The following is a 56,155-nucleotide window of genomic DNA, read 5'->3' as shown; positions in this document are numbered from 1 at the left end:
AAAGCAGATTGTTGTCGCCCATGCCATCCAGTATGCCTGCTGGCGCCAGCAGTGTCGATCAGGTCGCAGACACCTGTCGGAGGGATACGATCACGCCGGTCGTGGCGCGTCCCGACGAGCAGCACAAGCCGCTCAGCGACGGCCGTGCTCGAGCGCGAAGCGGCGCAGCAGACGGTGCGCCGGGGTGGTGTCGAGGCCCAGCGTCGCCTGCTCGATGGCTGCGATGTGGCCGGCCGGGTAGTAGCCGTGCCCGTCGTAGAGCGTCGCACGCCGAATGAACGCAGACCGGTCAAGCTCGGGATGGAACTGCGTCGCGTAGCCGCGCTCGCCGACGCGGATCATCTGCACCGGAGCAGTCGCCGAGGTCAGCAGCAGTTCGGCGCCCTTCGGCACCTCGAGCAACGACTCATGGTGCCCGACGAACGAAGAGATCTGCGCAGGCGCGTCATCCAGCAGACGATCGGATCGGCCGGCGGAGGTGACCTGCAGGGTGACGGCTCCGGCATCCTCGGCGAAGTCAGGACCCAACGGGGTCTCAAGCACCGTGGCGACCGCGCCCATTCCGTAACAGGCCCCGAAGAACGGAAAATCGGCATCGAGAATGCGGCGTACCAGGGCGAACACGTCGTGCTCGACCCGTCGCTGCAGCGGGTCTTTGCGCTCGGGCGGGGCCGACCAGTCATAGGGGCTGCCACCGAGCAGCACTCCGCTGAGCTCGGTGAGATCGATCTCGGGCAGCGGTGCACGGTCGAGTCGGTGGTGCACGAGGGCGTCTGACCCCAGCCCGGTGTGCTCCAGCATCGAGGCGCGCTCGGCCGCAGTGGCATCGTCACTCGTGCGCGCGCTCAGATACAGGAATGGCTTCATGCGTTCAGCCTATTTGCGCCGGAGTCCAGACGCCATATTGTGACGCTCTGCGACGAATGCCCGCAGAAGACCCTGAGCCGCAGGCAGATGGCAAGATGGACGGGTGAACTTCAGCTTCGACATCGACACCCGACTCGACGATCAGCCGAGAGGCGGGCGCACGGGGGTCATCCACACGCCGCACGGCGACATTCGCACCCCGGCGTTCATTCCGGTCGGCACCAAGGCGGCCGTCAAAGCGGTGCTGCCCGAGTCGATGAGCGACCTCGGGTCACAGGCGCTGCTCGCCAACGCCTACCATCTCTACCTGCAGCCGGGACCCGACGTGCTCGACGCCGCCGGCGGTCTCGGTCGCTTCATGAACTGGCCGGGGCCCACGTTCACCGACTCCGGAGGCTTCCAGGTGATGAGCCTGGGCGTGGGGTTCAAGAAGGTGCTCGCGATGGACACCAGCGGGCGGCAGTCCGACGACGTGATCGCGAAGGGCAAAGAGCGGCTCGCTCATGTCGACGACGACGGCGTCACGTTCAAGTCGCATCTGGACGGCACCATGCATCGGTTCACCCCGGAGGTCTCGATGCAGATTCAGCACCAGCTGGGTGCCGACATCATGTTCGCCTTCGACGAGCTCACCACGCTGATGAACACCCGCGGATACCAGGAGCGTTCGCTGGAGCGCACCCGTCTTTGGGCCGAGCGGTGCCTCGCCGAGCATCGGCGCCTCACCGACGAACGGGTCGGCAAGCCGTATCAGGCCCTCTTCGGTGTGCTGCAGGGCGCGAACTATGAGGATCTGCGCCGCAAGGCTGCTCGCGACCTCGGCAGCATGGAGATCGACGGGCAGCGCTTCGACGGGTTCGGCCTCGGTGGGGCGCTCGAGAAGCCGCGCATGGCCGAGATCATCGGGTGGATGGCCGAGGAGCTTCCCGAGGATCGGCCGCGTCACCTGCTCGGCATCAGCGAACCAGATGACATCTTCGCCGCGGTGGCAGCAGGGGCCGACACCTTCGACTGCGTCTCGCCGACGCGTGTGGCACGGTCGTCGGCCGTGTACTCGCGCCACGGGCGCTACAACCTGAAGCAGACGAGGTTCCGCATGGACTTCTCGCCGATCGACGAAGGCTGCGACTGCTACACCTGCACGCACTACACACGGGCGTATCTGCGGCACCTCTTCAAGGCGAAAGAGATGAATGCGGCGACTCTCTGCAGCATCCACAACGAGCGATTCATCGTGCGTCTTGTCGACGACATCCGCGTCGCGATGCAGGAGGGCACGTTCGACGAACTCCGCGAGGAGTTCTTGGGCCGCTACTACGGTGGTGGGGCGAAGTCAGGCGCTGCAGAGGTATGAGCAGATCAGAGCGACCGAAGGCCGAGGGCATGGGCGCAGCCGCTGCCGTGCTGATCGGCGTCGGTCTGCTGATGACTCTGGCCGGACTGATCTGTCTGCTGGTCTCGTATCCGAGCCTGCCCGAGGTCATTCCGACGCATTTCGGGATACACGGTGAGCCCGATGCGTGGGGCCCTCGTGGATCGCTCATCGGACTCGGTCTCGTCTGGCTGCTGCTGTCGGCGCTGGTGGCAGGGTTAGCGCGTTACCCGCATGTGGCGAACTACCCGGTCGAGGTGACTGGCCAGAACGCCGAGCGGCTCTACCGCATCGCTTCTCAGCTGCTGGGGACCACACTGCTCGGCGTCGGCGCTCTGATGTGGGGCATTCTTCGGCTGACCGTCACTGGCACGTCGCAGATGCCGCTGTTCGTCGTCGGCTTGGTGCTGCTCTTCGGCGGCATCATCGTCGGACTCGTGCGCATGGTGCGTGCGGGGTGACCGCCTGGTCGAACGCTGGGCTCCGCTGAGCCGCCCTCGTCGAGAGAAGGTTCAGTGTGCGGAAGTCAGTAGATGCGGTTGTGCACCCCTCGAGTGCGCAGAACTTGCTGAATGCCCTGTCGAGTACCGCCGTGCCCCTCGTCGAGTGTGCAGAACCCGCTGAATGTCTTGTCGAGTACCGCAGGACACCCCTCGAGTGCGCAGAACTTGCTGAATGCCCTGTCGAGTACCGCCGTGCCCCTCGTCGAGTGTGCAGAACCCGCTGAATGCCCCGCGAAAGTGCAGAACTTGCGGGTTTCAGACTCTGATGGTCGCACTTTCTGTGCTTTCGCGTGCGGTCGTGTTCGGGGGTGGGGCAAGCTCACGAGCGTTCTCACTGGGCCTCGGCACCTCGATCATGCAGGACCTGCTGAACGTCTTTCGCCTCGAGTGTGCAGAACCCGCTGAATGCGCTGTCGAGTACCGCCGGACGCCCCTCGAGTGTGCAGAACCCGCTGAGCGCCCCGCGAAAGTGCAGCACCCGCTGAAATCCCGCTCAGCTCGCGGCGGGCTCGCCGGCGCCCACCGGGCGGTAGTCGGGCTCGTGCCGCTTCACCCAGGCGATCACTCGGTAGGTGAACGGAAGCAGTGCGGCCTCGACCGCGGTCTTGTATACGAACCCGAGCGCCACGTAGATGGCGAAGTCGGCCGGCTCGGTGAACCCGAGCACCGGCGCTGCGATCAGACAGAAGATGAGGGTATCGGCGAACTCCCCGACGACGGTCGATCCGAGCAGTCTCGCCCAGAGCTGGCGTTCGTCGCGGCGGCGGCGCTTCATCCACGTCACGACCCACGCGTTGAGCGTCTGACCCACGAGAAAGCCCAGCACCGACCCGAGCAGAATCTGCGGCACGCTGAGACCGAGCAGTGCGTTGAACGACTCCGTGTCGGTGCCCTCCGACTTCGGCAGGGCGATCACGAACTGGAAGTACAGCATGGCCCCGATGGCGATGCAGAACGACACGATGGTCGCCGTACGGGTCCGCTTGAACCCGTAGACCTCGCTCAGCACATCGCCGAGCACGTAGGCCAGGGGGAACAGCAGGAACCCACCGTCAGTATTGATCGGGAATCCCCAAACCGGACCGAACACCACACCCTGTGTCGCTGCGATGTTCGAGACCAGCAGCAGCGAGGCGAAGATCGCGACGATCACCGCGTAGAAGCGGTAGCTGGGCCGCACCGATCCTCGGCCCTGCACGTCTGAACGCTGCGCTGTCCCACCGGCTTCGGACGAACGGGTCGAAGCGGTCTCTGGGGTGGCATTCGGGCGTGAAGCGGTCATGAGCACCGATTGTACCGAGTCGTCTGCGCCGCCCCGGGCAAATGCGCCATAATCAGACCATGAGCATCGTTGGCACGCCCGACCCGCAGGATCCAGACGATGACGTCATCGGCAGCAACGGTGGCGCCGACTCCGGCTGGCTGACCGACTCCGAGCTGGAAGAGGCCAGGCGGCACCTGCCCATGCTCTACGTCGAAGCACTCCCTGTGCGCCTGACCGGCAGTGGCAAAGTCGCGCAGATCGGCCTGCTCATGCGCGTCAGCGACACTGACTCGATCACCCGCACCATCGTCTCGGGCCGTGTGCGGTTCGGCGAGAGTCTGCGCGAAGCGCTGCTGCGCCATCTCGAGAACGACCTCGGCCCGATCGCCTTCCCACAGCTGCCGCTGTCGATGTCGCCGCAGACGGTGGGCGAGTACTTTCCAGTGCCCTCGACCACGAACGAGCTGTTCGACGGCCGCCAGCATGCCGTCTCGCTGGCCTACGTCGTGCCGGTCACCGGCACCTGCCAGCCACGCCAAGACGCCCTCGAGCTCGCCTGGCTCACTCCGCAGGAGGTCCGGGATCAGGGTGTGCTCTCCGACCTCGAAGGCAACCGCGGCGTGCTGGTCGAACGTCTGCTGGCCTCGGTCAGCTGCTGAGTGGGGCCGACGCCGACACCTTCCCGCCTGCGTCACGCAGAAGAGCAGTCAGTCGATCTCGACCCGCATGCCCTCCGCGAAGCGGTACGGCGCGGCAATGATCACCGGCCCCAACGCCCGCCGAATCCGACTGACCTCGGCACGCACGGTGACCGTGTGCGTGCGGTCGCCGAAGATCGCCTCTGAGAGATCCGCCGCGCTGACGCCGTCCTGGTGAGCATTGATCTGAGCGATGACATCGACTTGCCGAGGCGGAATCTCGACGCTCCAGTGCACGTCTCCGGCATCCATCGTCACGTGCGCACCGGTCGACGTGCGGGTGATCTGCAGCCGGTTCTCACCCGGCTCGGCTTCGACGACGGTCTGCCCCTGAATGAACCAGCCGCCAGGTAGTGAGGCCGCCTTCGCGCTGCCGAACTCGGGCAGCCAGAGCAGGTCGCGATCAGGATGCTCAGGCAGCGTGAACCGGCTGCCCGCTGAGGCGCTGTTGGTCGCGGCGACCCAGCCCAGACGGTCGGTCACTGCCCACGGTTCGTCACCCTGCGTGTGCTGCATCGGCCAGCTGATGGTGCGCAGTCGTTCGAGCTCGTGCTGGTGAGCCTCATGGAGCTCCATCTCGAGGGTGTGCGCGAGCAGTGAGGCCAGCGCGAGCATGGCCGGATGTGCCTCGGCGACAGTGCACGAGATGTTGACGATGCCCAGGCAGGCGCGCGAACGCGGATCGATGATCGGTGAGGCTGCGCAGCTCCACTGCTGGTGCGCGAGGCAGAAGTGCTCGGCACCATGCACCTGCACCGGGTGCCGAACGGCGAGCGCGGTGCCGATCGCGTTCGTGCCCACCGTGCTCTCGCGCCACAGGGCGCCTTTGACGAAGCCGATGCGGTCGGCGCGCTGCCGTGCCTCGGTCGACCCGTAGCGCCATACGATGCGCGCCTCGGCGTCGGTGAGTACGACGAGGTAGTTACCGTTCTCGAACATGCCGTTGTCGTGCTGCGGCAGCGTCTGCTTGAGCAGTGGGATCAGCTGGCGAGTGGTCGATGTTCGTGCTGGTGCGCGGCGTGCCCGCACGGGCGAGTGCATCGGGCACCGGCAGACATCGGGCTTGAGCCCGGCACGGCGGGAGCGCTTCCAAGATGCGCTGATCAGCGGGCGAGGTCGAGCCGGGGCCCGTTCTCCTCGTGAGGTCGCCCGAAAGACCTCCTGCAGCAGGTGGTCGTATTCGACGGGGTCTTCCCCCGTTGAGAACGACGATTCCAGCTCATTGGCCATCGCGTGTGCACCTCATTGTCTCTGGCCGTCGAACGGCGACCCGAAGCGGCCAGCCGTTGCGTCCGGTTGCATGAGGTATTTTCGCGCGAGTTCTCGCGGTTGGCAAGGTCTCCCTTATCTGACACGCTGACTCACAGCGCGCACCTGACTTACAGTGACTGCCAGATGCACCGCACACCAGAAGAAGGCGTGTGGAGGATGGCCTCGACGCGAGGTCATTTGCACGACATCGCGAAGAGGAAGGATCTCCCATGAGTGATCAGAAGGTTGCGCTCGTTACCGGCGCTGGGCAGGGAATCGGCCGCGGCATCGCACTGCAGCTGGCCAAGGACGGCTTCGACATCGCCGTCGCCGACCTGGATTTCCAGCAGGAGAAGGCAGAAGCCGTCGTCAAAGAGATTGAAGCGCTCGGCCGCAAGGCATTCTTCGTCGCCGCTGACGTGTCGAAGCGCGACCAGGTGTTCGCCGCCGTCGACGCAGCAGCTGAGAAGCTCGGCAGCTTCGACGTCATCGCCAACAACGCGGGCATCGCACAGATCAAGCCGCTGAGCGACGTGACCACCGAAGACCTCGAGAAGATCTTCAACATCAACGTCTTCAGCATCGTCTACGGCATCCAGGCTGCTGAGAAGAAGTTCGCCGAGCTGGGCAAGGAGAAGGGCAAGATCATCAACGCCTCTTCGATCGCCGGCATCAAGGGCTTCCCGATTCTGGGCGCCTACTCGGCGACCAAGTTCGCCGTGCGCGGCCTGACGCAGGTCGCCGCACAGGAGCTCGCTCCCCGAAACATCACCGTGAACGCCTGGGCTCCCGGCATCGTCGGCACGGGCATGTGGGATCTCATCGATGAAGAGCTGGGCAAGCTCAACGGCAAGGCCAAGGGTGAGAACCTGAAAGACAACGTCGAGTCGATCGCCCTCGGGCGCATCGAGACTGCCGAAGACGTCGCCGGTGTGGTGTCGTTCTTCGCGAGCGACAAGGCTGACTACGTCACTGGCCAGACCCTGCTGGTCGACGGTGGCATGCTCTACAACTAAGTCGAAAGCGACTCGGTCGAGGCCGTTGGCGGGGTCGGGCATCTGCGTGGGCTGAAGCTGCGCAGGCCCGACGCTGCCAGAGCCTCGTGCAGGCGGATGGCGTGGTGACGATATGTCGTGACCACGCCATCTCTGTGTCTGCGGCCAGACCGGGCGCTCTAGTGCCGTCGTCGAGTCGGGCTCAGGCCACCAGTGCCTTGGCACGGGTGATGGCCTCAGGCGTGGTCGCGAAGACCTCGCCGTCGGCCCACAGCGCGTCGAGCTCGTCGACGCTGCGCAGCACCTGCTCATGCTCGGGCCGCACAGCCGAGAGCAGCACGACGACGTCTCGATCGTGCAGCTGTCGCACAGCGGTGCCGATCGCCTGCGCGCCGGTGGCGTCGACCGTGCTCAGGTGCCCCATGCGCAGAATCACCACGCGCACCTCGCTCACCTCGGTCAGGTCGATCAGAAAGCGCTGAGCGACGCCGAAGAACAGCGCCCCTTCGAGCCGGTACGGCACGATGGCCTGCCTGAGCAGATCCCGTTCGGCCTCGCTGTGATCGGCGGGATCGAGCGGCTCCGGTTTCGCCTGCGTCGCGTCGCTCACCGCCTTCAGCGTGACGAGTGAGGCGAGCGCGAAGCCCACGATGACGGCCGTGATCACGTCGACGATCACCGTGGTCGCGAAAGTGGCGAAGAAGACGAGTGTGTCTCCGCGGGTGGCGCGCACGACGCTGCGGATGCTGCCCAGCGAGACCATGTTCACGCACGTCGCGAGCAGCACACCGGCCAGCACGGCCAGCGGGATCGCAGCGACGACGGTGCCGGCGACCAGAACGACCCCGAGCAGAATCAGCGAGTGCGTCACCGCCGAGGTGCGTGACCGTGCCCCGGAACGAACGTTGACCGCGGTGCGTGCGATGGCGGCCGTGGCGGGAACTCCGCCGAAGAACGGCACGACGATGTTGGCGAGGCCCTGACCGAAGAGCTCGCGATCCGGGTCGTGCTGTTCGCCGACCGTCATGCCGTCGGCCACACTTGCGCTGAGCAGACTCTCGAGTGCTCCCAGCGCCGCGACGGCCAGAGCGCTGGGGATCAGCCCGGCCACCGCATCCCACTGCAGAAAATCATGGTTCGGGGCGGGAAGCCCGGTCGGCAGCTCGCCGATGCGCGCCGTGGGCAGTCCCAGCCACCAGGCGAGAGCCGTCACCACCGCCACCAGCAGCAGCGGCCAGGGCAGCCCGGGACGCAGTCGGCCGGCGATCAGGATCACAGCCGCAGTGCCCAGCGCGACAAGCGGCTCGAGCCAGTGCGGTTCGGCGGCCCAGCGCATCAGCGCCTCTCCGGCGGCGGCCCAGACCTGCTCATGCTGTCCGGCCGGCACCCCCAGCGCAGTGGGCACCTGCTGCAGGGCGATGACCACCGCGATGCCCGCGGTGAAGCCCTCGAGCAGCGAGGCGGGCAGCATCTGCACGTAGCGTCCGACGCGGGCGAAGGCGACGACTGTGAGCATCACGCCGGCCATCAGCCCGACGGTCAGCACGCCGCCGACGCCGTGCTGGTGCACGATCGGCAGCAGCACCACGGTCATCGCTCCTGTGGGGCCGGTGACCTGCAGGTTGCTGCCGCCGAAGACCGCGGCGATGATGCCGGCGATGATGGCGGTCGTCATGCCCGCAGCGGCGCCGACGCCCGAGGCGACGCCGAAGGCGAGTGCGAGGGGCAGCGCGACGACGGCGACGGTGGCGCCCGCCAGCAGGTCGGTGCCCGGGCTGCGTCGTGCGTCGATGAGATCCTGCCGTTCGGGCAGCAGCGAGCGGATGCGATGGCCGAACCCGGCTTGAGCGATCATGACGTTCCCCCGTCTCGCAGGGCCGGCGCATCAGTGCCCGGCGCTCGCTGCAGAAATCGTACAACACGTACATGTTTATCTGCTGCGTCGTATACGTCGGTCAGCGAGAGCCGCGATGGGGCGTCGGGTGAGTGTGCAGACGGGGTTGTGTTGCAGGTCTGGACATCGCGTGCTATATGACGTATGCTGAATCTCTGCGCTCGACGGTGTCTTCTTCATGCCCGCATATGGCGGTGGGCAGGTGGTGTGTCATATTGCGGTCACATTGCACTCGATCCACGTCGGCTGCGGATACAGATTGTATCCCCGGTCGAGGTGTCGTATCGGTGTGGATGCTGGCGAGTCGCGGTCGAAGTCAATGAAACGACAAGCCCCACCAGGCTTTATTGGAGGAATCCCTTGGCTGCTGCGCGCAACGCATCCAACACCACCGTCAACTCTCAGGGCCGCAATTACAAGCGCCTCTCCTTCGCCAAAATCACCGAGCCGATCAACGTTCCCGATCTGCTCGCCCTGCAGACCGAGAGCTTTGACTGGCTGATCGGCAACGAGGGGTGGAAGAAGCGTCTGGCCGACGATCAGGCTGCGGGGCGTCACGACGTTCCGGTCAAGAGCGGCCTGGACGCGGTCTTCGAAGAGATCTCGCCCATCGAGGACAACCTCGAGAAGATGCACCTCAGCTTCGCCAACCCCACGCTCGAGCCGGTGCGCTACAGCATCGACGAGTGCAAGGAGCGCGGCAAGACCTACGAGGCTCCGCTCTACGTCGAGGCCGAGTTCATGAACTACGAGACCGGCGAGATCAAGACGCAGACGGTCTTCATGGGCAACTTCCCGATGATGACCCGCAAGGGCACCTTCATCGTCAACGGCTCGGAGCGCGTCGTCGTCTCGCAGCTGGTGCGTTCGCCCGGTGTGTACTTCGAGCGCCAGTTCGAGAAGAACTCAGACAAAGAGGTCTTCTCTGCTCGTGTGATTCCGAGCCGCGGTGCGTGGCTCGAGTTCGAGGTCGACAAGCGTGATCAGGTCGGCGTGCGCATCGACCGCAAGCGCAAGCAGTCGGTCACGGTGTTCCTCAAGGCTCTGGGGCTGACCGCCGAAGACATCCAGGCCGAGTTCGCCGGGTACGACTCGATTCTCTCGACACTTGAGAAAGACACCATCGCCACCAAAGACGAGGCTCTGCGCGACATCTACCGCAAGCTGCGTCCGGGCGAGCAGGTTGCCGCCGAGGCGGCCCGAGCCCTGCTCGACAACTTCTACTTCAACGACAAGCGCTACGACCTCGCCAAGGTCGGTCGCTACAAGATCGACCGCAAACTCGGCATCGATGCGCCGATCCAGCAGTCGGTGCTGACCGTCGAAGACATCGTCAAGACCATCAAGTACCTCGTCGCGCTGCACGCCGGCGAGGCGACGGTCGAGGGTGTGCGCGAGGGCAATGAGGTCGAGATTCCCGTCGACGTCGACGACATCGACCACTTCGGCAACCGTCGCATCCGCGCAGTCGGCGAGCTCATCCAGAACCAGGTGCGCACCGGCCTCAGCCGCATGGAGCGCGTCGTTCGCGAGCGCATGACCACGCAGGACGCCGAGGCGATCACGCCGCAGACTCTGATCAACGTGCGCCCCGTCGTCGCTGCGATCAAGGAGTTCTTCGGAACCAGCCAGCTGTCGCAGTTCATGGATCAGAACAACCCGCTGGCCGGCGTCACGCACAAGCGTCGTCTTTCGGCGCTGGGCCCCGGCGGTCTGTCACGTGAGCGCGCCGGCGTCGAGGTGCGAGACGTGCACCCCTCGCACTACGGCCGTATGTGCCCCATCGAGACTCCTGAAGGCCCGAACATCGGTCTGATCGGCTCGATGGCGACCTTCGCCCGCATTAACTCGTTCGGGTTCATCGAGACCCCGTACCGCAAGGTCGAGAACGGTCGCCTGACCGACCAGATCGACTACCTCACCGCATCCGACGAAGACGAGTTCGTGGTCGCGCAGGCCAACGCGAACGTCGACGAGCAGGGCAACTTCATCAGCGACCGCGTGCTGGTGCGCCTCAAGGGCGGCGACGTCGAGCTGGTGCCGGCCGATCAGGTCGACTACATCGACGTCTCGCCGCGTCAGATGGTGTCAGTCGGTACGTCACTGATTCCGTTCCTCGAGCACGACGACGCGCACCGCGCCCTCATGGGTGCGAACATGCAGCGTCAGGCGGTGCCGCTGCTGCGCAGCGACAGCCCGCTGGTCGGCACCGGCATGGAGGCCTACACTGCGGTCGACTCCGGTGACGTCATCACCGCCGCACAGGGCGGCGTGGTCACCGAGGTCTCGGCCGACCTCGTCGTCGTCGAGAACGACGAGGGCGGGATCGACAGCTACCCGACGCGCAAGTTCGATCGTGCCAACCAGGGCACCTGCTTCAACAACCGCGTGCTGGTTCGCGAAGGCGACCGCGTCGAGGCCGGTCAGGTCATCGCCGACGGCCCCGCCACGCAGGGCGGCGAGCTCGCACTCGGCAAGAACCTGCTGGTCGCGTTCATGCCGTGGGAGGGTCTGAACTACGAGGATGCGATCATCCTCAACCAGAACCTGGTCAAGAACGACACGCTGACCTCGATCCACATCGAGGAGTACGACGTCGACGCTCGTGACACCAAGCTGGGCAAAGAAGAGATCACTCGCGACCTGCCGAACGTCTCGCAGGACATGCTCGCCGATCTCGACGAGCGCGGCATCATCCGCATCGGCGCCGAGGTTCGCCCCGGTGACATCCTCGTCGGCAAGGTCACGCCGAAGGGCGAGACCGAGCTCAGCGCCGAAGAGCGTCTGCTGCGCGCCATCTTCAACGAGAAGAGCCGTGAGGTTCGCGACACCTCGCTGAAGGTGCCGCACGGCGAGCGTGGCACCGTCATCGGCGTTCGTCTGTTCGACGCCGAAGAGGGCGACGACGAGCTCGGCAACGGCGTGAACCAGCGCGTGGTCGTGTACATCGCCCAGAAGCGCAAGATCACCGAGGGTGACAAGCTCTCAGGCCGTCACGGCAACAAGGGCGTCATCTCGAAGATCGTGCCCGCCGAAGACATGCCCTTCCTGCCCGACGGCACGCCGGTCGACATCATCCTGAACCCGCTGGGCGTGCCCGGCCGAATGAACTTCGGCCAGGTGCTCGAGCTCCACCTCGGGTGGGCTGCCAAGCAGGGCTGGAAGGTCGACGACAACGCCGAGTGGGCCAAGGAACTCCCTGAGCGCGCCCGTCAGGCCGAGCCGAACACGAAGGTCGCCACGCCGGTCTTCGACGGTGCGTCCGAAGACGAGATCTCGGGCCTGCTCGACTCGACGCTGCCGAACCGCGACGGCGATCGTCTGATCGACCACAACGGCAAGGTTCAGCTGTTTGACGGTCGTTCCGGCGAGCCGTTCCCCGACCCGGTGTCGGTGGGCTACATGTACATCCTGAAGCTGCACCACCTGGTCGACGACAAGATCCACGCGCGTTCGACGGGCCCGTACTCGATGATCACGCAGCAGCCGCTCGGTGGTAAGGCGCAGTTCGGCGGTCAGCGATTCGGCGAGATGGAGGTCTGGGCGCTGTACGCCTACGGCGCTGCGCACGCGCTGCAGGAGATGCTCACGATCAAGTCCGACGATGTCACCGGCCGTGTGAAGGCGTACGAGGCCATCGTCAAGGGCGAGAACATCCAGGAGCCCGGTATTCCTGAGTCGTTCAAGGTGCTCATCAAAGAGATGCAGTCCCTGTGCCTGAACGTCGAGGTGCTGAACTCGGCCGGCCAGGCCGTCAGCCTGCGCGACAGCGAGGATGACGCCTACAACGCCGTCGAAGAGCTCGGCATCAACATCTCGAAGCAGTTCGAGAACGGTCCGATCGACGAGATCTGACCCGGCTGATCAACAGACACACAGAGACTTCCAGAAAGAGAGACAAAGTGCTCGAGACTACGACTTTCGATGAGCTGAAGATCGGCCTGGCCACCGCAGACGACATTCGTCACTGGTCGCACGGCGAGGTCAAGAAGCCCGAGACCATCAACTACCGCACGCTGAAGCCTGAGAAAGACGGCCTCTTCTGCGAGAAGATCTTCGGCCCGACCAAAGACTACGAATGCGCCTGCGGCAAGTACAAGCGCATCCGCTACAAGGGCGTCGTGTGCGAGCGATGCGGCGTCGAGGTCACGAAGAGCTCGGTGCGCCGTGAGCGCATGGGGCACATCGATCTGGCCGCCCCCGTCACGCACATCTGGTACTTCAAGGGCGTGCCCTCACGCCTCGGCTACCTGCTCGATATGGCGCCGAAAGACCTCGAGAAGGTCATCTACTTCGCCGCCTACATGATCATCTCGATCGACGAAGAGGGACGTCACGAAGACCAGGCCACTCTTGAGGCCGAGCTTCGACTCGAGGCTCAGGAGCTCGAACAGGCTCGTGAGTCCGAGATCGCCGAGCGCATGAAGCAGCTCGAGAACGACCTCGCCGCACAGGAGGAGTCGGGCGCGAAGGCCGACGCCAAGCGCCGTACGCGTGATGCCGGTGAGAAAGACATCGCCCGCATCCGCAAGTCGTTCGACGAGCAGATCGCTCGACTCGACCAGACTTGGGAAGTCTTCCGCAACCTCAAGGTCGGTCAGCTCCTTCCCGAAGACGCCGTGTACCACGAGCTCGAAGACCGCTTCGGCGAGTACTTCGAGGGGCACATGGGCGCCGAGGCGATCCAGCGTCGTCTGCAGGACTTCGACCTCGAGTCCGAGGCAGAGAGCCTGCGTCTGCAGATCGAAGAGGGCCGCGGTCAGAAGAAGATCCGCGCCATCAAGCGACTCAAGGTGGTCAGCTCGTTCCTGCACACCGGCACGTCGCCCGCATCGATGGTGCTCGACGTGGTCCCGGTGATCCCGCCGGAGCTGCGTCCGATGGTCCAGCTCGACGGCGGTCGCTTCGCGACGTCAGATCTCAACGACCTCTACCGTCGCGTGATCAACCGCAACAACCGTCTGCGTCGTCTGCTCGACCTCGGTGCTCCCGAGATCATCGTGAACAACGAGAAGCGCATGCTGCAGGAGGCCGTCGACGCACTGTTCGACAACGGCCGCCGTGGCCGCCCGGTCACCGGCACCGGCAACCGCGCCCTCAAGTCACTGAGCGACATGCTCAAGGGCAAGCAGGGTCGTTTCCGTCAGAACCTGCTGGGCAAGCGCGTCGACTACTCGGGCCGTTCGGTCATCGTGGTCGGCCCGCAGCTGAAGCTGCACCAGTGCGGTCTGCCGAAAGAGATGGCGCTCGAGCTGTTCAAGCCGTTCGTCATCAAGCGTCTGATCGAGCTGGGCTACGCGCAGAACATCAAGGCAGCCAAGCGTAAAGTCGAGCGTTCGAACCCCGACGTCTGGGATGTTCTCGAAGAGATCATCAAAGATCGGCCGGTGCTGCTGAACCGCGCACCTACGCTGCACCGTCTGGGCATCCAGGCGTTCGAGCCGCTGCTCGTCGAGGGCAAGGCCATCCAGCTGCACCCGCTCGTCTGCTCGGCCTTCAACGCCGACTTCGACGGTGACCAGATGGCCGTGCACCTGCCGCTGAGCGTCGAGGCGCAGGCTGAGGCCCGCATCCTGATGCTCTCGAGCAACAACATCCTCAAGCCGTCAGACGGCCGCCCGGTCACCCTGCCCTCACAGGACATGGTCATCGGTCTGTTCACGCTGACAGATCACATCGAGGGCGCTGCCGGCGAGGGACGTTACTACTCGTCGATCTCGGAGGCCATCCTGGCCCGCGACCTCGGCGACCTCGATCTGCACGCAAAGGTGCACATTCGCCTTGAGAACATCGCGTTCGAGCCGGGGAAGGAGCCGGAGGGCTTCGAGGCCGACAAGCCGTTCCTGCTCGAGACCACGCTGGGGCGCGCGATCTTCAACGAGCTGCTGCCCGACGACTACCCCTACTTCGAGGCACAGGCGGGCAAGGGCGAGCTGGCGCAGATCGTCACGAACCTCGCCGAGCGCTACCCGAAGGTGATCGTCGCCGAGACCCTCGACAAGATCAAGGACGCCGGCTTCCACTGGGCCGCTCGTTCGGGCGTCACCGTGGCGCTGAGCGACGTGGTGACTCCGGCCGAGAAGCCGAAGATCATCGCCGAGTACGAGAAGAAGGCGACAGAGGTTCAGGAACAGTTCGATCTGGGTCTGACGACCGAGATGGAGCGTCGCGCCGATCTGATCAAGGTGTGGACGGAGGCGACCGACAAGGTGGCCGACGCGATGAAGGCCTCGTTCCCGCGCGAGAACAACATCAACCGCATGGTCACCTCGGGTGCACGAGGCAACTGGCTGCAGATCCGTAACATCGCAGGCATCCGTGGTCTGGTGAACGACGCGAAGGGTGATATCTACCCCCGCCCGATTCTCTCGAGCTACCGAGAGGGTCTGTCGAACCTCGAGTACTTCATCGCCACGCACGGCGCTCGAAAGGGCCTCGCCGACACCGCTCTGCGAACGGCTGACTCGGGCTACCTGACGCGTCGTCTGGTCGACGTGGCACAGGATGTCATCATCCGCGAGGCCGACTGCGGCACGAAGAAGGGCATCGACGTCACCATTGCCAACGACGTCGACGGCACGCTGGTGCGTGACGAGAACGTCGAGAACTCGGTGTACTCGCGCACGCTGGCGACGGACGCCGTTGCGGCTGACGGAACGGTGGTCGCCAAGCGTGGCGCTGACGTCGGCGACGTGCTGATCGACGAGCTGATCCAGGCCGGCATCACGCAGGTCAAGGTTCGCTCAGTGCTGACCTGTGAGTCTGCGGTCGGTGTCTGCCAGGCCTGCTACGGTCGTTCGCTGGCCACCGGCAAGCTCGCCGACATCGGCGAGGCCGTGGGCATCATCGCAGCGCAGTCGATCGGTGAGCCCGGTACGCAGCTGACGATGCGCACCTTCCACACCGGCGGATCGGCTTCGGCTGACGACATCACCCAGGGTCTTCCTCGTGTGACCGAGCTCTTCGAGGCGCGTACCCCGAAGAACTCGTCGCCGATCTCCGAGGCCGACGGTCGTGTGCACATCGAAGACACCGAGAAGGGTCGTCGCGTCATCGTGACCCCCGACAACGGTGACGACGAGTTCGTGTACCCGGTGCTGAAGCGTGCCAACCTGCTGGTCGAAGAGGGGCAGCACGTCTCGCTCGGCGAACAGCTGCAGGCCGGCTCGCTCGATCCGAAAGAGGTCCTGCGCGTCAGCGGCATCCGTGCCGTCCAGCGTCTGCTGGTCGAAGGGGTGCAGGGCGTCTACCGGTCACAGGGTGTGCCGATTCACGACAAGCACATCGAGGTCATCGTGCGGCAGATGCTGCGCAAGGTCACTGTCGTCGAGCATGGAGCAACCAACTTCCTGCCCGGCGAGGTCGTCGACGTCGATGCCTACAACAAGGTCAACCGTCAGACGGTCGTCGAGAAGAAGCAGCCGGCAACCGGCCGTCGTGAGGTCATGGGCATCACGAAGGCTTCGCTGGCGACCGACTCGTGGCTGTCTGCGGCCTCTTTCCAGGAGACGACCCGCGTGCTCACGCAGGCCGCGCTCGATGGCAAGGCCGACCCGCTGGTGGGCCTGAAAGAGAACGTGATCATCGGCAAGCTGATCCCGGCCGGCACTGGCCTGAACGTCTACCGCGACGTCAAAGTCGAGCCGACCGAAGAGGCTCGTGCCGAGCGTTACCCGAACCGTCTGTTCAACGATTCGGTCGATTTCAGCCAGGGCGATCTGGGCTTCACCGATCTCGAAGACTTCGGGAACTTCGAGCCCGGAACGTACAACTAGGCGATACCGGCTCGATCGGTTGTCTCGTCGCTGCTGCCCACCCCGGGCGGTCGACTGAGACGGCTCGGTAATGCGCCGTGACGAAGAGGGCCGCATGCAGAAGAACTGCATGCGGCCCTCTTCGTCTTTCGGCCCGTCTCGATCTGTCCCGCAGCGCTGTTGGATCAAGTGCGGCATGGTGCCGCCACGATCGCGCACTGCTTGCCTGAACAGCGCTGTCGGTGTCGCAGCAGTGCCGTCGCTGCGGGAACGCCTGAGGCGAGGTGCGGGCGCAGACCGTGCAGCAAGGAGCGTGAAGAAGGATGCCAGGAGAGCATCCCGCGAGACAGAACGCCGACACCCGCCGCGCCAGCCGACGCCATGAGAACTCGGCACTACGCTGTAGATGATCATGACCAAGAGGGAACAGAGCACACCGGCAAAGACGCCCGACTCGGGATCGGCGAACACAGCTGACGTCCGGCGAAGCGGAACGCAGAGCTCCGCCGCACGAGCGACTGTGCATTCGGCATCGGCACCGCGGCGGCCGTCTGCTCCCTCGACCATTTCTGCTTCGTCCCAGACCTCGGCGAAACCGGTGAGAAAGCCCTCCTCTCGTCGCGTCCAACGGCCGACCGGTGCACCGGATGCGGCGCCGAAGTCTGCAGAGTCGAAATCATCCTCGACGAAGAGCCCAGCCCAGAAGACCGGGCCCGTAACCGCACCCGCACGCAGGCACGAAATCGAACCGCAGCATTGGCGTCCCGCTCCGGTGAAGAGCCGCGCCCCAGCCGCTCAGCGGCCTGCACCGGCCGTACCACGACCTTCAGCACCGGCCGAGCGGCAGGCGCAGACCGCACCGCACCGCACAGCATCCGCGCAGCCGCAGCCGCAGCCGCAGCCGCTGTCGGGCCCGGACCCACAGCCACAGCCGCCTGTTCCGCGGGCTCAGCCACCAGCTCCCCACACACCGTCGGCACCTCAGACGCCGATGCGCCCGACGCTGCCGGCAGCGCAAGCCGCTGCCCGAGCGCGGAAGACTCATGTCTCGCCGTCTCAAACGCCGACGCCGCAGAGCAGCCCCCGGCAGAGCAACCTTCAGCAGACCCAATCGCCAAAGGGCCAGAACCAGAAGACTCAGGGCCAGAAGACTCAGAACAAGAAGACTCAGAGTCAGAAGGCTCAGACACAGCGTCCAGAGGCAGATCAGCCGCAGCCCGCTCCCAGACGACGCCTCGGAGCCCTTGACGGACTTCGCGCGATCGCCGTGCTCGCGGTCATCGTCTATCACCTCGACACCTCGTGGCTGCCGGGCGGATATCTCGGCGTCGACGTGTTCTTCGTGCTCAGCGGCTTTCTCATCACCTCGGGTCTCGTTCGCGACCACGACGACCGAGACGGCATCAGCCTGGGCAGATTCTGGGTGCGGCGCCTTCGGCGGTTGATCCCCGCTCTCTGGGCGATGGTGCTCGTCTGTACGGCGGCGCTCGCTCTGTTTCCGCCCGACCTGCGCGCCGCGCTCGGCAGGCAGCTTCTCGGCGCGTTCACCTACACGTCGAACTGGCTGTCGATCGCCGCACACGACTCATACTTCGCCAAAGACACGCCGCTCGCCTTCGTTCACCTCTGGTCGCTCGCGATCGAAGAGCAGTTCTACCTGGTGTGGCCGCTGCTGCTCTTCGGCGTGCTTGCGCTGCGCCGCGCGGGCCGAGTGACCGTCGCCCTCGCACTGGCCATCGCATCAGGGGCGGGCATGGCGCTCATGTACGTTCCCGGCGCCGATCCGAGCCCCGTCTACTTCGGCACATTCACTCACCTCTTCGGGCTGATGCTCGGAGCCGCGTTCGCCTTCGCGCGACCCCTCTACAGCACCAGAGGGCTGGGCCAGCTCGGGGCGAGGCGTCCGCTGGCGGCGGGCGTCGTCAATGTCATCGCGCTCGTATCGCTCGCCGTGCTCGGCCTCGCCTTCGCACTGCTCGGCGACCAGCTCCCGTTCACCTATCAAGGTGGCATCTTCTTGGTCTCAGCGCTCGTCGTGGTCGTCATCGCCACGCTCGGCGACCAGCGATCGGTCGTCACCAAGGTGCTGCAGACGGCACCGTGCCGCCTGATCGGCCGGCTGTCGTATGGCATGTACCTGTGGCACTGGCCGGTCATCATCATGGTGCGTCATCTCGTCGGCGGCAGGGGAGAGCCGCTGCCAACCGCCCTGGTCGTCGTGATCAGCCTCGGTCTGACGACGCTCGCCAGCTGGCTCAGCTACCGCTTCGTCGAGCAGCCGATTCTGCGGCTCGGCTTTCGACAGTCCGTCAAAGCTGTGCACGCCCGCCTGGTCGAGACCGGGGGGATGCGTCGGCACGTCGTGCCGATCGGTGCGGCGGCGATCGTCAGCGTTCTCTGTGTCGTCTCTCTGATCAGCGCGCCTGACCGGTCGACGGCCCAGCAGTATGTGGACGGCGGGGCCGTATACGCCAACGCCGCTTCGGCGAAGGCGCCTGCGATCGATCCTCACGGTGCGCCGCCAGCCGAGCCGCTCTTCCCCTCGACACAGCCCATCGCGCAGATCCACGGCACCGACATGATCGCCGCCGGAGACTCAGTGATGCTCGCCAGCGCGCGTCAGATCACCGAGAGCTACCCAGGCATCCTCATCGACGCTCAGGTGGCCAGGCAGAGCGGAGACACCTTCCACGCCGCCCGTCAACTGCTCGCCGACAACCCAGATCGTCGCGTGCTCGTCGTGCATGCCGGTACCAACGGAGGCATCGATGCCGGCGCGCTCGAAGACCTCGTGACCTGGGCCGGGCCGAACCGGCGCATCGTGCTGGTCGACATCTTCGCGGCGCGCAGCTGGGAGCAGCCCGGCAACGCGACGCTGGAGTCGGTCGCGGCGCAGCATCCGCAGACGGTCGCCGTGGCCCACTGGCACGCGGCCGTCCAGGACCACGTCGACGAGCTGGCCGGTGATCAGATCCATCCCGGGGATGCCGCCGCCGGCAGGTACGTCGCATCGGTGACGGATGCGCTCGGCCGGCTGGGTGTGACCGTCGTCGGCTGATCGGGCGGGCGCGACACTGGGGCCGGCCCAACTGCTCGCCATGCGTCGAGTGCCGCAAGGTGGGATACTGAGCAGTGGCGCATTCTCAGTGCCGCACCAGAGTCACGAGCAAGGGGAAGAATGAGCAAGGGCAAACTGCCGAAGAAGGTCTATGAGTCAGAGCTGCGTCGTCTGCAGGCCGAGCTCGTGAACCTGCAGCAGTGGGTGAAGACGACCGGTGCGCGCGTGCTGATCATCTTCGAGGGGCGTGACGCCGCAGGCAAGGGGTCTGCGATCAAGCGCATCACCGAATACCTCAACCCGCGCTCGGCGCGCGTGGTGGCACTGCCGGCTCCGAGCGAGCGTGAGCAGACGCAGTGGTACTTTCAGCGCTACATCGAGCATCTGCCCGCCGCCGGTGAGATCGTGCTCTTCGACCGGTCGTGGTACAACCGTGCCGGCGTCGAACGCGTGATGGGCTTCTGCACTTCAGAGGAGTACCGTCGGTTCCTGCACCAGACGCCCATCTTCGAGCGACTGCTCGTCGAAGACGGCATTCTGCTCTTCAAATACTGGTTCTCGGTCAGCGACGTGGAGCAGGAGAAGCGGTTCCGCTCGAGGCTCAACGACCCGATGCGTCGCTGGAAGCTCTCTGACATGGACCTGCAGTCGATCACTCGGTGGGAGGACTACTCGCGTGCCAAAGACGAGATGTTCGTGCACACCGACATCCCCGAGGCACACTGGTACACGGTCGAGAGCGAGGACAAGAAGCGCTCAAGACTGAATGTGATCCACCACCTGCTCAGCTCGATTCCCTACACGGTGCAGGAGCCGAAGCAGATCGTGATTCCCGATCGGCCTGAGCGAGCCGGCTACGAGCGGCCTCCGCGCGAAGAGAACATCTATGTTCCGGACTTCGCCCAGACGCTCGTCGACCGGGCTGAGAACGAGTCATCGGGCAAGAAACACACCGGCAAAGACAAATGACCGACATTTGACGCGCCTAGGGTGTATTGACTAAGCTCAGTCGATGGCGCATTAGTGGTGTGCCAAGAGAGTTCAGATGTTCGCGCGGGTCAGCAGTGAATGCCGGACTCGCCGCATCGTGAAGATGTCGACTCGACAGAGTTTGCGCCGCAGTGCGCGTCAGACGTAGAGAGCAACGAATACAAGGAGAAGTTGTGCCAACAATTCAGCAGTTGGTTCGCAAGGGGCGCAAGCCGAAGGTGACCAAGACCAAGGCTCCGGCCCTGAAGTCGAACCCGCAGCAGCGCGGCGTGTGCACTCGTGTGTACACGACCACCCCGAAGAAGCCGAACTCGGCACTGCGTAAGGTCGCACGTGTCAAGCTCAGCAACGGCATCGAGGTCACCGCGTACATTCCGGGTGAAGGCCACAACCTCCAGGAGCACTCGATGGTGCTCGTCCGCGGCGGTCGTGTGAAAGACCTCCCCGGCGTCCGTTACAAGATCGTCCGCGGTGCGCTCGACACCCAGGCAGTCAAAGACCGTCAGCAGGCTCGCAGCCGCTACGGAGCGAAGAGAGAGAAGAAGTAATGCCACGTAAGGGTCCCGCTCCCAAACGTCCCGTCGTCGCCGATCCGGTCTACGGCGCTCCCGTCGTCACGCAGCTGGTCAACAAGATCCTGCTCGACGGCAAGAAGGGCCTCGCCGAGAACATCGTCTACGCCGCTCTCGAAGGCACGCGTGAGAAGAACGGCGAAGATCCGGTCGCCACGCTGAAGAAGGCGCTCGACAACGTGCGCCCCACGCTTGAGGTTCGTTCACGCCGCGTCGGCGGTTCGACCTACCAGGTGCCGGTCGAGGTCAAGCCTCACCGCGCCAACACGCTGGCTCTGCGCTGGCTCGTGACCTACGCTCGCCTCCGCCGCGAGAAGACCATCACCGAGCGCCTGACCAACGAGATCCTCGATGCGTCGAACGGTCTCGGTGCCGCGGTCAAGCGCCGTGAAGACACGCACAAGATGGCCGAGTCGAACAAGGCCTTCGCACACTACCGCTGGTGATCATGGCTGTCGGCGGCCGAGGCATGGAGTCTCGGCCGCCGACAGATCATTGCTCTCGACATCAAACACTCTTCACACACTCTCTCGGAAGGAACCATCGTGGCGCTCGAAGTGCTCACGGATCTCAAGAAGGTTCGCAACATCGGCATCATGGCTCACATCGATGCCGGTAAGACCACCACCACGGAACGCATCCTGTACTACACCGGTATCACCCACAAGATCGGTGAGACTCACGATGGCGCTTCTCAGATGGACTGGATGGATCAGGAGCAGGAGCGCGGCATCACCATCACGTCTGCCGCGACCACGTGCTTCTGGCACGACAACCAGATCAACATCATCGACACCCCCGGACACGTCGACTTCACCGTCGAGGTCGAGCGTTCGCTGCGCGTGCTCGACGGCGCCGTCGCCGTCTTCGACGGCAAGGAAGGCGTCGAGCCGCAGTCTGAGACCGTGTGGCGTCAGGCTGACAAGTACGACGTGCCGCGCATCTGCTTCGTCAACAAGATGGACAAGCTCGGCGCTGACTTCTACTACACCGTGCAGACCATCAAAGATCGTCTCGGTGCTCGTCCGCTCGTGATTCAGCTGCCGATCGGTGCCGAGAGCACCTTCGAGGGCGTCGTCGACCTGGTCGAGAACCGTGCTCTGACCTGGCGCGGCGATGTCGAGCTCGGCACACACTACGAGATCGAAGAGATCCCCGACGATCTCAAAGAGAAGGCCGCCAAATACCGCGAAGAGCTGGTCGAGGCCGTGGCCGAGACCGACGATGCGCTGCTCGAGAAGTTCCTCAGCGGCGAAGAGCTCACCATCTCCGAGATCAAGGCAGGCATTCGCAAGCTGACGATCTCGAGCCAGGCCTACCCCGTGCTCGCCGGCTCGGCGTTCAAGAACAAGGGCGTCCAGCCCATGCTCGACGCGGTGGTCGACTACCTGCCGTCGCCGCTCGATGTGCCCGACATGGTCGGCTATGTTCCCGGCCACGAAGACGAGCAGATCACTCGCAAGCCTGAGGCCTCCGAGCCGTTCGCGGCGCTGGCGTTCAAGGTCGTGGCGCACCCGTTCTACGGTCGTCTCACCTACATCCGCGTCTACTCGGGGCATGCCAAGTCGGGCGAGCAGGTGCTCAACTCGACCAAGGGGCGCAAAGAGCGCATTGGCAAGCTCTTCCAGATGCACGCCAACAAAGAGAACCCGGTCGAAGAGATCACTGCCGGACACATCTACGCGGCGATCGGTCTGAAAGACACCACCACCGGCGACACGCTGAGCGACATCCACAACCCGGTCGTGCTCGAGTCGATGACCTTCCCGGATCCGGTCATCTTCGTGGCCATCGAGCCCAAGACGAAGGCCGACCAGGAGAAGCTCGGCATCGCGATTCAGAAGCTCGCCGAAGAAGACCCGACGTTCAAGGTCAGCCTCAACCCCGAGACCGGTCAGACCGAGATCGGCGGCATGGGTGAGCTGCACCTCGACATTCTGGTCGACCGCATGAAGCGCGAGTTCAAAGTCGAGGCGAACGTGGGCAAGCCCCAGGTCGCCTACCGCGAGACGATTCGCAAGACCGTCGAGAAGTACGACTACACCCACAAGAAGCAGACCGGTGGTTCAGGTCAGTTCGCCAAGGTGCAGATCAAGCTCGAGCCTATGGAGGTCGAGGGCGACAACACGTACGAGTTCGTGAACGCCGTCACCGGCGGACGCGTTCCTCGCGAGTACATCCCCTCAGTCGACGCGGGCATCCAGGATGCCATGGCGTCAGGCATCATCGCCGGCTACCCGGTCGTCGGTGTCAAGGCCTCGCTGCTCGACGGCCAGTACCACGACGTCGACTCGTCTGAGATGGCGTTCAAGATCGCCGGTTCGATGGCCTTCCGCGAGGCGGCAAAGCTGGCCAAGCCGGTTCTGCTCGAGCCCGTCATGGCTGTCGAGGTGCGCACGCCCGAGGAGTACATGGGCGATGTCATCGGTGACCTGAACTCACGTCGCGGCCAGATCCAGTCGATGGAGGACGCCACCGGCGTCAAGGTCATCAAAGCGAACGTTCCGCTCTCTGAGATGTTCGGCTACGTCGGCGACCTGCGGTCGAAGACCCAGGGTCGTGCGATGTACTCGATGCAGTTCGAGACGTATGCCGAGGTGCCTCGCGCCGTGGCAGACGAGATCGTCCAGAAGTCAAAGGGCGAATAAAGCTTGGGGTCTCGCGGCACGGTGCTGGTTACGGCACCGTGCCGTAGGCTGTAAGATAGGTAAGTACGCAAGAATCAAATCGTAGGTAACTCTCCGAGACAGAATCGGGTTGAGCCAACTACATGAGAGTCCTGAGGAGGACCCACAGTGGCGAAGGCAAAGTTCGAACGGACAAAGCCCCACGTCAACATTGGCACGCTTGGTCACGTCGACCATGGTAAGACCACGTTGACGGCGGCGATCACCAAGGTGCTGCACGATAAGTACCCCGATCTCAACCCGTTCACCCCATTCGATCAGATCGACAACGCTCCTGAAGAGCGCCAGCGCGGCATCACGATCAACATCTCGCACGTCGAGTACCAGACCGAGAAGCGTCACTACGCACACGTTGACGCCCCCGGCCACGCCGACTACATCAAGAACATGATCACCGGTGCTGCTCAGATGGACGGCGCGATCCTCGTGGTCGCTGCGACCGACGGCCCCATGCCCCAGACTCGCGAGCACGTGCTGCTCGCTCGCCAGGTGGGCGTTCCGTCGATCCTCGTCGCTCTGAACAAGACCGATATGGTTGACGACGAAGAGATCCTCGAGCTCGTCGAGGAAGAGGTCCGCGACCTCCTCGAGAGCCAGGACTACGATCGTGACGCTCCTGTCGTGCGCGTCTCGGCGCTGAAGGCGCTTGAGGGCGACGAGAAGTGGGCTGCCACTGTGGCCGACCTCATGGACAAAGTTGACGAGTACATCCCGGATCCGGTGCGCGACACCGAGAAGCCGTTCCTGATGCCGATCGAGGACGTCTTCACGATCACCGGTCGTGGCACCGTCGTCACCGGCCGTGTTGAGCGTGGCATCATCCACATCAACGAGGACGTCGAGATCGTCGGCATCCAGGAGGTCACTCAGAAGACCACCGTCACCGGCATCGAGATGTTCCGCAAGCTGCTCGACGAGGGTCGTGCGGGCGAGAACGTCGGCCTGCTGCTTCGTGGCACCAAGCGCGAGGACGTCGAGCGCGGCCAGGTTGTGGCCAAGCCCGGTTCGGTCACCCCGCACAAGGAGTTCGAGGGCAGCGCCTACATCCTGACCAAGGATGAGGGCGGCCGCCACAACCCGTTCTACTCGAACTACCGTCCGCAGTTCTACTTCCGCACCACGGACGTCACCGGCGTCATCACGCTGCCTGAGGGCACCGAGATGGTCATGCCCGGTGACACCACCGACATGAAGGTTGATCTGATTCAGCCTGTCGCCATGGAAGAGGGCCTGCGCTTCGCCATCCGTGAGGGTGGACGCACCGTTGGCGCCGGCACGGTGACCAAGATCATCAAGTAGTCCTCACCGACCGCTTGTCTGAAAGACCCCGGAGAGATCCGGGGTCTTTCTGCGTGTTCGGGCGGATCTGTAGAGTTGTCTGTAACGGGCCCCTACCGGTGAGGCCCAACGAGAAAGGGATCCGCCATGGGACTCGAAGATCTGGTGAACAAGGCGAAGAACGCTGCTGGCGGCGTCGCGGGGCAGGCCGGAGGGCTTGCCGACAAGGCGAAGCAGGCGATGCAGAGCGACAAGGCCGAAGAGATCTCAGACTCGCTGCTCGACAAGGCGGCCGATCTGGCGAACAAGGTCACCGGCGAGAAGTTCTCGGATCAGGTGCAGCAGGCCCGTGACGCCGCGGACAAGACGATCGGCAACGAGTGACCTGTCGCCCGTGAACGAATCGAGCGTCTGACAGAGCTCTCTTCTGATGTGTCGACACGAGTCGTCGGCAGCAGGGCGCGAGCATGAAGGCGGGAACCCACTCATGGGTTCCCGCCTTCATGCGTCCTGCCACAGACACAGTGTGTCGGACGCGGACTGCGTGGAGACTACTTGAGCTGCGCTCGAGCGTCCTTGACGTTGAGCACGACGCGGCCGGTGATCTTGCCTGCGCGCATCTCGTCGAACACCTCGTTGATCTCGCTGAGCGGTCGCTCGGTCGCGATCGTGTGCACCTTGTCGCGCGCGGCGAAGTCCAGCGCGTTGGCGAGATCGAGGCGCGTGCCGACGATCGAGCCACGCAGAGTGATGCCGCGCAGCACGGTGTCGAAGATGTTCACCGGGAAGTCGCCGACGGGCAGACCGTTGATCGCGACGGTGCCTCCTCGACCCACGATGTGCATGGCCTGCTCGAACGCGATGTTGCTCGGTGCGGTGACGAGCACCCCCTGGGTGCCGCCCAGCTCGTTCTGCAGCACCTCGACCGGATTCTGCTCGCGGGCATTGACCGTGATCGAGGCGCCGAGCTCCTTCGCCAGCTTGAGCTTGTCGTCGCCGACGTCGACCGCAGCCACGTTGAAGCCCATGGCGACCGCGTACTGCACGGCGAGGTGACCCAGGCCGCCGATGCCGCTGATGGTCACCCAGTCGCCGGCCTTCGCATCCGTCGACTTCAGGCCGCGGTAGACGGTCACGCCGGCGCAGAGAATCGGGGCGATCTCGATCGGGTCGACTCCGTCTGGGATCTTGCCGACGTAGCGTGAGTCGACGATCATGTACTCCGCGAAGCTGCCGGCCACCGCGTAGCCGCCGTTGACGACGTCGGGGCACAGGTTCTCGTCGCCCGCGAGGCAGTACTTGCACTCGCCGCACGCGCTCCACAGCCATGCGTTGCCGACGCGATCGCCGACCTTCACGTTCGTGACGTCGGGCCCGACCGACACGACCGTGCCGTGGCCTTCATGACCGGGGATGAGCGGGAGATTGGGCTTGACCGGCCAGTCACCCTCGACCGCGTGCAGATCGGTGTGGCAGACGCCCGTGTAGTCGACTTTGACCAGGGCCTGATACTGACCGGGTTCCGGAATCGGCACCTCTTCGATGCTGAGACGGTCTCCGAAGTTGTGTTGGACGGCAGCGAGCATGGTGTCAGACATGTGTGGCTCCTTCTTGTGTGGTTGTCGTCGCCCCGCTGGAGGCGCCGCATTCTCGTGGTAAACCACAAGATTCGGCCAGCCTATGAATGGTCTCCTCAATGTGGCAAGTGAAACGTCTGATGATATTCTTTGGCTTGTGACCGCCCAGAATTCCTCAAGTTCAGATACCCTCGCAGACAGCGCACTCAGCCCGTACGACGCCATCCTGCTGCTCTCGTACGGCGGCCCGAACAAACAGGAGGACGTCCTCCCGTTTCTGCGCGACGTGGTCTCTGGAAAGAACATCCCGGACTCGCGGCTCGAAGTGGTCGGCGAGCACTATCGTCTCTTCGGCGGCCGCAGCCCGATCAACGGCGAGAACCTCAGACTCATCGCCGATCTGCGCGCCGCCCTCGACCGCCGAGACATCGACACCCCGATTCTCTTCGGCAACCGCCACTGGAATCCCTACACGGTCGACACGCTGCGCACCGCAATCGCCTACGGTGCCCGTCGCATCCTGGTGGTCATCACCGCCGCGTACATCTCGTACTCGGGTTCGCGACAGTACCGTGAGCACCTGGCTGAGACGATCGCCGCGCTCGAAGCCGAGACGGGTGTGCGACTCGACGTCGACATCCTGCGTGCGTTCTACAACGATGAGGCCTTCGTCGACGCCAACGTCAACGCAGTGCGCGAGGCAGCCAGCGAACTGCCCGTCGGCCAGCCGCTGCACATCGCCTATGTGACCCACAGCATCCCTGAGACGATGAACGAGGCCAGCGGCGCCACAGGGCCGACCTACCTTGAGCAGCACCAGCTGGTCGCCGCCGAAGTCACTCGGGCGGTCGAGGGCGAGTTGGGCGACCGTCTGCTCGGCACCTCGCTGTCGTTCTGCTCGCGGTCGGGCAGTCCGCATCAGCCGTGGCTCACTCCCGACATCAGCGATCGGCTCGACGAGCTCAAAGCGCAAGGCGTGCAGAACGTCGTGATCGCACCCATCGGCTTCATCGCAGACCACATGGAGGTCGTCTTCGACCTCGACACCGAGGCCGCAGCGCACGCCGACGAGATCGGCCTCGAGATGCGTCGTGCGACCACGGCGGGGCATCGCCCCGAGTTCGTCGAGGGCCTCGCCGAGCTGATGATCGAGCGCGCAGCGGTCGAACGCGGCCATGGCACACGACGTCCGGTCATCGGATCGCATCCGATGACGCCTGATGTGGCACCGCCGAACAGCTGCCGTCAGCGCGCCGGCGTGGTCACCGGTCTGCCGGTCGTCGCGGGCGACGACGACTGACGCGACCGGTCGCACACTGAGCACAGACATCCACGAGGCACAGACATCCACGAGGCACAGAGCAGAAGAGGCACTGAGAACGATGACCGCAGACAATGCGAACCAGAGCACGACGAACAACGCCACCGCCAAGGTGGAACGACCGAACGTGGCGAAGCCCGAGAGCTTCGCGCAGAAGGCCGAGCGCATCAACTCGACTGTGACCTACACACAGTGGGCGGTGTTCACCGTCGATGAGCCGTTCGACGAGGATGCTGCTGTGCGTGCGGCTGCCGCGCGTGAGACGCTGGAGGCGCTCGACGAGATCGAGGGCCTCACTGTGCGTGGGTTCTACGACGTCGCCGGATACCGTGCCGAAGCCGACCTGATGTGCTGGTGGTACGCCGAGAGCCCCGAGACGGTGCAGCGCGCCTATCACCGCTTTCTCACCACGCCGCTCGGACAGCACCTGTCGCCGTACTGGTCGAACGTCGCCGTGCATCGTCAGGCCGAATTCAATCCGCGGCACATCCCGGCGTTCCTGGCAGGGGAGCAGCCCCGCGACTACCTCTGTGTGTACCCGTTCGTGCGCTCCTATGAGTGGTACCTGCTGCCCGATGAGGAGCGCTCGACGATTCTGCGCGAGCACGGGCAGTATGCGGTCGACTACCCCGACGTGCGTGCGAACACCATCGCGTCGTTCGGGCTCGGTGACTACGAGTGGATTCTGGCGTTCGAGGCCGACGAGCTGCACCGCATCGTCGATCTGATGCGTCATATGCGCGGCACGAAGGCACGTCTGCATGTGCGAGAAGAGACGCCGTTCTTCACCGGCCCCCGCGTCGAGCTCGAGCAGTGGGCCGGGCTGGTGGCCACCGGTCGCTGAGCGTGAAGGGCGTCTGCCGGCGGGGTGACGGCGCGAAGCCCGGGTGCCGGTTCTAGGGCGTCGGGAAGGCGCCCGCAGCGACTCGCCCAGGGCGACACGCCCGGGTTGCTTAATGGTCCAACTCTGTGGCAAACTTGTTCAGTTCCAGAAATTCCGCGTTCGCGCGGATCACTGCCAGTATGTGTCGGATCTGAGATTCGGCCGCTTGCAGCAGAACACGTCGGTACGAACAGTGCGTCCAGCCGTGAACAACGGCAGTGATGCGGTTTTTGCCGTTGAGACCTCACAACACGACAAGAGTTCGGGTGCCTGCGTGCCCGCCCCTCGGTCGTTGTGGGGGAGTTCACACAGGCAGTGGACGCAGCTTTGACAGAAGAACAGTGGTGCGTGAATGAGCGAGAGCTCACAAGCGTCCTGACGGAGTCAAGGCGTCAGGCAGACACAGAACAGTGTCGGCGAGACGTCGAGACCTCGGAAGCAAGGTCGGCACAATTGCCGAAACGATGAAGGCAGTATTGCCTTGGAATGAAGATGGGAGTCAGCGATGGCGGGACAGAAGATCCGCATTCGACTGAAGTCGTATGACCACGAGGTGATCGATTCCTCTGCACGCAAGATCGTCGACACGGTGACCCGTGCCGGTGCGACAGTGGTCGGCCCGGTGCCGCTCCCCACTGAGAAGAACGTGATCGCTGTGATCCGTTCGCCGCACAAATACAAGGACAGCCGTGAGCACTTCGAGAAGCGCACCCACAAGCGCCTGATCGACATCGTCGATCCGACGCCGAAGGCTGTCGACTCGCTGATGCGTCTCGACCTTCCTGCTGACGTGAACATCGAGATCAAGCTCTGAGGAACACGAGAGAATGACTACTGAAACCAAGACCCGCAAGGGCCTGCTGGGCATCAAGCTCGGCATGACCCAGGTGTGGGACGAGGAGAACAACCTCGTGCCCGTCACCGTCGTCGAGGCCACGACCAACGTCGTGACCCAGATTCGCGACGCCGAGCGCGACGGCTACCAGGCCGTCCAGATCGCCTACGGGCAGATCGACCCGCGTAAGGTCACCAAGCCTGCTGGCGGTCACTTCGCCAAGGCAGGCGTGACCCCGCGTCGCCACCTCGTCGAGGTGCGCACCAACGACACCGATCAGTACAGCATCGGTCAGGAGCTCACCGTCGAGCAGTTCGAAGCCGGCCAGAAGGTCGACGTCGTCGGCACCAGCAAGGGCAAGGGCCTCGCAGGTGTGATGAAGCTGCACAACTTCCGTGGTGACAACGCATCGCACGGTGCGCACCGCAACCACCGCAAGCCGGGTTCGATCGGTGAGGCCTCGACGCCGTCGCGCGTCTACAAGGGCCTCAAGATGGCTGGCCGCATGGGAGCCGAGCGCGTGAGCGTTCAGAACCTCAAGGTGCAGGCCATCGACGCCGAGAACAACCTGCTGCTCATCAAGGGCGCAATCCCCGGCCCCAAGGGCCAGGTCGTGTTCGTCCGCAACGCTGTGAAGGGGGCCTGACCATGGCTGCCACCAAGATCGATGTGCTGACCGCCGAGGGCAAGAAGTCCGGCAGTGTCGAGCTGCCCGCCGATCTCTTCGACGTGCAGCCCAACGTGCCGCTGATCCACCAGGTCGTCGTCGCACAGCTGGCCGCCGCCCGTCAGGGCACCGCCAAGGTGAAGAACCGTGGCGAGGTCTCAGGCGCAGGCCGCAAGCCGTTCAAGCAGAAGGGCACAGGTAACGCCCGACAGGGTTCGATCCGTGCTCCGCACATGACCGGCGGTGGCATCGTCCACGGGCCGGTGCCGCGCGACTACACGCAGCGCACCCCGAAGAAGATGATCGCCGCAGCTCTGCGCGGTTCGCTCAGCGACCGTGCTCGCAACGGCCGCGTGCATGTGATCACCGACGTCGTCTCAGGCGAGACACCGTCGACGAAGGCAGCGAAGGCTGTGCTCGCACAGTTCGCCGCCGACGCAAACATCCTGCTCGTCGTCGATCGCACCGATGAGCTCACGATCAAAAGCGTGCGCAACCTGCAGAACGTGAACAGCCTCGACGCCGGCCAGCTCAACGCCTATGACGTGCTGGTCGCCGACGACGTCGTCTTCACCAAGCAGGCCTTCGAGCAGTTCGTCGGCCGCGCCGCGCAGAAAGGTGATGCAGAATGACTGAGCTCAACAAGCACACACACGACGTGGTGATCAAGCCCATCGTCTCTGAGAAGAGCTACAACCTCATCGACCAGGGCAAGTACACGTTCGAGGTCGCTCCTGACGCCAACAAGACCGAGATCAAGCAGGCCATCGAGGCCATCTTCAACGTCGAGGTCGATCAGGTTCGCACCCTCAACCGTCAGGGCAAGACCCGTCGTACCCGCACCGGAACCGGCAAGCGCAAAGACACCAAGCGTGCCATCGTGTCGCTGAAGTCGGGTTCCATCGACATCTTCTCGGCAGCGAACTAGGTCGGGGAAAGGCTAAGAATCATGGCTATTCGCAAGTACAAGCCCACGACCCCGGGTCGTCGCGGTTCATCGGTGGCTGACTTCGCCGAGATCACCCGCTCGACGCCTGAGAAGTCGCTGCTGCGGCCGCTCTCGAAGACCGGCGGTCGTAACTCGACCGGTCGCATCACGACGCGTCACCACGGTGGCGGGCACAAGCGCCAGTACCGCGTGATCGACTTCCGTCGTGCGGACAAAGACGGCATCGTGGCCAAGGTCGCTCACATCGAGTACGACCCCAACCGCACCGCACGTATCGCGCTGCTGCACTTCATCGATGGAACCAAGCGCTACATCCTGGCTCCGAACAAGGTCAAGCAGGGCGACGTCATTGAGTCCGGCGCCAGCGCCGACATCAAGCCCGGCAACAACCTGCCGCTGAAGAACATCCCGACCGGTACCGTGGTGCACGCCATCGAGCTGCGCCCCGGCGGCGGAGCCAAGCTGGCCCGTTCGGCCGGTTCGAGCGTTCGTCTGGTCGCGAAGGACGGCGCCTACGCACAGCTGCGTCTGCCCAGCGGTGAGATCCGCAACGTCGACGCCCGCTGCCGTGCCACGATCGGCGAGGTCGGCAACGCCGAGCAGTCGAACATCAACTGGGGCAAAGCTGGTCGTAACCGCTGGAAGGGCATCCGCCCGACGGTTCGTGGTGTCGTGATGAACCCGGTCGACCACCCGCACGGTGGTGGCGAGGGTCGCACTTCGGGTGGTCGTCACCCGGTCAGCCCGTGGGGTCAGCCTGAAGGCCGTACCCGCAAGCCGAACAAAGCCAGCGACAAGCTCATCGTGCGTCGTCGCCCGTCGAGCAAGAAGCGCAAGTAGGAGATAGACAAGAATGCCACGCAGTCTGAAAAAGGGCCCCTTCGTTGACGAGCACCTGCTTCGCAAAGTTCTCGCTCAGAACGAGGCCGGCACGAAGAATGTGATCAAGACCTGGTCACGCCGTTCGCTGATCATTCCGGCGTTCCTCGGCCACACGATCGCCGTTCACGACGGTCGCAAGCACGTCCCGGTGTTCATCACCGAGGCGCAGGTCGGCCACAAGCTCGGCGAGTTCGCGCCGACGCGCACCTTCCGCGGTCACGAGAAGGACGACAAGAAGGGCCGCCGACGCTGAGGCGTCGGCAGCTCCTGAAAGAGAGGTCATGATGGTAGAAGCAACCGCGCGTCTGCGTCATATCCGTGTTACGCCTCAGAAGGCCCGTCGCGTCGTCAACTTGGTTCGCGGCAAGCAGGTCAACGAGGCTCTGGGAATTCTGAAGTTCGCCCCGCAGGGTGCTTCGGAGCCGGTCTACAAGCTCGTCGCATCGGCCGTCGCCAATGCGCGAGTCAAGGCAGAGGCTTCGAACAGCTTCCTCGACGAGGACGAGCTCTACATCGCCGAGGCGTATGTCGACGAGGGCCCGACCCTCAAGCGCATCCGTCCCCGCGCTCAGGGCCGTGCCTATCGGGTGCTGAAGCGTACGAGCCACATCACTGTGGTCGTCGCCACGCCTGAAGAGGCAGCTGGGGCAACCGAGGCATCAGCGAAGAAGGAGAGCAACTGATGGGTCAGAAAGTCAACCCTTACGGCTTCCGTCTGGGCATCACCACTGACCACGTGTCACGGTGGTTCTCCGACTCGAACAAGCCTGGTCAGCGTTACAAGGACTATGTCGCCGAGGACGTCAAGATCCGTCACTTCCTGACAGAGAACCTTGACCGCGCCGGCATCGCGAAGATCAACCTGGAGCGCACCAAGGATCGCGTGCGAGTGGACATCCACACCGCGCGCCCTGGTATCGTCATCGGGCGTCGCGGCGCTGAGGCTGAGCGCATCCGCGGCGATCTCGAGAAGCTCACCGGCAAGCAGATTCAGCTGAACATTCTCGAGGTCAAGAACCCCGAGGCATCGGCTCAGCTGGTCGCTCAGGGTGTCGCAGAGCAGCTCGCTGCTCGCGTCGCGTTCCGTCGTGCCATGCGCAAGGGCCTGCAGGGCGCCATGCGCGCAGGCGCCAAGGGTGTTCGCATCCAGGTGGCCGGTCGTCTGGGCGGCGCCGAGATGAGCCGTTCCGAGTTCTACCGCGAGGGTCGTGTGCCGCTGCACACGCTGCGTGCGAACATCGACTACGGCTTCTACGAGGCACGTACCACCTTCGGCCGCATCGGCGTGAAGGTCTGGATTTATAAAGGCGAGATCACCGATCGTGAGCTGGCGAGCCTCGAGGCTTCGCGTCCCAGCCGCGGTGATCGTTCCCGCCGAGCCCCTCGCGGCCAGCACGGCCAGCAGAAGGATGCTCCGGTGGCAGCAGGAGCGGAGGCGTAGAACATGCTCATCCCACGTAAGGTCAAGTACCGCAAGCAGCACCACCCCAAGCGCTCAGGGCGTTCGAAGGGTGGCAACGAACTGGCATTCGGCGAATACGGCGTTCAGGCTCTCGGCCCCGCCTACATCACCAACCGTCAGATCGAGGCCGCTCGTATCGCCATGACGCGTTACATCAAGCGTGGTGGCAAGGTCTGGATCAACATCTTCCCGGATCGCCCGCTCTCGCAGAAGCCGATCGGAACCCGAATGGGTTCTGGTAAGGGCTCGCCCGAGTTCTGGGTCGCCAACGTCAAGCCCGGGCGTGTGCTCTTCGAGCTGAGCGGTGTTAGCGATGAGATCGCTCGCGAAGCGCTCACTCGTGCCATCTACAAACTTCCAGTCAAGGCGCGCATCATCAAGCGCGAGGAGGGTGACGCATAATGCCGATCGGATCCAAAGACCTCGCTGTCGACAAGCTCGAGACGCTCGAAGAGGCTGCCCTGGCAGCCGAGCTGAAGAAGGCCAAAGAAGAGCTGTTCAACCTGCGCTTCCAGTCGGCCACCGGTCAGCTCGCTTCGGGATCGCGTGTTCGCGCCGTCAAGCGCGACATCGCACGCATCTACACCATCATCCGTGAGCGCGAGCTCGGCATCCGCCAGCAGCCCGCCCCGGCTCCGGCCGAGAAGGCGTCGAAAGCCAAGGCCAAGACGTCGAAGAAGGCCGCCAAGACTGACGAGGAGGCTCAGGCATGAGCGAGAACAAGCAGGAGTCGCCTGTCGCCGAGGAGCGCGGGTACCGCAAGAGCCGTCGCGGCTACGTGGTGAGCGACAAGGGCGACAAGACCATCACCGTGGTCGTCGAGGATCGTGTCAAGCACGCCCTCTACGGCAAGGTCATGCGCAAGTCGTCGAAGGTTCGCGTGCACGACGAAGAGAACGCCGCTGGTGTTGGCGACCTCGTTCGCATCGACGAGACCCGTCCGCTGTCCGCCACCAAGCGCTGGCGCCTGGTTGAGATTCTGGAGAAGGCCAAGTAGGCCTGAACCTACCCAAGGAGAATTCACATGATTCAGAACGAATCGCGACTGAAGGTTGCCGATAACACCGGCGCCAAGGAGTTGCTGACGATTCGTGTGCTGGGCGGTTCGAACCGTCGGTATGCAGGTCTCGGCGACACCATCGTGGCGACCGTCAAGGATGCGATCCCCGGTGGCGGTGTGAAGAAGGGTGAGGTCGTCAAGGCCGTCATCGTTCGCACTGTCAAAGAGACGCGTCGTCCGGACGGCTCGTACATCAAGTTCGACGAGAACGCCGCAGTGCTCCTCAAGGGCGACGGCGAGCCTCGTGGTACGCGTATCTTCGGCCCCGTCGGCCGTGAGCTGCGCGACAAGAAGTTCATGAAGATCGTTTCACTGGCACCGGAGGTGATTTGAGATGGCGAAGATTCGCAAGGGAGACCTCGTCGAGGTGATCTCGGGCGCGAGCCAGGATCGCGGCGGTGACCGAGGCAAGCAGGGAACTGTTCTGCGCGTCATTCCCGAGACTGACCGCGTCGTCGTCGAAGGCGTGAACATCGTGAAGCGTCACGTGCGCGCCGGTGTGAACGGCGAGCAGGGCGGCATCAAGGAGTTCGAGGCTCCGATTCACGTCTCGAACGTCGCGATCGTCGATCCCGAGACCAAGAAGCCGACCCGTGTCGGCTTCCGAGTCGAAGAAGTTGAGACCAATGGCGTGAAGCGCACCGTCCGCGTTCGCTACGCCAAGAAGTCGGGTAAGGACATCTGATGACTGAGACTGCAGAGACCACCACGGTTGAGAAGGTGACCCCTCGCCTCAAGGTCAAGTACCGCGAAGAGATCATTCCGGCTCTTGAGAAGGAGTTCGGCTTCACGAACCTGCATCAGGTTCCGAAGATCGTCAAGGTCGTCGTGAACACCGGTGTCGGTGAGGCTGCCCGCGATGGCAAGCTCATCGAGGGTGCTGTGCACGACCTCGCGGCCATCACCGGTCAGAAGCCGCATGTCAACCACGCTCGCAAGTCGATCGCTCAGTTCAAGCTGCGCGAGGGCCAGGCCATCGGTGCGCACGTCACGCTTCGCGGCGACCGCGCATGGGAGTTCCTGGATCGTCTGATCAGCCTGTCGCTGCCGCGTATTCGCGACTTCCGCGGTCTGAGCGACCGCCAGTTCGACGGCAACGGCAACTACACCTTCGGTCTGACCGAGCAGTCGGTCTTCCACGAAGTCGATCAGGACCAGACCGATCACGTGCGCGGCTTCGACATCACGATCGTGACGTCGGCTGACAACGATGATCAGGGTCGCTCGCTGCTGCGTGCCCTGGGCTTCCCCTTCAAGACCAAGACCACCAAGTAACACCGATTGCCGAAGGTCCCCGCTCCGTGTACGGGGCGGGGATACCTGGCGAGAACAGGAAACACTGCACATGACAATGTCAGACCCCGTTGCCGACCTGCTGACGCGGATCCGCAACGCGAACAACGCGCACATCGAGCGCGTCGCGCTGCCTTCCAGCAAGCTGAAGCGCAGCGTCGCTGAGATCCTCAAGCGTGAGGGCTATGTCGGCGAGGTCAGCGAGGAGCCCGCTCGCGTGGGCAACACGCTCACCATCGATCTGAAGTACGGCTCCGATCGCCAGCGTGCGATCGAAGGCATCAAGCGAGTCTCCAAGCCCGGTCTGCGCGTCTACGCGAAGTCGACCGAGCTGCCCAAGGTCCTCGGCGGCCTGGGCATCGCGATTCTGTCCACCTCCTCGGGTCTGCTGACTGACCGTGAGGCCAAGGCGAAGGGCGTGGGTGGGGAAGTCCTCGCCTACGTGTGGTGATCGAACATGTCACGTATCGGTAAGCTTCCCATTGAGATTCCTGCAGGCGTCGACGTCAAGATCGACGGTCAGCACGTCGCAGTGAAGGGCCCGAAGGGTCAGCTCGAACTGTCACTGCCGAAGCCGATCACGGCTTCGGTCGACGGCAGCCAGGTCATCGTCGCGCGTCCGGACGAAGAGCGCGAGTCGCGTTCGCTTCACGGGCTCAGCCGCACGCTGATCCACAACAACATCATTGGCGTCACCGAGGGCTATTCGAAGCGCCTCGAGATCGTCGGCACCGGCTATCGCGCCGTCGCCAAGGGCAGCTCGGTGGAGTTCTCGCTCGGTTACTCGCACACCATCGTGGTCGACCCGCCCGAGGGCATCTCGTTCGAGGTCGAAGGCCAGAACAAGGTCATCGTCAAGGGCATTGACAAGCAGTCTGTCGGCGAGACCGCCGCGAAGCTGCGCAAGCTGCGCCTTCCCGAGCCGTACAAGGGCAAAGGCGTGCGGTACGAAGGCGAGCACGTGCGGCGCAAGGCTGGAAAGGCTGGTAAGTAATCATGGCTTCACGCAACAAGAGCAGGCAGGCAGCGCGTCAGCGTCGTCATGTCCGTGTGCGCAAGCACCTCAGCGGCACCGCTCAGCGGCCCCGTCTCGTGGTGAACCGCTCGGCTCGCCACGTCTTCGTGCAGGTCGTCGACGACACCCGCGGCGTGACCGTCGCAAGCGCGTCGACTCTCGAAGCAGACCTGCGTGTCTTCGACGGTGATAAGACGGCGAAGGCCAAGAAGGTGGGCCAGCTCGTTGCCGACCGCGCCAAGGCGGCCGGTGTCGAGGCAGTCGTCTTCGACCGCGGCGGCAATCAGTACGCCGGTCGAGTCGCAGCAGTCGCTGACGGCGCACGCGAAGGTGGGCTGACACTGTGAGCGAACAGACGAAGACCGAAGCATCAAAGGAGCAGCAGGTGAGCGCAACCTCAGCTGAAGGCCAGGGCAAGAGCCAGCAGGCCACCGACCCCAACGAGCGCGAGCGTCGTCACGGGTCGCGCGAGCGCCAGCCCGGTCGCGATCGCGGCGATCGCGGCGGCCGTGACAAAGAGAGCCCGTTCCTCGAACGCGTCGTGACCATCAACCGTGTGTCGAAGGTCGTCAAGGGCGGTCGTCGCTTCAGCTTCACGGCGCTGGTCGTCGTGGGCGACGGCGACGGACTCGTCGGAGTCGGCTATGGCAAGGCCAAAGAGGTTCCGGCCGCGATTGCCAAGGGTGTTGAAGAGGCCAAGCGCAACTTCTTCCGCGTGCCGCGCATCCTCAAGTCGATTCCGCACCCTGTGCAGGGGGAGGACTCAGCCGGCGTCGTCCTGCTGCGTCCGGCGTCAGCCGGTACCGGTGTTATCGCCGGTGGCCCGGTGCGCGCCGTGCTCGAGTGCGCCGGCGTGCACGACGTGCTCAGCAAGTCGCTGGGGTCGTCGAATACGATCAACATCGTGCGTGCCACCGTTGCCGCACTCAAGCAGCTCGAGGAGCCGCAGGCCGTGGCAGCACGTCGTGGTCTGCCTCTCGACGAGGTCGCACCCGCGGCGCTGCTCAAGGCTGACGAGAAGGTGAGTGAGTGATGGCCAGCCAGCTGAAGGTCACCCAGGTCAAGAGCAAGTACGGGGCACGGCCCGAGCAGCGAGACACGCTTCGCTCACTCGGCCTGCGCCGCATCGGTCAGACAGTCATCAAGGATGACAACCAGGTGAACCGCGGGTATGTCAACGCGGTTCGTCACCTGATCAAGGTTGAGGAGATTTGAGCATGGCTGACAAGAAAGCGCCACAGGAAGAGGCGAAAGTGAGCCTGCTCAAGGTTCATCACCTTCGCCCCGCTCCTGGTGCCAAGAAGGATCGCACCCGCGTGGGTCGCGGTGAGGCGTCGAAGGGCAAGACCGCAGGTCGCGGCACCAAGGGCACCAAGGCTCGTTACCAGGTGCGTCCCGGCTTCGAAGGCGGGCAGATGCCGCTGCATATGCGCACCCCGAAGCTGCGTGGCTTCAAGAACCCGGCTCGCGTCGAGTACCAGGTCGTGAACCTGGTTCGCCTCGCGGCACTCTACCCCCAGGGTGGCCAGGTCACCGTTGACGATCTCGTCGCAAAGGGCGCCGTGCGCGCCGGCGAGCCTGTCAAGGTGCTGGGAACCGGTGAGATCACCGTCAAACTCGATGTTCGCGTTGACAAGATCTCGGCCTCGGCAAGCGAGAAGATTCTTGCTGCCGGTGGTTCGGTAGAGTAGTAAAGAATGTGTCGTCTCTCGACCGTGGCGTACGTCACGGTCGAGAGACGTCTCAACTTGACAGGAGCCTGAGGTTTGTCGAACGCCGTCGTCCGTATCTTGAAGACGCCTGATCTTCGAAAGAAGATTGGTTTCACGTTATTCATCGTTCTGCTGTTCCGCTTGGGCTCCTTCGTTCCCACCCCCTACGTCGATTACAGCGCTGTCAAACAGTGCATCAATCAGACATCGCAGACCTCGGGTCTGTACGAGCTCGTGAATCTGTTCAGCGGCGGTGCGCTGCTGCAGCTCTCGGTGTTCGCAATGGGCATCATGCCCTACATCACGGCCTCGATCATCGTCCAGCTGCTGCGTGTGGTCATCCCGCGTTTTGAAGAGCTGCACAAAGAGGGCGAGTCGGGTCGCGCCAAGATGACGCAGTACACCCGTTACCTCGCACTTGGCCTCGGTCTGCTCCAGGCCACCACACTCGTCACCGTCGCACGAACCGGCGCACTGTACGGCACAGCCTGCAGCGAGTCGCTCATCGTCAACGACCAGTGGTACACGATCGTGCTCATGGTGCTGACCATGACCGCCGGCACTGGCCTGATCATGTGGTTCGGCGAGCTCATCACCGAGCGTGGCATCGGCAACGGCATGTCACTGCTGATCTTCACTTCGATCGCCGCGCAGTTCCCCAGCCAGATGGGTGCCATCTGGAACGGCAACGGCGGGCCTCGTAACTTCTTCTTTGTACTGATCCTCGCATTGGTGCTCGTTGTGGCCGTGGTCTTCGTCGAGCAGTCCCAGCGTCGCGTTCCCGTTCAGTACGCCAAACGGGTCGTGGGGCGCCGCACCTACGGCGGCAACACCACGTACATTCCGATCAAGGTGAACATGGCCGGTGTCGTGCCCGTCATCTTCGCCTCGTCGCTGCTCTACCTGCCCGCACTGATCGCACAGTTCAACCAGGGCGACGGGTCACAGGAGCCACCAGCCTGGGTGCAGTTCATCTCGAACTACCTCACTCGTGGCGACCACCCCCTCTACATGGCGCTGTACTTCCTGCTGATCGTCGGCTTCACATACTTCTACGTCGCCATCACGTTCAACCCCGAGGAGCAGGCCGAGAACCTGAAGAAGTACGGCGGCTTCATTCCGGGCATCCGCGCCGGACGCCCGACCGCTGACTTCCTCAACTACGTGCTCAGCCGCATCACGTTCCCCGGCTCGATCTACCTTGGCATCGTTGCGCTGCTGCCGCTGATCGTTCTGGGCGGCCTCGGCGTCGGCCAGAACTTCGCCTTCGGCGGTACGTCGATTCTGATCATCGTCGGCGTCGGCCTTGAGACGGTCAAGCAGATAAACTCGCAACTGCAACAACGTCACTACGAAGGGCTACTCAAATGAGCAAACGACTGCTTCTCATCGGTCCGCCAGGAGCCGGCAAGGGTACGCAGGCCGCACGTCTGACGAAGAGTCTCGGTGTTCCGGCGATCTCGACCGGAGACATCTTCCGCGAGAACGTCAAGAACCAGACTGAGCTGGGCAAAGAGGCGAAGCGCTACATGGACGCCGGCGAGTATGTTCCCGACTCTCTGACGAATGCGCTCGTGCGCTCACGCCTCAACGAGGCAGACGCAGCCGAAGGGTTTCTGCTCGACGGCTACCCGCGCACGGCCGAGCAGGTCAAAGAGCTCGATGACATCCTCGGTGACGCCGGAAAGGCGCTCGACTCGGTCGTGCTCATCGAAGCCGATCAGAACGAGCTCGTCGAGCGGCTGCACAAGCGCGCCGTCGAGCAGGGTCGTTCGGATGACACCGAAGACGTCATTCGTCACCGTCTTGAGGTCTACGCAGAGCAGACGGCTCCGCTGATCGACACCTACCGCGAACGCGGCCTGCTCGTGACGGTCGACGGTCTCGGCGCGGTCGACGAGGTCACCGATCGCATCCTCGCCGGTCTCGGCGCGAAGTGATGTTTCGTCGACCCACTTTCGACTACAAGACTCCGCAGCAGATTCTGCAGCTGCGTGATGCGGCGATGGCCACTCGTCATGTGCTCGACGAGGTCACGAAGGCGATTCAGCCGGGAGCGACCACGCGACATCTGGACGACGTCGCACTGCGCACGCTCGCATCCGACGGCGCCACTGCCAACTTCGCTCTCGAAGACGACTACGTCGACGCGATCTGCGTCTCGATCAACGAACAGATCGTCCACGGCATCCCCGGCGACCGTGTCATCGAGCCCGGCGACCTGGTCTCAGTGGATGCCGGAGCACTGCTGAACGGATGGAACGGCGATTCGGCCGTCACTGTGCTCGTTCCCGGGGGAGACCCCGAAGTCAGTGCACGTCGGGCTGAGCTCAGCCGCGTCACTGAGCAGTCGATGTGGGCAGGGGCCGCAGCTCTGGCTTCGGCGAAGCATGTGAACCAGGTCGGCACGGCGATCGAGGACTACATCCTCGGTCAGGGCGACTATGGCATCCTGCGCGAGTACATCGGGCACGGCATCGGTCGCGAGATGCACGAAGATCCGCCGGTGTTCAACTACCACATCTCGGGCCGCGGTGCGAAGGTGCAGCCCGGGCTGGTCATCTGCATCGAGCCGATGCTGACCGCCGGCACCGAAGAAACCGTCATCGCTCCCGACGGATGGGCGATCTCGTCTGCCGACGGGTCTGACGGCGCACACTGGGAGGTGCAGGTTGCCGTGACCGATCGCGGCATCTGGGCGCTGAGCTACGCAGATGGCGGTGCGGCAGGGCTGGCGCCGTTCGGCGTCGTGCCGACTCCGCTGACAGCCTAGGTCGCATTCGCGACACGCCCGGTCTGTACAACCATCAAAAAAAGCCATAAGATGTTTAACTGGTGTCTTTTGGCATCGGTGTATCCACTCTAGAGATCAAGGCGGTAAGGCATACATGGCGAAAAAAGACGGTGTCATCGAGATTGAAGGTTCAGTCGTCGAGGCCCTCCCCAACGCCACGTTCCGCGTCGAGCTGACCAACGGGCACCTGGTGCTCGCGCACATTTCAGGCAAGATGCGTCAGCACTACATCCGCATTCTGCCCGAAGACCGCGTGGTCGTCGAGCTCAGCCCCTACGATCTCAGCCGCGGACGCATCGTCTACCGCTACAAGTAGGCCGAAGCACCACAATAAGCAGCATCGCTGACGAGAGTCAGCACACCCCTAGTCGGAGGCTGGGGCCGTGGAATCGTCTGAGCGATCAGGTGGACTCACGGAGATGCTGCCCGACACCTCCAATGCACCATAAGGAGCAGCCGCATGGCACGTCTAGCAGGCGTCGATCTGCCTCGCGAGAAGCGCGTGGAGATCGCACTCACCTACATCTTCGGCATCGGGCGCACGAGCGCGCTCAAGATTCTGGAGGCCACCGAGATCAGCGGTGACATCCGCGTCAAGGATCTGACCGACGATCAGCTCGTCGCACTGCGCGATTTCATCGAGCACAACTACAAGACCGAGGGTGACCTTCGCCGTGAGGTTGCCGCCGACATCCGCCGCAAGGTCGAGATCGGCAGCTACCAGGGTCTCCGCCACCGTCGTGGCCTGCCCGTGCACGGTCAGCGCACCAAGACCAACGCGCGTACGCGCAAGGGTCCGAAGCGCACCGTCGCAGGCAAGAAGAAGTAGTCCACAGGATTCAGGAGACAGAGCACAACAATGGCAGCACCGAAGTCAGCCGTGGCTCGTAAGCCACGCCGCAAAGACCGCAAGAACATCGCCGTCGGCCAGGCACACATCAAGTCGACGTTCAACAACACCATCATCACCATCACCGACACCACCGGGGCGGTCATCGCCTGGGCATCTGCCGGTGAGGTCGGTTACAAGGGCAGCCGCAAGTCGACGCCCTTCGCCGCACAGCAGGCGGCTGAGCACGCTGCGAAGCGCGCTCAGGATCACGGCGTCAAGAAGGTCGACGTCTTCGTGAAGGGCCCGGGGTCGGGTCGCGAGACCGCGATCCGTTCGCTGCAGGCCGCCGGCCTCGAGGTCGGGTCGATCAACGACGTCACTCCGCAGACGCACAACGGGTGCCGCCCGCCGAAGCGTCGCCGGGTCTGAATCGCTGCACGTTCGCGTCACCGGCGGCGTTCGCCCTAACGTCGCCGGTTTCGTGGTCATCATCCCAAATACCGGTCCTGGGAGGATTCCCAGAACACGCGAGTCGTCATATGGCGGTCGATTCGCCGAAAGGAAACACACGTGCTGATTGCACAGCGACCCACACTCACTGAAGAAGTCGTCTCAGAGAACCGCTCGCGGTTCGTCATCGAGCCGCTGGAGCCGGGGTTCGGCTACACGCTCGGCAACTCCATGCGCCGCACGCTGCTCTCGTCGATTCCGGGCGCGGCCGTCACCAGCATCCGCATCGACGGCGTGCTGCACGAGTTCACCACGGTTCCCGGTGTGGTCGAAGATGTCTCAGACATCATTCTGAACATCAAGGAGCTCGTCGTCTCGAGCGACCACGATGAGCCCATCACCGCGTTCCTGCGCAAGCAGGGTGCAGGTGAGGTCACAGCTGCCGACATCACCGTGCCGGCCGGCGTCGAGGTCTACAACCCCGATCTGGTGATCGCCACGCTGAACGCCAACGCGAAGCTCGACATCGAGCTGGTCATCGAGCGCGGCCGCGGCTATGTCACGGCGCAGCAGAACCGCAGCGAGTACGCCGAGGTCGGTCAGATCCCGGTCGATTCGATCTACTCTCCGGTCATGAAGGTCACCTACCGCGTCGAGGCGACTCGTGCCGGTGAGCGCACCGACTTCGACCAGCTGGTCATCGACGTCGAGACCAAACCCTCGATCTCGCCCCGCGACGCTGTGGCTTCGGCCGGCAGCACGCTCGTCGAGCTCTTCGGCCTGGCCCGCGATCTGAACACCGAGTCAGAGGGCATCGAGATCGGTCCGGCACCGGCAGACGTGGTGGCTCCCACCGAGCTGTCGACGCCGATCGAAGATCTCGATCTCTCAGTGCGCTCGTACAACTGCCTGAAGCGCGAGAACATCAACTACGTCAACGAGTTGGTGGCTCTGAGCGAGCAGCAGCTGATGAACATCCGAAACATCGGTCAGAAATCCGTCGACGAGGTCAAGGACAAGCTCGAAGAGCTCGGCCTCTCGCTGAAGGATGCAGTGCCCGGCTTCGACGGCGCCCACTTTTACACGGGCTTCGAAGACGACACGCAGGCCTGACCACACTTATAACTTTCTGACCGAAGAAGGAGACCACAATCATGCCGAAGCCCGCTAAAGGCCCGCGTCTCGGAGGCAGCCCCGCACACGAGCGGCTCATGCTGGCGAACCTGTCGATGCAGCTGTTCGAGCACAAGGCCATCACCACCACTGAGACCCGTGCCAAGCGACTGCGTCCGTTCGCCGAGCGTCTGGTGACGTTCGCGAAGCGCGGCGACCTGAAGTCGCGCCGCAAGGTGCTCGCGATCATCCGCGACAAGTCTGTCGTGCACGAGCTCTTCACTGAGATCGCGCCGCAGGTTGCCGACCGTGAGGGCGGCTACACTCGCATCGTCAAGCTCGGCTACCGCAAGGGTGACAATGCGCCCCTGGCGCGTATTGAGCTGGTGCTCGAGCCTGTCGTCAAGAAGAACCGCGGCGGCAAGCACGCGGCTGACGAGGCCGTCGAGGTCGCAGCCGACGTCGACGAGCAGATCAAAGAAGAGACCGTCGCCGTCGAGCCCGACACTCAGGTGCAGGGCTCAGAGTCGCAGATCGAGGCTGAGGCTCAGGCCGAGGCTGAGGTCGCCGAGGCCGCCGAGCAGGTCGACGAGGCCATCGAGGCTGATGAGACCAAGAAGGCTGACGCCAAGTAGTCGATCAGACTGATCTGAGAAGCCCGTCGTTCCGGTGATCCGGTTCGGCGGGTTTTTCGTCGTCTGCGGGCGTGGCAGCATGGTGTCGGCAGCACCGACGGATGAAGCAACGAGGCAGCCGGACATGGCTGAGCCAGGAACTGACGAAGACAGGAGCACCATGAGCGACCGAGGCGACAGCACCCGGGTGCGCATCGACCTCGCCTACGACGGCACCGACTTTCAGGGCTGGGCCGCGCAGCCGGGGCGGCGCACAGTGCAGGGTGTGCTCGAGGATGCCCTGGCGCTGATCCTGCGTGAGCCCGTCCGCACTGTGGTCGCGGGACGTACCGACTCCGGAGTGCATGCGACCGGTCAGGTGGTGCACGTCGACGTGCCGGTCGGTGCACTCGAACAGCTCGCGCGCGCCGACCATGCGAAGCGAAGCGCACGCCGAGCCGAGGCGTCGTGCGACGTGGGCGAACCGCTGCCGGAGCGCGCGGCACCTGTGCTGTGTTCTCGGCTGCGCAGCGTTCTCGGACGGGTGCCCGACCTGCTCGTCCGCAGTGTGCGCACGGCTGCTCCTGGCTTCGACGCCCGCTTCTCTCCGATCTGGCGCCGCTATGAGTACCGGGTCAGTGACGACTGGGGCACGCGCGACCCGCTGCTGCGACGACACGTGCTGGCATGGCCGCAGCGCGTCGACGTCGAACGCATGAATCGTGCGGCGCAGACTCTGCTCGGGCTGCATGACTGGGCAGCGTACTGCCGTCCGCGTGAGGGAGCGACGACCATTCGCGAGCTGCAGCGTTTCGAGTGGCGTCGCGACGCAGCCAGAGCCCCTGCCGTGACGTCTGCGGCGACGCCGAACGGCATCCTCATCGCGACGGTGCAGGCTGACGCATTCTGCCACCATATGGTGCGCTGTCTCGTCGGGGCGACGCTCGCCGTCGGCGCAGGAGATCTCGAGATCGACGACCTCGTGCGCCTGCGCGACCGAGGCAGCCGCGGTACCGAATACAAGATGGTGCCGGGCCACGGGCTGGTGCTCGCAGAGGTCGGGTATCCTGCTGACGCGGAGCTGGCGGTCCGGGCCGAACAGACTCGGGCCCGCCGAGACGGGGTGCATCCTGGCGGGTCCGAGTCGTTCAGCGACTGAGGGGTCGAAAGGTCTGGTGGCTCAGCAGCAGCGCGCCCCCGGGTTGGCCTCCTGTTCGCGTGCCTGCTCGCGCCAGAACTCGCGTTCGCTCATCACTGGCTTGCCGGGGTGCACCCGCTGACGGTGCGCGACGTAGTCGTTGTACGCGTTCGCCCCGAGCATGCCCCGCAGCAGACGGCGGATGCCGTTGAGCCAGACGAGCACGGCGTTCGTCGTGTGTGACGTTGCGCTGCTCATCCGCTCACGTGCACTTTCAGCTTCTCGGGGGAGACCTGCTCCCATTCGTGATTCAGATCGCTCTCTTCGCGTGACGCGATCAGCCCCGACGGTGCGTAGGTCTCGCTGGCGACCGGCGCCGGTTCGGTCGTCGGCAGCCCGTTGCCTCGCCAGGCCTGCACGATCTTGGTCAGCGCCGCGACGATCACGATGACGGTCAGCACGGCGAAGAGAATAGACAGCGAACCTTGGACTGCGGTGTTGCGGATCGTCGCCTCGAAGCTGGTGATCTGCGCGGCGACCTTCTCTTCGGCGATGGCGACGCCCGCGACCGTGCCAGACTCGCGCAGCTCGGCGAGCTTGCCCCGTGTCGCAAAGTGATTGGCCCAATAGCCGATCGTTGCGTTCGACGAGAAGATCTTGTACCACGAACCGGTCAGCGTGACGACGAGATCGAAGACCAATGGGATTCCGGTGATCCACAGGTACTTGAAGTACTTGCGGCCCTTCTTCGCGAAGATGGCGGTTGCGACGGCGAGGGCGATCGCGGCGAGCAGCTGGTTGGCCACGCCGAAGAGCGGGAAGAACGTGTTGATGCCGCCCAACGGATCGGTCACACCCAAGATCAGGATGTAGCCCCAGCCGGCGACCATGATCGCGGTTGCCAGCCACACACCCGGTCGCCAGTTGTTGTCTTTGAACCGTGGCCAGAAGTTGCCGACGGCCTCCTGCAGCTGGAATCGTGCGACACGCGTGCCGGCGTCGACCGCGGTCAGGATGAACAGCGCCTCGAACATGATTGCGAAGTGGTACCAGAACGCCTTCAGCCCGGGCGTGATGTTGTGCATGATCTCGGCGATGCCGACGGCCAGGGTCGGTGCGCCGCCGGTGCGCGAGACGATCGAGTGCTCGCCCACGTCGTCGGCGACCTGCTGCAGCATGCTGCCCTCGACGTGCACGCCGTTGAGACCCAGCGAGTTGACGAATTTGGCTGCGCCCTCGACCGTGCCTCCGGTCGCCGCGGCCGAGGAGTTCATCGCGAAGTAGATGCCTCGGTCGATCGAGAGGGCAGCGACGAAGGCCATCAGAGCGACGAGTGACTCCATGAGCATGCCGCCGTAGCCGATGAATCGAGTCTGCCGCTCTTTGTGCACCATCTTCGGGGTGGTGCCTGAGGCGATCAGCGCGTGGAAGCCGGAGAGCGCGCCGCATGCGATGGTCACGAAGAGGAACGGGAAGAGCGGGCCGCTGAACACCGGGCCGTCAGAGCGTGAGGCGTACTCGCTGAACGCCGGGACGTTCAGCTCGGGGCGCACCACCACGATCGAGACGGCGAGCAGCAGGATCACGCCGATCTTCATGAAGGTCGAGAGGTAGTCGCGCGGGGTCAGCAGCAGCCAGACCGGCAGAACCGCGGCGACGAACCCGTAGATGATGATCGCCCAGGCGATGGCGATGCGATCCATGTGGAAGATCGACTGGCCCCAATCGGTGTTCGAGACCCAGCCTCCGCCGATGATCGCAGCCAGCAGCAGGACGATGCCGATCACCGACACCTCCATGATCTTCCCCGGGCGCAGGTAGCGCAGGTACACCCCCATGAACAGGGCGATCGGAATCGTCATGCCGACGCTGAACACGCCCCAGGCGCTCTCACCGAGGGCGTTGACCACGACGAGCGCGAGAATCGCGACGATGATGATCATGATCGTCAGAGTCGCGATGATGGCCGCCGTGCCGCCGATGCGGCCGAGGTCTTCGCGAGCCATCTGGCCGAGCGAACGGCCGTTCCGACGTGTCGAGACGAAGAGCACGACGTAGTCCTGGACGGCTCCGGCGAAGATCACTCCGAGAATGATCCAGAGCGTGCCCGGCAGGTAGCCCATCTGCGCGGCGAGAACGGGGCCGACCAGCGGGCCGGCGCCGGCGATCGCGGCGAAGTGGTGGCCGAAGAGCACACGGCGGTCGGTCGCGACGTAGTCTTTGCCGTTCGCCGAGTACTCGGCGGGTGTGGCGCGGCGGTCGTTCGGACGCAGCAGCTTGCGCTCGACGTATTTGCTGTAGAACCGGTAGGCGATGAGGTATGAGGCGACGCCGGCGAAGACGAACCAGATGCCGTTGATGGTCTCACCGCGGCTGACCGCGAGAATCGTCCACCCGATCGCGCCGACGGCAGCGATGAGAATCCAGGTGATGACCTTGGCTGGGGTCCACTTCGGTTTGTCGAGAAGTTTGGGGTCTACCGCCGTGGGCGGCAGTGCAGGGTCTGAGACGAGCTTCGATTCATCCCACTCTGGTGGCGGTGTTGCGGCGGATGCCGCAGGCTGCCCGCCTGCAGTCGGCCGTCCTGAGGGTGTCGTCGTGGACATGGGGCATTCTCCTTTGAATGTCTCAGTGGTACCAATGTCACGCGAGCACATGCCGTGCCACCGGTACGCAGAATGATAGGGGATTCCTCGGACATTCACAGCTGGTTGTGACAGCGTGGGCGCGTCGGGCGGGGTCTGGCGGCATCGACGGCCGCACCCTGGACCCAGCGCCACACAGGTTGCTGTGGCTGCGCGCATTCGACTAGACTCTCTCTTTGGTATGCGCGGCTGAGCCTTGTGCAACAGCTGTGCTGCCCGACTTGAGCCCTCCACCGTCTGTATTCACACGACTGAGGATGCTCCAAACGTCTCGTTCGACTGGTCACGCATCGCGTGGACGATGTCGACTGCGGGGCGCGAGGGTGCATTCGACGCGCGGGAATCGCATCGGAGTGGGATTCACGAACACCTCAAATCGAGAGAGAGAAGCTAGTGACACGCACATACTCGCCGAAAGCCGGCGAAATCAAGCGCAACTGGGTCATCATCGACGCCACCGACGTGGTGCTCGGCCGACTGGCCAGCCACGCTGCCGCCATCCTGCGCGGCAAGAACAAGCCCACCTTCGTTCCTCACCTGGACACAGGCGACTACGTCATCATCATCAACGCCGAGAAGGTCGTGCTGAGCAACGGCAAGGCCGACAAGAAGATCGCCTGGCGCCACTCGAACTACCCGGGCGGCATCAAGGGAGTCAAGTACAGCGATCTGCTGCGCGAGAACCCTGAGCGCGCCATCGAGAAGGCCGTTCGCGGCATGCTTCCCAAGAACACCATCGGCCGCGAGCAGCTTGGCAAGCTCAAGGTCTACAAGGGTGCCGAGCACCCGCACGCCGCGCAGAAGCCGGTGCCGTACACCTTCAGCCAGATCGCCCAGTGACCGGCGCCGAGAGACTTTCACAGGAGAACACCGTGGCAGAGAACACAGAAAACCTCACTTCGTACAGCACCTCGACGCCTGAGGGCGCAGAGGCCGTTGAAGAGCGCGCACCGCGCAACCTCAGCGTGCCGGGTGCCGCAGTCGGCCGTCGCAAAGAGGCCATCGCTCGCGTGCGCCTGGTTCCGGGCAGCGGCGAGATCACGGTCAACGGCCGTACCCTCGATGTCTACTTCCCGAACAAGCTGCACCAGCAGCTGATCAAGGATCCGCTCACGCTCCTCGGGCTCGAGAGCGCGTATGACATCACCGCGACCATCAACGGCGGCGGCCCCTCGGGCCAGGCTGGCGCACTGCGTCTGGCCATCGCCCGCGCACTCAACGGCATCGATGCCGACAACAACCGACCCGAGCTCAAGAAGGCCGGCTTCCTGAGCCGTGACGCCCGAATCAAAGAGCGCAAGAAGGCCGGTCTCAAGAAAGCCCGCAAGGCTCCTCAGTACTCGAAGCGCTAAACCGCTCGAACTGGGAACGTCATGCCTCGACTTTTTGGCACCGATGGGGTGCGAGGACTCGCCAACCGCGACCTCACCGTCGAACTCTCGCTGCAGCTGGCTCAGGCCGCTGCGCGGGTGCTCGGCGCTGAGGCGCGGGCGGCGGGTCGTCGTCCCATGGCCGTCCTCGGTCGCGACCCCCGCATCTCCGGTGAGTTCATCGGCGCTGCGGTCGCGGCGGGGCTGGCCAGCGGGGGAGTCGACGTGCATGACGCGGGCGTGCTGCCCACGCCGGCGACGGCGTTCCTCGTGCAGGATCTGCAGGCCGACTTCGGCGTGATGATCTCTGCATCGCACAACCCCGCGGCAGACAACGGCATCAAGTTCTTCGCCAAGGGCGGTCTCAAACTGCCTGACGAGGTCGAAGACAAGATCGAGGTCGAACTCGACCAGCCGAAGCTTGCCCCAACCGGTGTCGACGTGGGGCGCATCTCCACGTTCGCAGACGCAGAAGACCGGTACCTGCTGCACCTGCTCGGCACTGTGCCCAACTCACTTGGCGGCATTCGTCTGGCGCTCGACTGCGCGAACGGAGCAGCAGCCGGTGTCTCGCCCCAGGCGTTCACCGACGCCGGTGCCAAGCTCGTCAGACTCATCGGTGCAGATCCCAACGGGGTCAACATCAACGACGGCGTCGGTTCGACGCATCTCGAGAAGCTGCGAGAGGCGGTCATCGCAGATCGTGCACAGGTCGGCATCGCCCATGACGGCGACGCAGACCGCTGCCTGGCCGTCGATGAGAACGGCCGTGTGATCGACGGCGATCAGATCATGGCGATCCTCGCCACTGCGCTGCACCGGCGGCGCCAGCTGCCCGGCAACACGCTGGTCTGCACTGTGATGAGCAACCTCGGCCTGCACCTCGCCATGCAGAAGGCGGGCATCGAGGTTCGTCAGACCGCCGTGGGCGACCGCTACGTGCTCGAAGAGCTCAACCGGTCGAACCTCGGTCTCGGCGGCGAGCAGTCCGGGCACGTCATCTTTCGCCGCTACGCCACCACAGGCGATGGCCTGCTGACCGGCCTGCAGCTGCTCTCGGTCATGGCCGAGACGGGCAAGCCGCTCTCGGTTCTCGCCGACGAGGCGATGACGGTGTATCCGCAGACCCTGATCAACGTGCGCGGCGTCGACAAGACCGCACTGTCGTCGAACGCCGTGATCAAAGACGCGGTGACGGATGCCGAAGCCCAGCTGGGTGACCAAGGTCGCGTGCTGCTGCGGCCGAGCGGCACTGAGCCGCTCGTTCGCGTGATGGTCGAGGCGACGTCAGAGCGTGTCGCACACGACTGGGCAGAGAAGCTCGCGGCCGTCGTGCGCGAGCAGCTCACCGTCGCCGCCGCATAACGCCGCATAACGCCCCAGACAGATCGCAGAGAACGTCGCACCGAGCCGATCGTCACTCCAGCTCACCTCCTGAGCACCTTCGCCCTCCACGGAATCGCCCGTCACGTTCGACGCCGGTCGTCTCGGTGGGCTAGTCTCATCAGTACCCCTTACTCACTGCAAAGGCGCACTGAAGGAGACAGAATTGGAACGGTCCAATAGTTCGGTCGGAGACTCGGCTCCCCCCACGAGCCCTCACAGAGGCACAGATGCAGACACCGGCGCCGGCACAACGCGTCCAGCTGGCTCAGCCTCGTCAACTCCCGACGTCGTCGCACTCGGGCGCCTCGGCGTCGACGTCTACCCGCTGCAGAACGGCCTGGGTCTCGAAGAGGTCACCAGTTTCGGCAAATACCTCGGCGGCTCGGCCGCGAACGTCACCGTTGCGGCGGCCAGATACGGGCACCACCCAGCGCTGATCTCGGGAGTCGGCGACGACCCCTTCGGCCGATATCTGCGGCACGAGCTTCAGCGCCTGGGCGTCGACTCGACCGGTGTGCGCACAGTGGCTGAGTACCAGACTCCAGTCACATTCTGCGAGATATTTCCGCCCGACGACTTTCCCCTCTACTTCTACCGAGAGCCTAAAGCCCCCGACCTCTGCCTGCTGCCCGAACAGCTCGACGAAGTGCTGCCCGAGGCGTCGTCGAAGTCGACATCGCTGAAGCGACCACGTCTGGTCTGGCTCACCGCCACCGGGCTCAGTGAGCAGCCGAGCTTCGACACCCATCTCGAGGCCCTGCGACGGGCAGGCGGCGGCGGGGACGAGCCGACTGTCGTGCTCGACCTCGACTACCGTGCGCAGTTCTGGCCCAGCTCGGCCGTGGCGCACGAACGCATCGCGCAGATCCTGCCGCAGGTCACCGTGGCCGTCGGCAATCGCGAAGAGTGCGAAGTCGCCGTCGGAGAGACCGATCCCGATCGCGCCGCGGAGGCGCTGCTGGCGACCGGTGTGCGGCTCGCGATCGTGAAACAGGGCCCGAAAGGCGTGCTCGCACGCACTGCGACCGAACGCGTCGAGGTCCCGCCGACGCCGGTCGTGGTGGTGAACGGGCTGGGTGCCGGCGACGCGTTCGGCGGGGCACTCATCCACGGGCTGCTCAATGACTGGCCGCTCGAACGGACTCTGCGCTTCGCGAACGCCGCCGGCGCGATCGTGGCATCGCGCCGCGAATGCTCGACCGCGATGCCGACCGAGTTCGAGGTGGATGCGATGCTCGGCTCGACCGGTCCTGCGGGTGCCGCGAACCATGCAGACGACGCACACAGTGAGGTACGCGCATGAGTGCGATCCCTGACGACGACTTCGCCGCAGTACTCGCCGAGCTTCGCGAGGTGCGCGCCTGCGAGCCGCACCGCATCGATATGTCACATGCAGATCGCGTTCGCCGGCCGCTGTTGCAGGATGACGGCCGTCTGCTCATCGTGGCAGCCGATCACCCGGCACGTGGAGCGCTCGGCATCGGCGACGACCCCATGGCCATGTCGAGCCGAGACGACCTGCTGCGGCGTCTGGCGGCTGCACTCGAGAACGACGAAGTCGACGGAGTGCTCGGCACCCCCGATGTGCTCGACGACCTCGCGCTGCTCGGGCTGCTTGACGGCCGGGTGGCGATCGCGTCGCTGAATCGAGGCGGGCTCGCGGGCGCATCCTTCGAAATGGACGACCGGCTCACCGCACACCGGCTGGCCGACGTGCTGCGCGACCGACTCGACATGGGCAAGGCGCTCGTGCGCATCGACCTTGACGACCCGGGAACCGTGCGCACCCTTGAGACGATCGCCGCTGAGGTGAGCGCCTTCGCGCAGGCAGACGTGCCGATCCTGTTGGAGCCGTTCATCAGCCGGCGCGTGCCCCAGGGGCAGCGCACGCGCGTCGTCAACGACCTCAGCACCGAGGCCGTCGTGCGCTCGGTGGCGATTGCATCTGGGCTCGGCGGGTCTTCGCGCAGTACCTGGCTCAAAGTGCCGGTGGTCGACGATATGGCCGCGGTAGCGGCGGCGACGACGCTGCCGATGCTTCTGCTCGGTGGCGACACCAGTGCCGACCCAGAGGGGGCGTTCCGAAGCTGGGCCGACGCGTTGGCGCTGCCGGGCGTGCGCGGCTTGGTCGTGGGGCGCTCGCTGCTCTACCCACCCGACGGCGATGTCGAGGGTGCGGTCGCTCGTGCCGTCGAACTGGTGCACGGCAATCCTGTCGGCGAGACACCTGCCGAGGCGGCTGATGAGGCGGCTGACGTCGCGGGCGTGAGGGGAGCATCCGCATGACCCGAAAATGGACCTATCGACCCGGCGAACTCGCTCGTGACGGCTGGGGCGACGTGGTCGACCGCGGCGTTCCCGGTTGGCGTCACACCGCGCTGCGCATCGCCGATCTCGACCGGGGGCCGGTCAGCGAGCGGGCGAGCGGGCGTGAGTCGATCATCCTGCCGCTGACGGGTGAGTGCGAGGTGCGCTACAGCGTGCCCGGCGCAGCGCCGGATGCTGCCGTGGAGCTGCGCGGGCGGGCGTCGGTGTTCGACGGGCCGGCCGATGCGCTCTATCTGCCCATCGACGCCGAGTACACACTCACGGGCCACGGTCGGGTGTCGGTGTCGCAGGCGTACACCGATCTGCGGCTGCCGGTCGAGGTGATTCGGCGTGAGAGCGTGCCGGTCGAGCTGCGCGGCAGCGGCAACATGAGTCGACAGGTGCACAACTTCGGCACGCCGGCCCGGCTGCGTGCCGGGGCGATCATCGCGTGCGAGGTGCTCACCCCCGGCGGCTGCTGGTCGTCGTACCCGACGCACAAGCACGACCGCGACGTGCCCGGTGTCGAGACGGCGCTCGAAGAGATCTACTACTTCGAGGTCGAAGTCGAGCGCGGGCTGGGCGGGGTCGCCGATGCCTCAGCTCGGGCTGTCGACGCTGGAGTGGAGGCGGCGGGTCACGAAGCCGATCCGTTCGCGCTGTTCGCGACGTATCCGTCGGATCGTCGGCCGATCGAGATCAGCGCCATGGTGCGCACCGGTGACATCGCCTTGGTGCCGTACGGCTATCACGGACCGGTGGCGGCCGCGCCAGGCTACGACGCGTACTACCTGAACGTGATGGCCGGTGCGGGCGAGCGCGAGTGGCTCATCCAGGACGACCCGGCGCACGGATGGCTGCGTGAGACCTGGGATGCCGGGCAGATCGATGCGAGGCTGCCCTTCGGCGGGTGAGGGGATACGCCGCGAGTGCGCCGAGCGGGCCGAGCGGGCCGAGCAGACCGGCAGGGAAGAGTGGGCAGATCGGGGAGACCGAGCAGATCGAGCGGGCCACGACGCGCGGCGAATGCTGCGATGATGAATGTGGCACCAAAGGGGGCATCATGGGGCAAGGTCGAAGAAGTGGGCCGACGATCAGAGACGTGGCGGCCGAAGCCGGCGTGTCGAAGTCTCTCGTCTCGATGGTGTTCAATGACGATCCGCGGGTCAGCGATGTGCGTCGAAAGCTCGTGCTCGATGCGGCGCAGCGGCTCGGCTTCTCACCGAACTGGATGGCGCGTTCGTTGGCGGCTGGCGACGGAGACTTCGTCGGAGTGATGGTGCCCGACCTCGCGAACCCGATCTTCGCCGAGATTCTGGAGGGAATTCGCGCCGAGCTGCGCGGCGCAGGGCAGCGCACACTCGTGTCGAGTGCGCTGTTCACCGACGCCGGTGGCAACCGGGAGTTCGACGATCGTGTGCTGCCCGTGCTGCGTGACATGCACCCGAGCAGCCTGGTGGTCATCGGATCGGTGCCCTCGCTCGACATCGTGCAGCCGCTCATGGAACGCATACCGACGGTCGTCGCCAGCGGCACGGCAGATGATCTCGAGCACGTCTATGTGGTGCGCAACGACGATGTCATCGGCATCGATCTGATCGTCGATCATCTCGTCGAGCGCGGGCACAGACGCATCGCCCATGTCGGCGGTGCCGGCGGCGGCGCAGCTGTCAATCGACGTGACGCGTACGAAGGCGCGATGCATCGCCATCGACTGGCCGAGCACATCGAGGTCGAACTCTCTGACTACACGACGGAGCGCGCGATCGAGGTGACGCGTCGTCTGCTGACGCGTTCGCCGGGGGATCCCGGCGGGCGAGCCGGTGCGGTGGGGGATGCTGCGGTGAGGAATGCTGCGCCGACAGCCGCTGGGACGGGAGCTGCGATCGGGACCCAGGCCCTGCATCCTGATGATGTGCGCCCCTCGGCGATTGAGAATCTGACTCTGCGCCCTGCTGGGGAACGCCCCACCGCGATCGTGGCGGTGAACGATCTGGCGGCGCTCGGCGTGATCACCGCAGTGGAACAGCTCGGCCTGCGCGTGCCCGAAGACATCGCGGTCACCGGATACGACGACACGGCGCTCTCGGGCATCGATCGCATCTCGCTCACCACGGTCGATCCACGCAACGAGGAGATCTCGCACGAGACCGTGCGTCTGCTGCTCGACGCCGACGGGCCGTTCGAGGGGCATCGCGAGCGGCTGGTGATTCCGCGACTTGTCGTGCGCGGTTCGACTGCTGCGTGACACCAGCCTGACCGCGGCGAAGCGGCCTCGCTCGGCGCGAAGGCGACGGCGCGGGGAGCTGCTGATCTGCTGTGCGCGTGAACTTAAGAGCCCGTATGGAGTGGTCGGTGTGCAGGGCTCGTGTGCAGGGTTTAAGGGGCGGTGCTCAGGTCCAGATTTCGTGTGCAGGGCGCATGTGTAGGTTTTGTTTGCATGGTTCGTGTGCAGGGCTCGTGCCCAGATTCTGTGCGCAGGGTCATGTGCGGGGCTTAGGGGCGGTGATCGAGTGCCGAGCGGCGCTGGCCGTGGACAGCTCTGTAGGTGTGCACGGTTCTGCTGAGATGTACACGGTTTTGCTGAGATGTACACGGTTTTGCTGAGATCGGGGGGATTTTAGCGGAACCGTGCACCTGCCAGCGCAACCGCGTGCAGCGAAGTCG

The 56,155-nt window shown here is 64.5% G+C and carries 59 protein-coding genes (1 of these 59 running past the window's edge); 51 read left to right on the top strand and 8 right to left on the bottom strand.

Annotated features, from left to right (window positions below; translation table 11 throughout):
• Both F8O06_RS10090 and F8O06_RS10085 read right to left on the bottom strand, forming a co-directional pair.
• Positions 1-22, bottom strand: the start of a protein-coding gene (locus tag F8O06_RS10090) for a DUF3151 domain-containing protein (protein WP_158030720.1). The gene continues 440 nt to the left of window position 1, outside the view; the window shows 22 of its 462 coding nt (coding positions 1-22); it begins with the start codon at positions 20-22; its stop codon lies beyond the left edge, outside the window.
• Between the two features lie 110 nt (positions 23-132).
• Entirely contained in the window at positions 133-867 is a 735-nt protein-coding gene (locus tag F8O06_RS10085; protein WP_158038462.1) for a glutamine amidotransferase-related protein, read from the bottom strand.
• A 103-nt stretch (positions 868-970) separates the two neighbouring features.
• Here F8O06_RS10085 and tgt point away from each other — a divergent pair, with 103 nt between their 5' ends.
• Positions 971-2,221 carry a tRNA guanosine(34) transglycosylase Tgt gene (tgt, locus tag F8O06_RS10080; protein ID WP_158038461.1) on the top strand — a complete coding sequence of 417 codons (1,251 nt, stop codon included), beginning with the start codon at positions 971-973 and terminating at the stop codon, positions 2,219-2,221.
• Positions 2,218-2,700, top strand: coding sequence for a DUF1648 domain-containing protein (locus F8O06_RS10075; protein WP_158038460.1), 483 nt, complete (start codon positions 2,218-2,220; stop codon positions 2,698-2,700). Before tgt ends, F8O06_RS10075 begins: the two co-directional genes overlap by 4 nt.
• 535 nt (positions 2,701-3,235) lie before the next feature.
• On the opposite strand, the gene F8O06_RS10070 is transcribed toward F8O06_RS10075, so the two are convergent.
• Positions 3,236-4,024, bottom strand: coding sequence for a queuosine precursor transporter (locus F8O06_RS10070; protein ID WP_158038459.1), 789 nt, complete (start codon positions 4,022-4,024; stop codon positions 3,236-3,238).
• A 59-nt stretch (positions 4,025-4,083) separates the two neighbouring features.
• On the opposite strand from F8O06_RS10070, the gene F8O06_RS10065 reads away from it, so the two are divergent.
• The gene (locus F8O06_RS10065) at positions 4,084-4,665 is read left to right on the top strand and encodes a DUF4916 domain-containing protein (RefSeq protein WP_158038458.1); all 582 of its coding nucleotides are present in this window, start codon (positions 4,084-4,086) and stop codon (positions 4,663-4,665) included.
• A 48-nt stretch (positions 4,666-4,713) separates the two neighbouring features.
• On the opposite strand, the gene F8O06_RS10060 is transcribed toward F8O06_RS10065, so the two are convergent.
• Positions 4,714-5,934, bottom strand: a complete 1,221-nt coding sequence (locus F8O06_RS10060) for a GAF domain-containing protein (RefSeq protein WP_158038457.1) — start codon at positions 5,932-5,934, stop codon at positions 4,714-4,716.
• Positions 5,935-6,185: 251 nt separating this feature from the next.
• Here F8O06_RS10060 and F8O06_RS10055 point away from each other — a divergent pair, with 251 nt between their 5' ends.
• The gene (locus tag F8O06_RS10055) at positions 6,186-6,971 is read left to right on the top strand and encodes an acetoin reductase (protein WP_158038456.1); all 786 of its coding nucleotides are present in this window, start codon (positions 6,186-6,188) and stop codon (positions 6,969-6,971) included.
• 181 nt (positions 6,972-7,152) lie between these two features.
• On the opposite strand, the gene F8O06_RS10050 is transcribed toward F8O06_RS10055, so the two are convergent.
• Positions 7,153-8,805 carry a SulP family inorganic anion transporter gene (locus F8O06_RS10050; RefSeq protein WP_158038455.1) on the bottom strand — a complete coding sequence of 551 codons (1,653 nt, stop codon included), beginning with the start codon at positions 8,803-8,805 and terminating at the stop codon, positions 7,153-7,155.
• A gap of 399 nt (positions 8,806-9,204) precedes the next feature.
• Between F8O06_RS10050 and F8O06_RS10045 the strand changes: the two genes are divergently transcribed.
• The 9 genes from F8O06_RS10045 to F8O06_RS10005 all read left to right on the top strand — a co-directional run bounded on the left by F8O06_RS10045 (position 9,205) and on the right by F8O06_RS10005 (position 25,567).
• Entirely contained in the window at positions 9,205-12,699 is a 3,495-nt protein-coding gene (locus F8O06_RS10045) for a DNA-directed RNA polymerase subunit beta (protein WP_158038454.1), read from the top strand.
• A 47-nt stretch (positions 12,700-12,746) separates the two neighbouring features.
• Positions 12,747-16,619: a DNA-directed RNA polymerase subunit beta' gene (locus F8O06_RS10040; protein WP_158038453.1), complete on the top strand. Its 3,873-nt coding sequence runs from the start codon at positions 12,747-12,749 to the stop codon at positions 16,617-16,619.
• A 970-nt stretch (positions 16,620-17,589) separates the two neighbouring features.
• On the top strand, positions 17,590-19,656 hold the full coding sequence (locus F8O06_RS10035; protein ID WP_158038452.1) for an acyltransferase family protein: 2,067 nt from the start codon (positions 17,590-17,592) through the stop codon (positions 19,654-19,656).
• A gap of 120 nt (positions 19,657-19,776) precedes the next feature.
• Entirely contained in the window at positions 19,777-20,625 is an 849-nt protein-coding gene (gene ppk2, locus F8O06_RS10030; RefSeq protein ID WP_158038451.1) for a polyphosphate kinase 2, read from the top strand.
• Positions 20,626-20,819: 194 nt separating this feature from the next.
• Complete coding sequence (gene rpsL / locus F8O06_RS10025) at positions 20,820-21,194, top strand: 30S ribosomal protein S12 (protein ID WP_158030733.1); 375 nt, start codon at positions 20,820-20,822, stop codon at positions 21,192-21,194.
• On the top strand, positions 21,194-21,664 hold the full coding sequence (gene rpsG / locus F8O06_RS10020) for a 30S ribosomal protein S7 (RefSeq protein ID WP_158030734.1): 471 nt from the start codon (positions 21,194-21,196) through the stop codon (positions 21,662-21,664). Before rpsL ends, rpsG begins: the two co-directional genes overlap by 1 nt.
• Positions 21,665-21,763: 99 nt before the next feature.
• Entirely contained in the window at positions 21,764-23,866 is a 2,103-nt protein-coding gene (gene fusA, locus F8O06_RS10015) for an elongation factor G (RefSeq protein ID WP_158038450.1), read from the top strand.
• A gap of 147 nt (positions 23,867-24,013) precedes the next feature.
• Positions 24,014-25,204, top strand: a complete 1,191-nt coding sequence (gene tuf / locus F8O06_RS10010) for an elongation factor Tu (RefSeq protein WP_158030736.1) — start codon at positions 24,014-24,016, stop codon at positions 25,202-25,204.
• 126 nt (positions 25,205-25,330) lie between these two features.
• Positions 25,331-25,567 (top strand): antitoxin, encoded by a 237-nt coding sequence (locus F8O06_RS10005; RefSeq protein ID WP_158038449.1) that lies wholly within the window; start codon positions 25,331-25,333, stop codon positions 25,565-25,567.
• Between the two features lie 167 nt (positions 25,568-25,734).
• Here the strand turns inward: F8O06_RS10005 and adhP are convergent, their stop codons facing one another.
• Positions 25,735-26,781, bottom strand: a complete 1,047-nt coding sequence (gene adhP / locus F8O06_RS10000; RefSeq protein ID WP_192496617.1) for an alcohol dehydrogenase AdhP — start codon at positions 26,779-26,781, stop codon at positions 25,735-25,737.
• 136 nt (positions 26,782-26,917) lie between these two features.
• Here adhP and F8O06_RS09995 point away from each other — a divergent pair, with 136 nt between their 5' ends.
• From F8O06_RS09995 to F8O06_RS09845, 31 genes are all read left to right on the top strand, one after another.
• Positions 26,918-28,060 (top strand): ferrochelatase, encoded by a 1,143-nt coding sequence (locus F8O06_RS09995; RefSeq protein WP_225733469.1) that lies wholly within the window; start codon positions 26,918-26,920, stop codon positions 28,058-28,060.
• Between the two features lie 82 nt (positions 28,061-28,142).
• Positions 28,143-28,925, top strand: coding sequence for a hydrogen peroxide-dependent heme synthase (hemQ, locus tag F8O06_RS09990; RefSeq protein WP_158030739.1), 783 nt, complete (start codon positions 28,143-28,145; stop codon positions 28,923-28,925).
• A gap of 544 nt (positions 28,926-29,469) precedes the next feature.
• Positions 29,470-29,778, top strand: a complete 309-nt coding sequence (gene rpsJ / locus F8O06_RS09985) for a 30S ribosomal protein S10 (RefSeq protein WP_028245927.1) — start codon at positions 29,470-29,472, stop codon at positions 29,776-29,778.
• Between the two features lie 13 nt (positions 29,779-29,791).
• Positions 29,792-30,445, top strand: coding sequence for a 50S ribosomal protein L3 (rplC, locus tag F8O06_RS09980; protein ID WP_158030740.1), 654 nt, complete (start codon positions 29,792-29,794; stop codon positions 30,443-30,445).
• 2 nt (positions 30,446-30,447) lie between these two features.
• Positions 30,448-31,098: a 50S ribosomal protein L4 gene (gene rplD, locus F8O06_RS09975; protein ID WP_158038447.1), complete on the top strand. Its 651-nt coding sequence runs from the start codon at positions 30,448-30,450 to the stop codon at positions 31,096-31,098.
• A complete protein-coding gene (gene rplW, locus F8O06_RS09970) occupies positions 31,095-31,394 on the top strand; it encodes a 50S ribosomal protein L23 (RefSeq protein WP_158030742.1) in 300 nt (99 codons plus the stop codon). Before rplD ends, rplW begins: the two co-directional genes overlap by 4 nt.
• A gap of 21 nt (positions 31,395-31,415) precedes the next feature.
• Positions 31,416-32,255, top strand: coding sequence for a 50S ribosomal protein L2 (rplB, locus tag F8O06_RS09965; protein WP_158038446.1), 840 nt, complete (start codon positions 31,416-31,418; stop codon positions 32,253-32,255).
• Between the two features lie 13 nt (positions 32,256-32,268).
• Positions 32,269-32,550, top strand: a complete 282-nt coding sequence (rpsS, locus tag F8O06_RS09960; RefSeq protein ID WP_158030744.1) for a 30S ribosomal protein S19 — start codon at positions 32,269-32,271, stop codon at positions 32,548-32,550.
• Between the two features lie 31 nt (positions 32,551-32,581).
• Positions 32,582-32,980 carry a 50S ribosomal protein L22 gene (gene rplV / locus F8O06_RS09955; protein WP_158031768.1) on the top strand — a complete coding sequence of 133 codons (399 nt, stop codon included), beginning with the start codon at positions 32,582-32,584 and terminating at the stop codon, positions 32,978-32,980.
• Entirely contained in the window at positions 32,980-33,738 is a 759-nt protein-coding gene (gene rpsC, locus F8O06_RS09950; protein ID WP_158030745.1) for a 30S ribosomal protein S3, read from the top strand. The genes rplV and rpsC overlap by 1 nt, the downstream gene beginning before the upstream one ends.
• 3 nt (positions 33,739-33,741) lie before the next feature.
• Complete coding sequence (gene rplP / locus F8O06_RS09945) at positions 33,742-34,161, top strand: 50S ribosomal protein L16 (RefSeq protein ID WP_158030746.1); 420 nt, start codon at positions 33,742-33,744, stop codon at positions 34,159-34,161.
• Complete coding sequence (gene rpmC / locus F8O06_RS09940; RefSeq protein WP_158030747.1) at positions 34,161-34,472, top strand: 50S ribosomal protein L29; 312 nt, start codon at positions 34,161-34,163, stop codon at positions 34,470-34,472. Before rplP ends, rpmC begins: the two co-directional genes overlap by 1 nt.
• The gene (gene rpsQ, locus F8O06_RS09935; RefSeq protein ID WP_158030748.1) at positions 34,469-34,756 is read left to right on the top strand and encodes a 30S ribosomal protein S17; all 288 of its coding nucleotides are present in this window, start codon (positions 34,469-34,471) and stop codon (positions 34,754-34,756) included. Before rpmC ends, rpsQ begins: the two co-directional genes overlap by 4 nt.
• 27 nt (positions 34,757-34,783) lie before the next feature.
• The gene (rplN, locus tag F8O06_RS09930; RefSeq protein WP_158030749.1) at positions 34,784-35,152 is read left to right on the top strand and encodes a 50S ribosomal protein L14; all 369 of its coding nucleotides are present in this window, start codon (positions 34,784-34,786) and stop codon (positions 35,150-35,152) included.
• A 1-nt stretch (position 35,153) separates the two neighbouring features.
• Positions 35,154-35,504, top strand: coding sequence for a 50S ribosomal protein L24 (gene rplX / locus F8O06_RS09925; protein WP_158030750.1), 351 nt, complete (start codon positions 35,154-35,156; stop codon positions 35,502-35,504).
• Positions 35,504-36,094 carry a 50S ribosomal protein L5 gene (gene rplE / locus F8O06_RS09920; RefSeq protein ID WP_158030751.1) on the top strand — a complete coding sequence of 197 codons (591 nt, stop codon included), beginning with the start codon at positions 35,504-35,506 and terminating at the stop codon, positions 36,092-36,094. The genes rplX and rplE overlap by 1 nt, the downstream gene beginning before the upstream one ends.
• A 70-nt stretch (positions 36,095-36,164) precedes the next feature.
• On the top strand, positions 36,165-36,563 hold the full coding sequence (gene rpsH, locus F8O06_RS09915; RefSeq protein ID WP_158038445.1) for a 30S ribosomal protein S8: 399 nt from the start codon (positions 36,165-36,167) through the stop codon (positions 36,561-36,563).
• Between the two features lie 6 nt (positions 36,564-36,569).
• Positions 36,570-37,106: a 50S ribosomal protein L6 gene (gene rplF, locus F8O06_RS09910; protein WP_158030753.1), complete on the top strand. Its 537-nt coding sequence runs from the start codon at positions 36,570-36,572 to the stop codon at positions 37,104-37,106.
• A 2-nt stretch (positions 37,107-37,108) separates the two neighbouring features.
• Entirely contained in the window at positions 37,109-37,474 is a 366-nt protein-coding gene (gene rplR / locus F8O06_RS09905; RefSeq protein WP_158030754.1) for a 50S ribosomal protein L18, read from the top strand.
• 38 nt (positions 37,475-37,512) lie between these two features.
• On the top strand, positions 37,513-38,160 hold the full coding sequence (gene rpsE / locus F8O06_RS09900) for a 30S ribosomal protein S5 (protein ID WP_158038444.1): 648 nt from the start codon (positions 37,513-37,515) through the stop codon (positions 38,158-38,160).
• Positions 38,160-38,342 carry a 50S ribosomal protein L30 gene (gene rpmD / locus F8O06_RS09895; RefSeq protein ID WP_158030756.1) on the top strand — a complete coding sequence of 61 codons (183 nt, stop codon included), beginning with the start codon at positions 38,160-38,162 and terminating at the stop codon, positions 38,340-38,342. The genes rpsE and rpmD overlap by 1 nt, the downstream gene beginning before the upstream one ends.
• A gap of 2 nt (positions 38,343-38,344) precedes the next feature.
• The gene (rplO, locus tag F8O06_RS09890; protein WP_158038443.1) at positions 38,345-38,818 is read left to right on the top strand and encodes a 50S ribosomal protein L15; all 474 of its coding nucleotides are present in this window, start codon (positions 38,345-38,347) and stop codon (positions 38,816-38,818) included.
• 75 nt (positions 38,819-38,893) lie between these two features.
• Entirely contained in the window at positions 38,894-40,210 is a 1,317-nt protein-coding gene (gene secY / locus F8O06_RS09885; RefSeq protein WP_158038442.1) for a preprotein translocase subunit SecY, read from the top strand.
• Positions 40,207-40,779 carry an adenylate kinase gene (locus F8O06_RS09880; protein ID WP_158038441.1) on the top strand — a complete coding sequence of 191 codons (573 nt, stop codon included), beginning with the start codon at positions 40,207-40,209 and terminating at the stop codon, positions 40,777-40,779. Before secY ends, F8O06_RS09880 begins: the two co-directional genes overlap by 4 nt.
• Positions 40,779-41,612 carry a type I methionyl aminopeptidase gene (gene map / locus F8O06_RS09875; protein WP_158038440.1) on the top strand — a complete coding sequence of 278 codons (834 nt, stop codon included), beginning with the start codon at positions 40,779-40,781 and terminating at the stop codon, positions 41,610-41,612. The genes F8O06_RS09880 and map overlap by 1 nt, the downstream gene beginning before the upstream one ends.
• A gap of 115 nt (positions 41,613-41,727) precedes the next feature.
• Positions 41,728-41,949, top strand: coding sequence for a translation initiation factor IF-1 (gene infA, locus F8O06_RS09870; protein ID WP_158030761.1), 222 nt, complete (start codon positions 41,728-41,730; stop codon positions 41,947-41,949).
• A 144-nt stretch (positions 41,950-42,093) separates the two neighbouring features.
• Positions 42,094-42,462: a 30S ribosomal protein S13 gene (gene rpsM / locus F8O06_RS09865; protein WP_158030762.1), complete on the top strand. Its 369-nt coding sequence runs from the start codon at positions 42,094-42,096 to the stop codon at positions 42,460-42,462.
• A gap of 30 nt (positions 42,463-42,492) precedes the next feature.
• Complete coding sequence (gene rpsK / locus F8O06_RS09860; RefSeq protein ID WP_158030763.1) at positions 42,493-42,894, top strand: 30S ribosomal protein S11; 402 nt, start codon at positions 42,493-42,495, stop codon at positions 42,892-42,894.
• Between the two features lie 141 nt (positions 42,895-43,035).
• Positions 43,036-44,028, top strand: a complete 993-nt coding sequence (locus F8O06_RS09855; RefSeq protein ID WP_158030764.1) for a DNA-directed RNA polymerase subunit alpha — start codon at positions 43,036-43,038, stop codon at positions 44,026-44,028.
• Positions 44,029-44,069: 41 nt separating this feature from the next.
• Entirely contained in the window at positions 44,070-44,663 is a 594-nt protein-coding gene (gene rplQ, locus F8O06_RS09850) for a 50S ribosomal protein L17 (protein WP_158038439.1), read from the top strand.
• A gap of 160 nt (positions 44,664-44,823) precedes the next feature.
• On the top strand, positions 44,824-45,801 hold the full coding sequence (locus F8O06_RS09845) for a tRNA pseudouridine synthase A (protein WP_158038438.1): 978 nt from the start codon (positions 44,824-44,826) through the stop codon (positions 45,799-45,801).
• A gap of 21 nt (positions 45,802-45,822) precedes the next feature.
• Here the strand turns inward: F8O06_RS09845 and F8O06_RS09840 are convergent, their stop codons facing one another.
• Both F8O06_RS09840 and F8O06_RS09835 read right to left on the bottom strand, forming a co-directional pair.
• The gene (locus F8O06_RS09840) at positions 45,823-46,038 is read right to left on the bottom strand and encodes a YbdD/YjiX family protein (protein WP_158038437.1); all 216 of its coding nucleotides are present in this window, start codon (positions 46,036-46,038) and stop codon (positions 45,823-45,825) included.
• A complete protein-coding gene (locus F8O06_RS09835) occupies positions 46,035-48,386 on the bottom strand; it encodes a carbon starvation CstA family protein (RefSeq protein WP_158038436.1) in 2,352 nt (783 codons plus the stop codon). The genes F8O06_RS09840 and F8O06_RS09835 overlap by 4 nt, the downstream gene beginning before the upstream one ends.
• Before the next feature lie 432 nt (positions 48,387-48,818).
• On the opposite strand from F8O06_RS09835, the gene rplM reads away from it, so the two are divergent.
• From rplM to F8O06_RS09800, 7 genes are all read left to right on the top strand, one after another.
• Complete coding sequence (gene rplM / locus F8O06_RS09830) at positions 48,819-49,265, top strand: 50S ribosomal protein L13 (protein WP_158030768.1); 447 nt, start codon at positions 48,819-48,821, stop codon at positions 49,263-49,265.
• Positions 49,266-49,297: 32 nt separating this feature from the next.
• Positions 49,298-49,777: a 30S ribosomal protein S9 gene (gene rpsI, locus F8O06_RS09825; RefSeq protein ID WP_158030769.1), complete on the top strand. Its 480-nt coding sequence runs from the start codon at positions 49,298-49,300 to the stop codon at positions 49,775-49,777.
• A 21-nt stretch (positions 49,778-49,798) separates the two neighbouring features.
• Complete coding sequence (gene glmM, locus F8O06_RS09820) at positions 49,799-51,160, top strand: phosphoglucosamine mutase (protein ID WP_158038435.1); 1,362 nt, start codon at positions 49,799-49,801, stop codon at positions 51,158-51,160.
• A gap of 184 nt (positions 51,161-51,344) precedes the next feature.
• Positions 51,345-52,484 carry a 5-dehydro-2-deoxygluconokinase gene (iolC, locus tag F8O06_RS09815; RefSeq protein WP_158038434.1) on the top strand — a complete coding sequence of 380 codons (1,140 nt, stop codon included), beginning with the start codon at positions 51,345-51,347 and terminating at the stop codon, positions 52,482-52,484.
• Entirely contained in the window at positions 52,481-53,467 is a 987-nt protein-coding gene (locus F8O06_RS09810; RefSeq protein WP_192496917.1) for a deoxyribose-phosphate aldolase, read from the top strand. The genes iolC and F8O06_RS09810 overlap by 4 nt, the downstream gene beginning before the upstream one ends.
• Positions 53,464-54,402, top strand: a complete 939-nt coding sequence (locus F8O06_RS09805) for a 5-deoxy-glucuronate isomerase (protein ID WP_158038433.1) — start codon at positions 53,464-53,466, stop codon at positions 54,400-54,402. Before F8O06_RS09810 ends, F8O06_RS09805 begins: the two co-directional genes overlap by 4 nt.
• A 149-nt stretch (positions 54,403-54,551) precedes the next feature.
• On the top strand, positions 54,552-55,736 hold the full coding sequence (locus F8O06_RS09800; RefSeq protein ID WP_158038432.1) for a LacI family DNA-binding transcriptional regulator: 1,185 nt from the start codon (positions 54,552-54,554) through the stop codon (positions 55,734-55,736).
• Positions 55,737-56,155 lie beyond the last annotated feature (419 nt).

The sequence above is a fragment of the Pseudoclavibacter sp. CFCC 14310 genome (assembly GCF_008831165.1).
Classification (GTDB): Bacteria; Actinomycetota; Actinomycetes; order Actinomycetales; family Microbacteriaceae; genus Pseudoclavibacter_A.
The sequence above is the reverse complement of the archived record's forward strand: the minus strand, read 5'-3'. Positions and strand labels throughout refer to the sequence as shown.

Excerpts from the sequence above, each read along its gene's own strand:
- F8O06_RS10085 (WP_158038462.1), bottom strand. The coding sequence starts at position 867 with ATGAAGCCATTCCTGTATCTGAGCGCGCGCACGAGTGACGATGCCACT.
- F8O06_RS10075 (WP_158038460.1), top strand. The coding sequence starts at position 2,218 with ATGAGCAGATCAGAGCGACCGAAGGCCGAGGGCATGGGCGCAGCCGCT.
- F8O06_RS10070 (WP_158038459.1), bottom strand. The coding sequence starts at position 4,024 with ATGACCGCTTCACGCCCGAATGCCACCCCAGAGACCGCTTCGACCCGT.
- F8O06_RS10065 (WP_158038458.1), top strand. The coding sequence starts at position 4,084 with ATGAGCATCGTTGGCACGCCCGACCCGCAGGATCCAGACGATGACGTC.
- F8O06_RS10060 (WP_158038457.1), bottom strand. The coding sequence starts at position 5,934 with ATGGCCAATGAGCTGGAATCGTCGTTCTCAACGGGGGAAGACCCCGTC.
- F8O06_RS10055 (WP_158038456.1), top strand. The coding sequence starts at position 6,186 with ATGAGTGATCAGAAGGTTGCGCTCGTTACCGGCGCTGGGCAGGGAATC.
- F8O06_RS10050 (WP_158038455.1), bottom strand. The coding sequence starts at position 8,805 with ATGATCGCTCAAGCCGGGTTCGGCCATCGCATCCGCTCGCTGCTGCCC.
- F8O06_RS10035 (WP_158038452.1), top strand. The coding sequence starts at position 17,590 with ATGCGCCCGACGCTGCCGGCAGCGCAAGCCGCTGCCCGAGCGCGGAAG.
- ppk2 (WP_158038451.1), top strand. The coding sequence starts at position 19,777 with ATGAGCAAGGGCAAACTGCCGAAGAAGGTCTATGAGTCAGAGCTGCGT.
- rpsG (WP_158030734.1), top strand. The coding sequence starts at position 21,194 with ATGCCACGTAAGGGTCCCGCTCCCAAACGTCCCGTCGTCGCCGATCCG.
- F8O06_RS10005 (WP_158038449.1), top strand. The coding sequence starts at position 25,331 with ATGGGACTCGAAGATCTGGTGAACAAGGCGAAGAACGCTGCTGGCGGC.
- adhP (WP_192496617.1), bottom strand. The coding sequence starts at position 26,781 with ATGTCTGACACCATGCTCGCTGCCGTCCAACACAACTTCGGAGACCGT.
- hemQ (WP_158030739.1), top strand. The coding sequence starts at position 28,143 with ATGACCGCAGACAATGCGAACCAGAGCACGACGAACAACGCCACCGCC.
- rpsJ (WP_028245927.1), top strand. The coding sequence starts at position 29,470 with ATGGCGGGACAGAAGATCCGCATTCGACTGAAGTCGTATGACCACGAG.
- rplC (WP_158030740.1), top strand. The coding sequence starts at position 29,792 with ATGACTACTGAAACCAAGACCCGCAAGGGCCTGCTGGGCATCAAGCTC.
- rplD (WP_158038447.1), top strand. The coding sequence starts at position 30,448 with ATGGCTGCCACCAAGATCGATGTGCTGACCGCCGAGGGCAAGAAGTCC.
- rplW (WP_158030742.1), top strand. The coding sequence starts at position 31,095 with ATGACTGAGCTCAACAAGCACACACACGACGTGGTGATCAAGCCCATC.
- rplB (WP_158038446.1), top strand. The coding sequence starts at position 31,416 with ATGGCTATTCGCAAGTACAAGCCCACGACCCCGGGTCGTCGCGGTTCA.
- rpsS (WP_158030744.1), top strand. The coding sequence starts at position 32,269 with ATGCCACGCAGTCTGAAAAAGGGCCCCTTCGTTGACGAGCACCTGCTT.
- rplV (WP_158031768.1), top strand. The coding sequence starts at position 32,582 with ATGGTAGAAGCAACCGCGCGTCTGCGTCATATCCGTGTTACGCCTCAG.
- rpsC (WP_158030745.1), top strand. The coding sequence starts at position 32,980 with ATGGGTCAGAAAGTCAACCCTTACGGCTTCCGTCTGGGCATCACCACT.
- rplP (WP_158030746.1), top strand. The coding sequence starts at position 33,742 with ATGCTCATCCCACGTAAGGTCAAGTACCGCAAGCAGCACCACCCCAAG.
- rpmC (WP_158030747.1), top strand. The coding sequence starts at position 34,161 with ATGCCGATCGGATCCAAAGACCTCGCTGTCGACAAGCTCGAGACGCTC.
- rpsQ (WP_158030748.1), top strand. The coding sequence starts at position 34,469 with ATGAGCGAGAACAAGCAGGAGTCGCCTGTCGCCGAGGAGCGCGGGTAC.
- rplN (WP_158030749.1), top strand. The coding sequence starts at position 34,784 with ATGATTCAGAACGAATCGCGACTGAAGGTTGCCGATAACACCGGCGCC.
- rplX (WP_158030750.1), top strand. The coding sequence starts at position 35,154 with ATGGCGAAGATTCGCAAGGGAGACCTCGTCGAGGTGATCTCGGGCGCG.
- rplE (WP_158030751.1), top strand. The coding sequence starts at position 35,504 with ATGACTGAGACTGCAGAGACCACCACGGTTGAGAAGGTGACCCCTCGC.
- rpsH (WP_158038445.1), top strand. The coding sequence starts at position 36,165 with ATGACAATGTCAGACCCCGTTGCCGACCTGCTGACGCGGATCCGCAAC.
- rplF (WP_158030753.1), top strand. The coding sequence starts at position 36,570 with ATGTCACGTATCGGTAAGCTTCCCATTGAGATTCCTGCAGGCGTCGAC.
- rplR (WP_158030754.1), top strand. The coding sequence starts at position 37,109 with ATGGCTTCACGCAACAAGAGCAGGCAGGCAGCGCGTCAGCGTCGTCAT.
- rpmD (WP_158030756.1), top strand. The coding sequence starts at position 38,160 with ATGGCCAGCCAGCTGAAGGTCACCCAGGTCAAGAGCAAGTACGGGGCA.
- rplO (WP_158038443.1), top strand. The coding sequence starts at position 38,345 with ATGGCTGACAAGAAAGCGCCACAGGAAGAGGCGAAAGTGAGCCTGCTC.
- F8O06_RS09880 (WP_158038441.1), top strand. The coding sequence starts at position 40,207 with ATGAGCAAACGACTGCTTCTCATCGGTCCGCCAGGAGCCGGCAAGGGT.
- map (WP_158038440.1), top strand. The coding sequence starts at position 40,779 with ATGTTTCGTCGACCCACTTTCGACTACAAGACTCCGCAGCAGATTCTG.
- infA (WP_158030761.1), top strand. The coding sequence starts at position 41,728 with ATGGCGAAAAAAGACGGTGTCATCGAGATTGAAGGTTCAGTCGTCGAG.
- rpsM (WP_158030762.1), top strand. The coding sequence starts at position 42,094 with ATGGCACGTCTAGCAGGCGTCGATCTGCCTCGCGAGAAGCGCGTGGAG.
- rpsK (WP_158030763.1), top strand. The coding sequence starts at position 42,493 with ATGGCAGCACCGAAGTCAGCCGTGGCTCGTAAGCCACGCCGCAAAGAC.
- rplQ (WP_158038439.1), top strand. The coding sequence starts at position 44,070 with ATGCCGAAGCCCGCTAAAGGCCCGCGTCTCGGAGGCAGCCCCGCACAC.
- F8O06_RS09845 (WP_158038438.1), top strand. The coding sequence starts at position 44,824 with ATGAGCGACCGAGGCGACAGCACCCGGGTGCGCATCGACCTCGCCTAC.
- F8O06_RS09840 (WP_158038437.1), bottom strand. The coding sequence starts at position 46,038 with ATGAGCAGCGCAACGTCACACACGACGAACGCCGTGCTCGTCTGGCTC.
- F8O06_RS09835 (WP_158038436.1), bottom strand. The coding sequence starts at position 48,386 with ATGTCCACGACGACACCCTCAGGACGGCCGACTGCAGGCGGGCAGCCT.
- glmM (WP_158038435.1), top strand. The coding sequence starts at position 49,799 with ATGCCTCGACTTTTTGGCACCGATGGGGTGCGAGGACTCGCCAACCGC.
- F8O06_RS09810 (WP_192496917.1), top strand. The coding sequence starts at position 52,481 with ATGAGTGCGATCCCTGACGACGACTTCGCCGCAGTACTCGCCGAGCTT.
- F8O06_RS09805 (WP_158038433.1), top strand. The coding sequence starts at position 53,464 with ATGACCCGAAAATGGACCTATCGACCCGGCGAACTCGCTCGTGACGGC.
- F8O06_RS09800 (WP_158038432.1), top strand. The coding sequence starts at position 54,552 with ATGGGGCAAGGTCGAAGAAGTGGGCCGACGATCAGAGACGTGGCGGCC.